The sequence below is a fragment of the Agrobacterium radiobacter genome (assembly GCF_040801995.1).
GTDB classification, from domain to species: Bacteria; Pseudomonadota; Alphaproteobacteria; order Rhizobiales; family Rhizobiaceae; genus Agrobacterium; species Agrobacterium radiobacter.
Genome location: NZ_JBEGHX010000003.1, coordinates 109271 through 166765 on the forward strand (window position 1 = coordinate 109271; position 57495 = coordinate 166765).

The 57495-nt window shown below is 58.5% G+C and carries 49 protein-coding genes and 7 pseudogenes (2 of these 56 only partly in view); 19 read left to right on the forward strand and 37 right to left on the reverse strand.

The features are described from left to right. Both MRBLRC7O_RS24060 and MRBLRC7O_RS24065 read left to right on the forward strand, forming a co-directional pair. Positions 1-663 carry the 3' portion of an aldo/keto reductase gene (locus tag MRBLRC7O_RS24060; protein ID WP_111797014.1) on the forward strand. The gene continues 354 nt to the left of window position 1, outside the view, so only the last 663 of its 1017 coding nucleotides appear in the window; the start codon falls outside the window, past its left edge; it ends in the stop codon at positions 661-663. 30 nt (positions 664-693) lie between these two features. After that, entirely contained in the window at positions 694-1671 is a 978-nt protein-coding gene (locus MRBLRC7O_RS24065; RefSeq protein WP_080865239.1) for a LysR family transcriptional regulator, read from the forward strand. A gap of 53 nt (positions 1672-1724) precedes the next feature. On the opposite strand, the gene MRBLRC7O_RS24070 is transcribed toward MRBLRC7O_RS24065, so the two are convergent. The 8 genes from MRBLRC7O_RS24070 to MRBLRC7O_RS24105 form a co-directional block, all read right to left on the reverse strand. Beyond that, the gene (locus MRBLRC7O_RS24070) at positions 1725-2447 is read right to left on the reverse strand and encodes a L,D-transpeptidase (protein ID WP_111797015.1); all 723 of its coding nucleotides are present in this window, start codon (positions 2445-2447) and stop codon (positions 1725-1727) included. Positions 2448-2570: 123 nt separating this feature from the next. Beyond that, entirely contained in the window at positions 2571-3488 is a 918-nt protein-coding gene (locus MRBLRC7O_RS24075) for a LysR family transcriptional regulator (RefSeq protein ID WP_060726657.1), read from the reverse strand. Positions 3489-3655: 167 nt separating this feature from the next. Beyond that, positions 3656-4405 carry a MerR family DNA-binding transcriptional regulator gene (locus MRBLRC7O_RS24080; protein ID WP_111797016.1) on the reverse strand — a complete coding sequence of 250 codons (750 nt, stop codon included), beginning with the start codon at positions 4403-4405 and terminating at the stop codon, positions 3656-3658. A 12-nt stretch (positions 4406-4417) separates the two neighbouring features. Continuing rightward, complete coding sequence (locus MRBLRC7O_RS24085) at positions 4418-6319, reverse strand: S9 family peptidase (RefSeq protein ID WP_112540255.1); 1902 nt, start codon at positions 6317-6319, stop codon at positions 4418-4420. An 893-nt stretch (positions 6320-7212) separates the two neighbouring features. Next, positions 7213-8349 carry a Gfo/Idh/MocA family protein gene (locus tag MRBLRC7O_RS24090; RefSeq protein WP_112495476.1) on the reverse strand — a complete coding sequence of 379 codons (1137 nt, stop codon included), beginning with the start codon at positions 8347-8349 and terminating at the stop codon, positions 7213-7215. A 158-nt stretch (positions 8350-8507) separates the two neighbouring features. After that, positions 8508-9230, reverse strand: a complete 723-nt coding sequence (locus MRBLRC7O_RS24095; RefSeq protein ID WP_111797018.1) for an alpha/beta fold hydrolase — start codon at positions 9228-9230, stop codon at positions 8508-8510. Between the two features lie 110 nt (positions 9231-9340). Continuing rightward, the gene (locus MRBLRC7O_RS24100; RefSeq protein ID WP_111797019.1) at positions 9341-9673 is read right to left on the reverse strand and encodes an antibiotic biosynthesis monooxygenase family protein; all 333 of its coding nucleotides are present in this window, start codon (positions 9671-9673) and stop codon (positions 9341-9343) included. Next, positions 9670-10656, reverse strand: a complete 987-nt coding sequence (locus tag MRBLRC7O_RS24105) for a zinc-dependent alcohol dehydrogenase family protein (protein ID WP_111797020.1) — start codon at positions 10654-10656, stop codon at positions 9670-9672. Before MRBLRC7O_RS24105 ends, MRBLRC7O_RS24100 begins: the two co-directional genes overlap by 4 nt. A gap of 200 nt (positions 10657-10856) precedes the next feature. On the opposite strand from MRBLRC7O_RS24105, the gene MRBLRC7O_RS24110 reads away from it, so the two are divergent. After that, the gene (locus tag MRBLRC7O_RS24110) at positions 10857-11783 is read left to right on the forward strand and encodes a LysR family transcriptional regulator (protein ID WP_111797021.1); all 927 of its coding nucleotides are present in this window, start codon (positions 10857-10859) and stop codon (positions 11781-11783) included. A gap of 273 nt (positions 11784-12056) precedes the next feature. Here MRBLRC7O_RS24110 and MRBLRC7O_RS24115 read toward each other — a convergent pair whose 3' ends face one another. Both MRBLRC7O_RS24115 and MRBLRC7O_RS24120 read right to left on the reverse strand, forming a co-directional pair. Beyond that, positions 12057-12821 carry a 3-oxoacyl-ACP reductase family protein gene (locus tag MRBLRC7O_RS24115; protein WP_111797022.1) on the reverse strand — a complete coding sequence of 255 codons (765 nt, stop codon included), beginning with the start codon at positions 12819-12821 and terminating at the stop codon, positions 12057-12059. A 166-nt stretch (positions 12822-12987) separates the two neighbouring features. Further along, a complete protein-coding gene (locus tag MRBLRC7O_RS24120; RefSeq protein ID WP_060726520.1) occupies positions 12988-13917 on the reverse strand; it encodes a LysR family transcriptional regulator in 930 nt (309 codons plus the stop codon). A 179-nt stretch (positions 13918-14096) separates the two neighbouring features. Between MRBLRC7O_RS24120 and MRBLRC7O_RS24125 the strand changes: the two are divergent. The 4 genes and pseudogenes from MRBLRC7O_RS24125 to MRBLRC7O_RS24140 all read left to right on the forward strand — a co-directional run. Beyond that, a pseudogene (locus MRBLRC7O_RS24125) lies at positions 14097-14705 on the forward strand (NADPH-dependent F420 reductase); the annotation flags it as partial. A gap of 66 nt (positions 14706-14771) precedes the next feature. Next, complete coding sequence (locus MRBLRC7O_RS24130; protein ID WP_223569082.1) at positions 14772-15725, forward strand: zinc-binding dehydrogenase; 954 nt, start codon at positions 14772-14774, stop codon at positions 15723-15725. A 93-nt stretch (positions 15726-15818) separates the two neighbouring features. Continuing rightward, entirely contained in the window at positions 15819-16556 is a 738-nt protein-coding gene (locus MRBLRC7O_RS24135; protein WP_367727721.1) for an SDR family NAD(P)-dependent oxidoreductase, read from the forward strand. A gap of 159 nt (positions 16557-16715) precedes the next feature. Further along, a pseudogene (locus MRBLRC7O_RS24140) lies at positions 16716-16969 on the forward strand (helix-turn-helix domain-containing protein); the annotation flags it as partial. A gap of 769 nt (positions 16970-17738) precedes the next feature. Here the strand turns inward: MRBLRC7O_RS24140 and MRBLRC7O_RS24145 are convergent. The 5 genes from MRBLRC7O_RS24145 to MRBLRC7O_RS24165 form a co-directional block, all read right to left on the reverse strand. Continuing rightward, entirely contained in the window at positions 17739-19688 is a 1950-nt protein-coding gene (locus tag MRBLRC7O_RS24145; protein WP_111797025.1) for a MacB family efflux pump subunit, read from the reverse strand. An 8-nt stretch (positions 19689-19696) separates the two neighbouring features. Beyond that, complete coding sequence (locus MRBLRC7O_RS24150; protein WP_111797026.1) at positions 19697-20890, reverse strand: efflux RND transporter periplasmic adaptor subunit; 1194 nt, start codon at positions 20888-20890, stop codon at positions 19697-19699. 246 nt (positions 20891-21136) lie between these two features. Beyond that, complete coding sequence (locus MRBLRC7O_RS24155) at positions 21137-22486, reverse strand: sensor histidine kinase (RefSeq protein ID WP_111797027.1); 1350 nt, start codon at positions 22484-22486, stop codon at positions 21137-21139. Between the two features lies 1 nt (position 22487). Next, entirely contained in the window at positions 22488-23162 is a 675-nt protein-coding gene (locus tag MRBLRC7O_RS24160) for a response regulator (protein WP_060726513.1), read from the reverse strand. 185 nt (positions 23163-23347) lie between these two features. Further along, positions 23348-23632, reverse strand: coding sequence for a YMGG-like glycine zipper-containing protein (locus MRBLRC7O_RS24165; RefSeq protein WP_077998830.1), 285 nt, complete (start codon positions 23630-23632; stop codon positions 23348-23350). 559 nt (positions 23633-24191) lie between these two features. Between MRBLRC7O_RS24165 and MRBLRC7O_RS24170 the strand changes: the two are divergent. Then, positions 24192-25132, forward strand: a pseudogene (locus MRBLRC7O_RS24170) (transposase); the annotation flags it as partial. On the opposite strand, the pseudogene MRBLRC7O_RS24175 reads toward MRBLRC7O_RS24170, so the two are convergent. Further along, positions 25130-25406: pseudogene (locus MRBLRC7O_RS24175) on the reverse strand (transposase); the annotation flags it as partial. The pseudogenes MRBLRC7O_RS24170 and MRBLRC7O_RS24175 overlap by 3 nt on opposite strands. Before the next feature lie 197 nt (positions 25407-25603). Between MRBLRC7O_RS24175 and MRBLRC7O_RS24180 the strand changes: the two are divergent. Beyond that, positions 25604-25882, forward strand: coding sequence for a hypothetical protein (locus tag MRBLRC7O_RS24180; RefSeq protein WP_111797028.1), 279 nt, complete (start codon positions 25604-25606; stop codon positions 25880-25882). A gap of 230 nt (positions 25883-26112) precedes the next feature. Here the strand turns inward: MRBLRC7O_RS24180 and MRBLRC7O_RS24185 are convergent, their stop codons facing one another. The 3 genes and pseudogenes from MRBLRC7O_RS24185 to MRBLRC7O_RS24195 all read right to left on the reverse strand — a co-directional run. Continuing rightward, positions 26113-26583, reverse strand: coding sequence for a hypothetical protein (locus MRBLRC7O_RS24185; RefSeq protein WP_210303538.1), 471 nt, complete (start codon positions 26581-26583; stop codon positions 26113-26115). 76 nt (positions 26584-26659) lie between these two features. Then, positions 26660-27253 carry a hypothetical protein gene (locus MRBLRC7O_RS24190; RefSeq protein ID WP_111797056.1) on the reverse strand — a complete coding sequence of 198 codons (594 nt, stop codon included), beginning with the start codon at positions 27251-27253 and terminating at the stop codon, positions 26660-26662. 312 nt (positions 27254-27565) lie between these two features. Continuing rightward, positions 27566-28408: pseudogene (locus MRBLRC7O_RS24195) on the reverse strand (OB-fold nucleic acid binding domain-containing protein); the annotation flags it as partial. Between the two features lie 521 nt (positions 28409-28929). Between MRBLRC7O_RS24195 and MRBLRC7O_RS24200 the strand changes: the two are divergent. Further along, on the forward strand, positions 28930-29214 hold the full coding sequence (locus MRBLRC7O_RS24200; protein WP_020811813.1) for a helix-turn-helix transcriptional regulator: 285 nt from the start codon (positions 28930-28932) through the stop codon (positions 29212-29214). Positions 29215-30410: 1196 nt separating this feature from the next. Here MRBLRC7O_RS24200 and MRBLRC7O_RS24205 read toward each other — a convergent pair. The 3 genes from MRBLRC7O_RS24205 to MRBLRC7O_RS24215 all read right to left on the reverse strand — a co-directional run bounded on the left by MRBLRC7O_RS24205 (position 30411) and on the right by MRBLRC7O_RS24215 (position 32906). Beyond that, the gene (locus MRBLRC7O_RS24205; protein ID WP_111785094.1) at positions 30411-30815 is read right to left on the reverse strand and encodes a VOC family protein; all 405 of its coding nucleotides are present in this window, start codon (positions 30813-30815) and stop codon (positions 30411-30413) included. A 147-nt stretch (positions 30816-30962) separates the two neighbouring features. Continuing rightward, complete coding sequence (locus tag MRBLRC7O_RS24210) at positions 30963-31826, reverse strand: alpha/beta fold hydrolase (RefSeq protein WP_087746475.1); 864 nt, start codon at positions 31824-31826, stop codon at positions 30963-30965. Between the two features lie 177 nt (positions 31827-32003). Beyond that, complete coding sequence (locus tag MRBLRC7O_RS24215) at positions 32004-32906, reverse strand: LysR family transcriptional regulator (RefSeq protein WP_162686279.1); 903 nt, start codon at positions 32904-32906, stop codon at positions 32004-32006. A gap of 101 nt (positions 32907-33007) precedes the next feature. Between MRBLRC7O_RS24215 and MRBLRC7O_RS24220 the strand changes: the two genes are divergently transcribed. Next, positions 33008-33634, forward strand: a complete 627-nt coding sequence (locus MRBLRC7O_RS24220) for an NADPH-dependent F420 reductase (protein WP_087746471.1) — start codon at positions 33008-33010, stop codon at positions 33632-33634. A gap of 199 nt (positions 33635-33833) precedes the next feature. On the opposite strand, the gene MRBLRC7O_RS24225 is transcribed toward MRBLRC7O_RS24220, so the two are convergent. Further along, positions 33834-34790 carry an NmrA/HSCARG family protein gene (locus tag MRBLRC7O_RS24225; protein ID WP_087746479.1) on the reverse strand — a complete coding sequence of 319 codons (957 nt, stop codon included), beginning with the start codon at positions 34788-34790 and terminating at the stop codon, positions 33834-33836. A 29-nt stretch (positions 34791-34819) separates the two neighbouring features. Here MRBLRC7O_RS24225 and MRBLRC7O_RS24230 point away from each other — a divergent pair, with 29 nt between their 5' ends. From MRBLRC7O_RS24230 to MRBLRC7O_RS24245, 4 genes are all read left to right on the forward strand, one after another. Continuing rightward, on the forward strand, positions 34820-35800 hold the full coding sequence (locus tag MRBLRC7O_RS24230) for a LysR family transcriptional regulator (RefSeq protein WP_236772092.1): 981 nt from the start codon (positions 34820-34822) through the stop codon (positions 35798-35800). A gap of 449 nt (positions 35801-36249) precedes the next feature. Then, complete coding sequence (locus MRBLRC7O_RS24235; protein WP_111797029.1) at positions 36250-36888, forward strand: GntR family transcriptional regulator; 639 nt, start codon at positions 36250-36252, stop codon at positions 36886-36888. A 2-nt stretch (positions 36889-36890) separates the two neighbouring features. Beyond that, a complete protein-coding gene (locus MRBLRC7O_RS24240; protein ID WP_111797030.1) occupies positions 36891-38060 on the forward strand; it encodes an amidohydrolase in 1170 nt (389 codons plus the stop codon). A gap of 113 nt (positions 38061-38173) precedes the next feature. Then, positions 38174-38986: an alpha/beta hydrolase gene (locus MRBLRC7O_RS24245; RefSeq protein ID WP_367727722.1), complete on the forward strand. Its 813-nt coding sequence runs from the start codon at positions 38174-38176 to the stop codon at positions 38984-38986. A 152-nt stretch (positions 38987-39138) separates the two neighbouring features. On the opposite strand, the gene MRBLRC7O_RS24250 is transcribed toward MRBLRC7O_RS24245, so the two are convergent. Beyond that, positions 39139-39948 (reverse strand): SDR family NAD(P)-dependent oxidoreductase, encoded by an 810-nt coding sequence (locus tag MRBLRC7O_RS24250; protein ID WP_111797032.1) that lies wholly within the window; start codon positions 39946-39948, stop codon positions 39139-39141. A gap of 43 nt (positions 39949-39991) precedes the next feature. Between MRBLRC7O_RS24250 and MRBLRC7O_RS24255 the strand changes: the two genes are divergently transcribed. Then, on the forward strand, positions 39992-40366 hold the full coding sequence (locus tag MRBLRC7O_RS24255) for a winged helix-turn-helix transcriptional regulator (RefSeq protein ID WP_162686281.1): 375 nt from the start codon (positions 39992-39994) through the stop codon (positions 40364-40366). 369 nt (positions 40367-40735) lie between these two features. Further along, positions 40736-43404: pseudogene (gene ligD, locus MRBLRC7O_RS24260) on the forward strand (DNA ligase D). Between the two features lie 12 nt (positions 43405-43416). Here the strand turns inward: ligD and MRBLRC7O_RS24265 are convergent. From MRBLRC7O_RS24265 to MRBLRC7O_RS24275, 3 genes are all read right to left on the reverse strand, one after another. Next, the gene (locus MRBLRC7O_RS24265; protein ID WP_111797033.1) at positions 43417-43689 is read right to left on the reverse strand and encodes a hypothetical protein; all 273 of its coding nucleotides are present in this window, start codon (positions 43687-43689) and stop codon (positions 43417-43419) included. Between the two features lie 12 nt (positions 43690-43701). Further along, positions 43702-44001 carry a DUF982 domain-containing protein gene (locus tag MRBLRC7O_RS24270; protein ID WP_111797034.1) on the reverse strand — a complete coding sequence of 100 codons (300 nt, stop codon included), beginning with the start codon at positions 43999-44001 and terminating at the stop codon, positions 43702-43704. 74 nt (positions 44002-44075) lie between these two features. Continuing rightward, a complete protein-coding gene (locus MRBLRC7O_RS24275; protein WP_111797035.1) occupies positions 44076-44549 on the reverse strand; it encodes an Hsp20 family protein in 474 nt (157 codons plus the stop codon). A gap of 313 nt (positions 44550-44862) precedes the next feature. Between MRBLRC7O_RS24275 and MRBLRC7O_RS24280 the strand changes: the two genes are divergently transcribed. After that, a complete protein-coding gene (locus tag MRBLRC7O_RS24280) occupies positions 44863-46143 on the forward strand; it encodes a Fic family protein (protein ID WP_367727723.1) in 1281 nt (426 codons plus the stop codon). Positions 46144-46257: 114 nt separating this feature from the next. Here the strand turns inward: MRBLRC7O_RS24280 and MRBLRC7O_RS24285 are convergent. The 10 genes and pseudogenes from MRBLRC7O_RS24285 to MRBLRC7O_RS24330 all read right to left on the reverse strand — a co-directional run. Continuing rightward, positions 46258-46811, reverse strand: a pseudogene (locus MRBLRC7O_RS24285) (efflux RND transporter permease subunit); the annotation flags it as partial. Between the two features lie 56 nt (positions 46812-46867). Continuing rightward, complete coding sequence (locus MRBLRC7O_RS24290; protein WP_111785334.1) at positions 46868-47629, reverse strand: SDR family NAD(P)-dependent oxidoreductase; 762 nt, start codon at positions 47627-47629, stop codon at positions 46868-46870. A 3-nt stretch (positions 47630-47632) separates the two neighbouring features. After that, positions 47633-49315 (reverse strand): SMP-30/gluconolactonase/LRE family protein, encoded by a 1683-nt coding sequence (locus tag MRBLRC7O_RS24295; RefSeq protein ID WP_112540249.1) that lies wholly within the window; start codon positions 49313-49315, stop codon positions 47633-47635. Continuing rightward, on the reverse strand, positions 49312-50295 hold the full coding sequence (locus MRBLRC7O_RS24300; protein ID WP_111797037.1) for an NAD-dependent epimerase/dehydratase family protein: 984 nt from the start codon (positions 50293-50295) through the stop codon (positions 49312-49314). Before MRBLRC7O_RS24300 ends, MRBLRC7O_RS24295 begins: the two co-directional genes overlap by 4 nt. Next, positions 50292-51374, reverse strand: a complete 1083-nt coding sequence (locus MRBLRC7O_RS24305; protein ID WP_020811820.1) for an ABC transporter ATP-binding protein — start codon at positions 51372-51374, stop codon at positions 50292-50294. The genes MRBLRC7O_RS24300 and MRBLRC7O_RS24305 overlap by 4 nt, the downstream gene beginning before the upstream one ends. Before the next feature lie 2 nt (positions 51375-51376). Continuing rightward, a complete protein-coding gene (locus MRBLRC7O_RS24310; RefSeq protein WP_020811821.1) occupies positions 51377-52207 on the reverse strand; it encodes a carbohydrate ABC transporter permease in 831 nt (276 codons plus the stop codon). A gap of 10 nt (positions 52208-52217) precedes the next feature. After that, positions 52218-53144, reverse strand: coding sequence for a carbohydrate ABC transporter permease (locus tag MRBLRC7O_RS24315; protein WP_046800464.1), 927 nt, complete (start codon positions 53142-53144; stop codon positions 52218-52220). A gap of 68 nt (positions 53145-53212) precedes the next feature. Next, positions 53213-54484 (reverse strand): ABC transporter substrate-binding protein, encoded by a 1272-nt coding sequence (locus MRBLRC7O_RS24320; RefSeq protein ID WP_080865254.1) that lies wholly within the window; start codon positions 54482-54484, stop codon positions 53213-53215. A 24-nt stretch (positions 54485-54508) separates the two neighbouring features. After that, positions 54509-55675: a mandelate racemase/muconate lactonizing enzyme family protein gene (locus tag MRBLRC7O_RS24325; RefSeq protein WP_111797038.1), complete on the reverse strand. Its 1167-nt coding sequence runs from the start codon at positions 55673-55675 to the stop codon at positions 54509-54511. Beyond that, positions 55672-56580, reverse strand: a complete 909-nt coding sequence (locus MRBLRC7O_RS24330; RefSeq protein WP_080865256.1) for a dihydrodipicolinate synthase family protein — start codon at positions 56578-56580, stop codon at positions 55672-55674. The genes MRBLRC7O_RS24325 and MRBLRC7O_RS24330 overlap by 4 nt, the downstream gene beginning before the upstream one ends. Before the next feature lie 115 nt (positions 56581-56695). Between MRBLRC7O_RS24330 and MRBLRC7O_RS24335 the strand changes: the two genes are divergently transcribed. Next, a protein-coding gene (locus tag MRBLRC7O_RS24335) for a 2-dehydro-3-deoxygalactonokinase (protein WP_087747448.1) crosses the window boundary here: on the forward strand, positions 56696-57495 show its 5' portion. It continues 112 nt past the right edge of the window; the window shows 800 of its 912 coding nt (coding positions 1-800); its start codon is at positions 56696-56698; its stop codon lies off the right edge, out of view.

Sequence of the window (57495 nt, forward strand, 5' to 3'; positions counted from 1 at the left end):
CGGCTGGGTCTGGACCACATCGATCTATACCAAATCCACGCATTCGATTCCGCGACACCGATCGAGGAAACGCTGGAGGCGCTCGACACACTCGTCCGGGCGGGGGACGTCCGCTACATCGGCCTTTCGAACTGGGCCGCGTGGCAGATCATGAAGGCGATCGGGATAACACGCGCCAGAGCCCTCGCGCCCGTCACGTCACTGCAGGCATATTACACGCTTGTCGGGCGCGATCTGGAGCGCGAGATCGGCCCGCTGCTCTCATCGGAACGTGTTGGCCTCATGGTCTGGAGTCCGCTTGCCGGCGGCTATCTCACCGGAAAGTATTCCGCAGGTGACAATCCTGCAGGCGGCAGACAAACGGAATTGGATTTTCCACCCATCGATCGCATCCGGGGTGAGCCCCTGATCGCGGTCCTTAAAGCTGTCGCGGAGAAACACGGCTCCAGCCCGGCGCAGATCGCGATTGCCTGGTTGCTGAAGCAAAGCGTCGTCTCCACCGTAATCGTCGGTGCAAAGCGCGTCGAGCAATTGCAGGAAAACATTCGGTCCGCATCGATTGAGCTGGACGATAACGACATGGCGAAGCTCGATGAGGTCAGTCGTCTACCCGCCGAGTATCCGGGTTGGTTGCTGAATGACGGAAACGGACACTCGCGCTGAGACGGAAAAGATGCTTGAGATCGATGAAGGATGAGTTTAATTATCCATTCCATGAATTTACACGGTATCGATCTCAATCTTCTCGTTGCCTTTGATGCCCTCAATTCCGAGCGTAATGTGACACGTGCCGGAAGCCGTATTGGCCGGACCCAGCCGGCCATGAGCGCGGCTTTGTCGAGATTGCGGTTTCTGCTGCGTGACGAATTATTTGTTCGCGGGCCGAACGGACTTCAACCTACACCGCGAGCGGTAGAACTTGCCGAACCGATCTCACTTGCTCTGCGGGAAATTCAGCGGACATTGCAATTCACGCAGGGTTTTGATCCCGGCAAATCGACCGTATCTTTTTCCATTGCCGTTTCGGCACACGCAGGTTCAGTCATATTGCCGCGCCTCCTGTCACTGCTTGAGGAAAAAGCTCCCGGGATTGATATCAAGGTCAGGGATTATAGCAGCCGTGATGACGCGGTTTCCCTGCTTGACAGCGGCGGCGTCGATCTGACAGTCGGCATTCCCCCCACGCCCACGAGCCGCATCCTGAGTGCCCGGCTTTTCCAGGAGCGGTTCGTTTGTATCCTTAAGAAGGATCATCCAATCCTCGGCCGCCCTTTCGATCGCGAGACGTTTCTGTCTCTGACGCATATCCTGGTCGCGCCCGATAATGAGGGTCTGGATGTTGCCGATGCCGCACTGGCTTCGAAGAATTTCAAGAGGCGGGCGGCCGTGACCATTCCCCATATGCACGCCGCACCGGCATTGGTTGCATCGTCGGATATGGTCGCGACCGTCATCGAAAGCGTGGTTGCTCATTCAGGCTTTGCAGAGCGTCTTGCAGTCTTCGATTTCCCGCTCCCTCTAAACCCGGTACCATTCGTGCTGTCCTGGCATCGTCGCAATGACGGGCACCCGGCCCAGCAATGGCTGAGAAACGGCCTGCTCGCCGCGTTTCCCCACGTGTGGCTCTCTTCAGAAAATATCTGCAGCGATCTTGCCCCACAGTATTACTAGGCGGCCATTGTATCGCGGCAAGCAGCTTAGAACGCGTAACGCTCAATTTGCCATCACACGGCCATCGGCGTCTGATGCACGACGATTGGCGCATGGAACGGAACGCGGTCGTAAAGGTCAACGATGTCCTGGTTCATTAGGCGGACGCAGCCGGATGAAACAGCCTTGCCTATGGATTGCCATTCGGGATTGCCGTGGAGACGATACAGCGTATCTTCTCCGTTCTGGAAAATATAAAGGGCCCGAGCGCCGAGCGGATTATGGAGACCAGGATCCATCCCTCCGTTTGCGACAGAGTATTTTTCCAGTTCGGGTTGCCTTGCAATCATCTCGCTTGGCGGCTTCCATCTTGGCCAATGCTGACGCCAGTGGATATATCCGTTCCCTTCCCATGAAAATCCGTCGCGCCCGATGCCAACGCCATATCGTAACGCAGTTCCGCCGTTTTCCACCAGATAGAGAAATCGCCTTGGCGTATCGACGACAACAGTTCCCGGTGCCTCCCCGGTCGGGTCACCAACGCGCTGCCTGAGATATTCCGGGTTCATTCGCTCAAAAGGAACTGCAGGGACGAAATGTCCACCGTCTTCAAATGCAGCGTAACGGGAAGCAAGATCTGGGTCGACCGGTGAAGACTGCGGAGTAACAATGGGCTGGGATGAGCCTGGTGCCGATCTTTCTGGGACTGTTGTGCATCCGCCGAGTATGGCCGGCGCGGCTAAAGAGCCGACTATGAACGTACGACGGGATATGAAACTATTTCGGTTCTGCATCATGGAAGGCGACCTTCGGGTTGTGGCTGGCACACGTGCTTGAATCGCACGGTATCCTCCAACAGATGGAATATTCCATATCTGTATGAGTGATAGCCGTCATAACCGTTGGCTATGCCATTGGGGCTACCGCTGCTCCGGGGAGATCCCGTCAATGTCCCTGAGCCGCGGCATAACGAAGTCCGTAAATGCCCGGACGACCGGTCGCATGAACTTTGTGGACGGATAAGCAAGAAAAGCTTCGGTAGATCGCAGCCAATATTCGGGAAGCACCCTTACAAGCTCGCCGCTGGCCAACAAGTCCAATACGAGGTTCTTCTGCACCAGTCCCACACCCCGTCCCCGTAAAAGTGCTGCAATCATGACATGCGCATTGTTCGTTATGAGTATTGGCCTGACGGTGACGTCTTCGGCGCGCGCGCCAGGTCCCAACAGGGAAATAGTATTGCGCTGAGCGAGCATCTTTGGAGTACCAATGACTTCAAGCTCCGAAAACCGTTGTGTGTCTTCAATCTCCCCCACCTGTTTCAGGTAACGAGGGGACGCGACGAGAAATCGCTCCACCCACCCGATGCGGCGTGCGATGACATCCTGATCCTCGATTTTCCCGTAGTGAAGTGACAAATCGAAATTATCATAGACCAAGTCGACTGTGCGCTCATCGAGAGCCAGTTCGACGGAAATCCCGCAATAGTCATCTTGAAATTCCCCGACTATACGTTCGAGATGACCGACACCAATGCAAGATGGGGCGTGAATTCTTAGATTGCCTTCGATTTCACCTGTGTTGATGCGGACGCCCTCCAGCGCCGCGTCGATCGATGCGATCGCAATGCGGCTGGCTTCGTATAATTCGAGTCCATGCGCCGTCGGGCGAACGATTTTCGACGAGCGCTCCAGAAGCCTGGCTTGAACGTGCCGTTCGAGGTTCGAAATATGCTTCGTAACCGCCGGCTGCGTTACCCCAAGGTCCCGTGCCGCAGCAGTAATCGACCCCTTCTCGACGGTGCGGATGAAGGCTTTTAAAGCAACGTTGATATCCATCATATTACTCTTGATTATAATTGAATCAAGTCATAACCAATGGTTTAGAATATGGCTTGATTATGTCTGGGTAAAGGATAGCGCAAATTTTAACCTCGCCGACCCGACTGGGCTCAACCCCCGCAATCGATCAATCATTTTTCGAGCGGCCCGACGCAAACCAACGATCACCGCTCGGACGCCAGCCCGCTGTTGATCTCCATCAGCAGGCGCTTCTGCTGGTTGTTCGTATTCTCCAGGGCATGAAGCCAGAGCAGCGTTGCTGCCTGGTGCTTCCTACCGCCGCTCAACGCGTTGTCGAAGTCTCTCATCCATGATCCAAGATGAGCGATGTAATCTTCGGCAAGCGCTGAAATCTCGACGTGGTCACTATCTGGCCCCAACGCATCGAAACGATCCCCCAGCTCTCGCACGGTAGCACCATATTCGAGATCCGCGAGTTGGTCATAGAGCCGGGCCAGTTCTGCGCGCTGCTCTTCATCCAAAAGGTGTGATAGGAGTACAGATTGCTCCCGACCGGCTCGCACCGCTTTAGGCTCTCGCCCCGACTCCAGCGCCATCAGAGACGCAGCAAATTCCGGCGCCATGTCGGGCGGTCCTTTGCCGTCACGCAGGGCTGTAACAGTCCGGCGTTGACGCTCCAGAAGTTCGATCTGCCGCGTGAGCCCCTCAAGAAGAGCGTCCAAACTGTCCTCGCTCATCTCGGCACGACCGTCGAGAAACGCTGGGATTTGCGAGAGCGAGAAACCGAGCGCTGTCAATTGACCGATACGCAGCAGTCGGATCAAATGCGGCACGCTGTAAACGCGATACCCATTGTTCTGTCTCGGCGGCTCCGGCAAAAGTCCGATCTGGTGGTAGTGCCGCAGCGTGCGGATGCTCATGCCCGCCAGTCCTGCAATCTCCTTACTGCGCATGCGCCGCCCTCATTACTCGCCCCTCAAATGCCGTGCAAGAAAGCGCTCGATCTTCCGATACAGCTCAATATTGCTATCCTCGTTGATGAACCAGTGTCCTTCGCGGTCGTTGAGAAGATAGTCGACCTCCACACCATTCGCACGCACCCTTTCCACCACCAGATCCGCCTGTGCCTTTGCAACACGCACATCGTTCGCGCCGTGAACCACCAAAAGCGGTTTGGAAATGCAATCAAGCCGGCTTACCGGCGAGCGCGCAAGCATGTCCCGGCTCTGCGTCTCGATGTCTGGATCACCCATGTAAGAAAGGTAGGTGTTGACTAGTGCAGGCCGTATGAACGAGACGACTCCATCCACCAGCAGCCGGAGATCGGACATGCCGGAGTAGGAGATGGTGGCGGCAAAGCGCTCCGGCGTGAAGCTGGCGCCCACCAGCGCGGCGTAACCGCCATAGGAGCAACCGTAGATCGCTACCCGCGCCGGGTCGGCAATACCCTGACCGATTAGCCAGTCGAGCCCATCGATCAGGTCGTCATGCATACGCCCGGAGAACTCCCCTATCGCGGCTTGCATGAACGCCTTGCCATAGCCGGTCGAGCCGCGAAAATTCACCTGCAGCACGGCATAGCCGCGGTTGGCGAGGAACTGCACTTCCGGATCATAAAAGCAGGCGTCGCGATACCACGGCCCGCCATGTACCAGAAGCACGGTCGGCAGCGCACGCGGCTCATCCTTGGCATCGAACCCGACGGGCAGCGTCACATGGCACGGCAAGGTCAATCCGTCGCGCGACATCACATCGATGGGTCGCACGCTCGCCAGCCGCTCGGCTGAGAGCTCAGAAAATCGCTCGCCAAGCACGTACGCCTCGCCGCTCTCATGTTCGTAAAACCATGTCGTGCCGGGATGCCGGTCATCCCAAAATTCTGCCACCCATTGTCGCCCATCGTGATCGCAGGAAATGTACCCTATTTCCCCGTCTGACAGCCGCTGTAAGCTGTCTCGCACGGCGGCAAAATGCGGGTTCAGAGGCCGTATCTGCTGTCTTTTGCCAAGATAACGTAGTCCCAGCAGCTCGCCTGTCACAGGATTGCTGATCAGGCTGGAGGGAAAGCGCGGATCGGCCTCTGGCCGCGGCGTATCGAGGCTGTAATCGGGCTGGCTGTCGACTACCCTGTGCTTGCCCGTCGCAAGGTCAATGGCAGCAAGATAGGTGTGGTCGCTGCCCGCGTTGCAGCCAACCAAGACGCTCTTTCCATCCGCCGCAACCATCAGCGGCATCGGCCCGATTGGCTGGTCGCGTCCGCTCAGGTTCGCCAACGTGGTGAAAACACCATTCTCGTAACGAGCCAGTTCGTGGTCGCCCGCGTCGTTGATGATGAAGGCATGCATCGGTCCGTTCGGCGTAACGATCCAGTGTACGAACCGACCAGGATTCAAGGCAGCGACCCTGGTTTCAGCGCTTTCGATATCGACCTCGTACAGGTCAATCAGACCCGGACTTCTAAGGTTCATCTGCACGAAAGCCTTACCTGGAAACGCGGCGGACAAGTCCAGTCCCATTACCCGCACGCCGGAATAAGGCGTCAAGTCGACTGTCCTAGCCTTCCCGCCCACCGTCTCTGCCCCGTCCACCTCCACACGATGAAGGTGCCAGTTCTCGTCGCCCTGGGTGTCTTGTACGAAGAGAATGTAGCGAGCATCACGCGTCCAACTAAAGCCGTCGATATTGCGCGTGTCATCGGCCGTCAGTCGCCGCGCCGTGCCTTGTCCGACTGGCCGCACCCAGATATTCAACCGCCCACGCCAAGGCGCCAGATAGGCCACCAGCCGGCCATCGGGAGAAATATGCGCCCGCGAAAATTCTGGCATTCCAAAAAGCGTTTCAATCGGGATGAGATCAGTTGCAGTCATGTCGAACCTCGCATCGTCGACGGCGCCATCGCGGGCCACCACACTCAAACAATATCGACACACTGCCTGAACTATGACGTCGCGTCGGGGTCAACCGTGAAAGCCAGCTTGGTCCGGAATCACGTAATTTCTGCGTAACTGTGAGATTCCATATCACTTTGGCGGGATCGCGCTTCGCTCTCGCAATTGAATGACTTGTCTAAAAAGAAGGTACATCAAATGAGCAAAGCCTCCCAAGTTCACATCGTCATCCGACGCCTGTTTGCCGGAACAATGTTCGCAGGCCTCCTTATCCTGACCGGTTGCCAGACACCGGAACAGGAACGCTACGCCGATCTCGACACCTGCTCGGGAATGGGCGCACGATACGGATCATCGTCTCATACCGCATGCATGCTCCAGCAGCAGCAGCGTCGTGACGACGCGCAACTACGGACCCTTGAGTCAGCAAGGCTAAGCCAGATCATGGCAGAAGATGCACGCCGGCAGCATGAGCGTATGAGAAGAGAGAGACGCCGAGACTAGTTCCAAATTCGGTGTGAGGCTCGAGCGGAGACGTTTGCGCCCAGCCTCTCACCAATGATGCGCCCCATTATGTAAACCGGATCTGGTCGAAGCCACAATATCGGAAAACGGTGGCTCAATTGGATCTGATCTTCGTATTCCATAAAGGCCCGCGACGTGTTGAAGCCGCTTTCTAACGCCGGACACACGCTGGAACCCGACCACACAACTGTACCGAAGTCAGACTTCGATTGCATTGCCGGGGCGTCCAACACGTCGACCTGGAGCGTACTGCGAAAGCAGGCCGGATGCTTACGCGGTTGCTCGGCCTTTCGGTTGCACGCGCAGAGATGAGCGACAGCGCGCGAGCTAGAGCCCTTCTTGGGTTTTTAGGGATTGGGGTTGCCTATATCGCTGAGGGACAGATGCTGGCGATGACCCGTTAAATTGGCCTGTGTGATCGCCTCGAGCACCCGGTGACGATCGAGCGCGACCGCGAAGTCTGGCGCATCTGCGGTTCCGTCGCGGAGGTCGGCGGCGAGTTGGGCGTAGAGCCGGGCGACACCCGCGGCGGGCGCTTCGAGTTGCAGGTCGGGATCCGCGTATGCTGTTGGGACCTGTAGCTGCTGGACAGGTTCGCTGCCGCGGCGCAACGTGATGGTCATATCACCGAAGTGGATGTAGCCCGACGCCGTCTCCACGCGCAGACTGCCTTCCGTACCCTGGATCTCCCACACCAAGCCGGCGGACTGTCCGGCACTGTAATGCAGCGAAGTGACGATCCCGCCTTCGAGAACGCCGGCGACGATGATCTCGTCCGGCGCATCCTTCGGGAGGGACGAGCCATCCGAGAGGCGGACGCCGTCGCCGCGCTGATTGGCGACGATGGCGGACAGGCTCTCGAATGCGCCGAGTACGTGCGCCAGTGGTTGGAGCGCGTGGCCGAGCATGATGCTTTGAAGCGTCGCGCCATTCTCTGCGCGAGCCATGTATTCAAATGGCGGGCCGTATCGGCCGACCCACATGTCGTCGTTCAGACGCGCGCGGATGCTCGTGCTGAGCGGCATGCCAATCACGCCCTGCCGGACGAGGTAGCGGAGGTAGCGGATCGGCGGGTGCAGGCCGCCCTGCAAACCGATAACCGTGCGCAGCCGCCGTTCGCGGGCAAGCCCCTCCAGCGCTTCGACTTCCGATAGAATTCGCGCGAGCGGCCATTCGCAATAGACCATCTTGCCCGCGGCGAGCGCGTCGGAAACGATCTGCTTGTGATCCGGCACCTTGACCGCTACCACGACCAAGTCGACCTCCGGCCGCACGACCAGTGCCTGATGTGTGTCAAAGGCGAGATCAGCGCCCAGTCGGCTAGCGGTCGCGTTCGCACTTTCCATACGCGTCGTGCTGACGGCGCGGATCTGGAACGCATCGAGCGCCCGCAGTGCCGGGACGTGCGCAATTCCGCCCCAGCCTCGATCGGGACTGGCGCCGACGATGCCGACGCCGATCCGGGAGTTTGGTGAATTGGTCATGTAGGCGTGCTCCTGTCTGATGCAGCCTGCAATGCTAGCCTTGCTGCGTCACATGGTTTCGTTTCCGGACAAATGCTTGGGCGCATAGCGAGTGTCCAAGCATTGCCGTTCACGTTGCGGCTGCGTGGGTTGAGCCCAAGTGACGCAAGCGTAGGGAGTTAAGCGTGTGTCCAATGGGCCTCGAGTTCGCGCGCGACATCGGCCGGACGCTCTATCATCGGCCAATGCGAGGCGCGGAGCTTCACGACGGCGCGTGCGTGTGTGGCATTGCCGAGCTCGTCGGCGAAGCGGTGCGGCAGAAACGGATCGTCCAGGCCCCAGATCACCAGCGCTGGCGCGGTTATGCTGCTCAGACCCGGTTTCCACTGCGCCCCGACCTCGATTGCGGAACGGTAAAGTGCGAGAATGCTTGCCCGCATAGTGGCATCGAGATGCCGAACCGATTCATCCGCCGCATCTTTCGGCATCTGCGCCTCAACGAGTTTCGCCGCAAATTCCTCGAGGTCGAGATCCTTCATCCATTGCTCGCCCTCACCTGGCGTCTGCCAGATCTTGGCGAGATAGTGCCACGGATATTCCGGATCAATCGGCCCACTGATGCCGGTCCAGGTCCGCACCAGATCCGGCCGGATCGACGTCAGACGGCCTGTCAGCAGGCAGCCCCAGTCATGACCGACCAGATCTACGGGTTCGCCGATCTCATCGAGCCGGTTGATCAGCCAGTCGAGATACTCTTCCTTTGTTGACCTGAAATCCGTCGGCAACGGATTACCAAAGCCGGGAAGATCGATCGTGATGATGTCACTGCGCTCAAGATGAGAGCGAACGGTGTCCCAGAGCCGGTGGGTGTCGGGTACGCCGTGGACTAGGACTGCAGGCATGTCACGATCTCCTGGTGGTTGTTGTCAGAATAGGGACATGGCGGCATCGCGGAAGTCGGCGTCAGAGAAACCCGGCGTTGCTATTAGCGGAACCCTTGCCGTTGTGCGCTCTAACCCGCGCCGCTTTTTCCACGACGATAGTCACGCCAGCCGGTGTTGTCGCCCTCGAGATGATAGACCCTCGGTTCCCCGGACAAGTATTCCTGTATGCCTCCCATGAACGGCTCGTGATCTTCGCTTGCTTCGAAACCCGCAGTATGATCGTCAAGCGACCGCCATCGCACGATCAGATTGAATACCTCCGGCGTTTCGATCCCCTGGGCGAGGACATGACCGCGATAACCCCGCGCACGCGTGAGCAGAGGAACAACGTCTCCGAACGCTTGCCTGAACTCGCTGATCTTGTCCTTTTGGACAGGCAGCATAGCGATCTCATAAATCATGATTGCACCTTTGTGTCGGCCTGCGGGTCAATGGCAATCGCGATCTTACCGCGCAAACCGTTGTTTGGTTTCTCGAGCAGTGCATGGGCAAGCGGAAGGTCGGCGAGCGAATAGACGGCTCCCACGTGCGGCCTCAGTTGACCGCGTTCCACCAAAATGCTCAGTTCGTTGAGCTTGCCTTGGTTCTGCCTCGTGAAGACGAAGTGGTAGCTCGCATTCTTGCCCCATGCCTCAATGAGATTCTGCGGCTGTGCGATGTCCACGATCGAGACGACGCGACCGAGTTGTGCGAGCGCCTTCGGGCTTTGGGACAATGTTTCACCTCCGAGGGTGTCAAACACGACGTCTACTCCGAGGCCTTCCGTCTCCCGCATGATGGCGGCGACATAATCCTCTTTCCTGTAATCAATGACGACGTCAGCTCCGACACTTCGCGCAAACTCGAAGTTTTCTTCGCGGACGGTCGTGTAGACCTTTGCTCCGATGGCTTTCGCAACTTGGATAGCCACATGCCCTACCCCTCCCGCGCCGCCATGGATCAATATGCTTTCTCCCACCCTCAGGGCAGCACGCGAAACAAGCGCTTCCCAGGCGGTTCCGCCAACCAGGCTGAGGCTCGCAGCCTCAAGATGGGTCAGCGAGCAGGGTTTGCGCCCGATGATGTTTTCGTTGGCAACGTGGTATTCGGCATAACTGCCTGGCCCGTCGAAGATCTGTGGCGTGTACCAGACCTCGTCCCCTGGAGCGAACATTGTTACCCCCGGACCGGTAGCTTCGACAACGCCCGATACGTCATGACCGGTAATTGCCGGCAACGGCACCAGGTCGCGATAGTCGCCTCGCCGAACTTGGTAGTCGAGGGGATTGATCGATGTGGCATGGACCCGTACCAAAACCTGCCCCGCCTTCGGAAGAGGCTTTGGAACTTCGACGAGATCAAAGGCTTCTGGACCGCCAAAGGATTTGAGTGACATCGCTTTCATTTCAGGCTCCTCTTCTATCGAAGGTAATGATTCTGGTCGCCGGCGTCGGCGTGGGACGAGCAACATGCTCCGCCGTCGGAGCATTCCCGGCCTCGAAGCGTCCGCCGCCGTTTCGATAGCTCCTATGTGATTTATCGCGATTGCTTTCGGTAGCGGCCAAGATTAAGGATCACCTTCAAAAAAAATTTGAAAGTTGGCTAATGGACGTGGACGAATTAAATCTCTTCGTACGGATTGCTCAACTGCGCAGCATCAGTGCCGCAGCTCGCGACTTAGGTCTGACGCCTGCTGGCGCTAGCGCCAAACTGCTGGTTCTCGAGCGAAAACTCAGTGCAAGGCTCGTCCATCGCACCACACGGCAAGCAACTTTGACTGAAGACGGTCTAGCGTTCCTGCCGCATGCGGAACATATTGTCGTCGCTGCGGAGGCCGCCCGAGCGGCACTTGGGCGACAGCAGGCGGCGCCTCGCGGCACATTACGAATAGCGGCCCCCGCCTCGTTCGCGCGAATGCATATTGTGCCGGGTCTGGCCGACTTCTGCAGGCAATATCCCGACTTGGCACTTGATTTGCGCATTTCGGACAGCATCGTTGATCTGGTCGAGGGTGCCTTCGATGTAGCGGTTCGTTATACCGAGCTCAGCAATTCATCCTTTGTCGCTCGGCGGCTTGCTCCCGACAATCGGGTGCTGGTCGCGTCGCCCGAATATCTCGAAAAACACGGCCGGCCCAGCACGCCCGACGACCTGGCGGAACATACCTGCCTCGTCGTCGGCACGCTGGATCTTTGGACATTTCGAGGGGAAGGTTCGGTGGTGATCGAACGACGTGTTATTCCGAGTCTCCGCATCAATGACGGCACTGCAGTGCGCGATGCCGCTTCCGCCGGGCTGGGCATTGCGCTGATGGCCACGTGGTGCGCATCGGAAGAGCTACAGTCCGGCGCGCTGGTGCCGGTCCTTCCGAAGTATCCGCTGATCTCAACCCAGACGCTTTGGGCGCTGTATCCAAGTTCTCGCGAACTGGCACCGAAAGTGAGAGTGTTCATCGACTGGCTTGTCAATCGGTTCGGCAATCAACCCTACTGGGATAAAGGGCTGGAAAACATCCTCGATCACCGTCGATGATACGTGATTATTGTCCGGTTCCGATGCGCGCGCGAATACGAGTTCATGTGAAACGGTGCGGTTTTGGGCTTGAACGGCGGCGCTGCGCACGCATTCCAGATCGAGATCGCAACGGTGAAACTACCGAAGGCGACCCCTTGTTTTTGATCGTGCCGAGCCGCGACGGCGTCTTGCAACCGTGTCGGTCAAGCCCGCCTTGAGCCGTTGATTGTTGGTGAGGCGTCGAAATCGCTGCGGCTGGCGAAGCGAATTTTGCATTTCGCCCCGGCATTTTCAGGATGTGAAACCACCATCGGCCCGGATGTCGGCACCTGTTACAAACGAGGCTTCCGGACTTGCAAGGAATGCGACCACGCTCGCAATTTCCTGGGGCTTTCCATAGCGGCCCGCCGCGATACGCGAGATTTGCATAGCGGCAAACTCGCCATCAACAGGGTTCATGTCAGTGTCGGTTGGGCCTGGATGCACCGTGTTGACTGTGATGCCGCGTGGCCCGAGGTCATGAGCCAAACTCCGGTTGAAACCGGCGACGGCCCCTTTGGTGAGGCCGTATGCTGACAGCCCAGGCACCCCGGCATATTTCGTGATTGAACTGCCAATATGTATGATCCGGCCGCCATCCTTCATATGGCGTACGGCCTCCTGCGTGGCAACGAAAACGCCAGTTACGTTGATTGCGAGCATTGCCTGATAGTCATTGAAGGCGATTTCGTCGATCGGACCGGCAAAGGCAATACCGGCATTGTTCACCAAAATGTCGAGGCCGCCGAACTTATCGACCGTCGCGGCAACGGCAGCGCGTATCGCGTCCGGATCAGCGGCATCCGCGGCAATAGCCAGCGCGCGCGCGCCCGTTTTTTCTATGGCAACAGCAACTTCCTCAGCCTTCGCAGGTGATCCACGATAGGTGAAGGCAACCTGAGCGCCATCCGCTGCGAGACGCTGGGCGATTGATGCGCCGATAGATCGCGATCCACCGGTGACAAGTGCGATCTTTCCGCTCAGTGGAAGATATCGAGACGAGGTTAATTCAGTCATTTTTTCACTCCATTTACGTGTCTGTGGAGTGATATATTTGCCCATCCCTGTCTTAGAATATTAGCATCATATCGGTTGGATCATCTTCAAGCATGTGTTGAATATGGGATATTCGATGCAGTCAAACGACCACGGTTTTCAAAGAAGCTAACGGAACGTGTGGACATTAGCCGAGACTGCCTGCAAACCGGGCACTGAGGCGCTCGCGACGGAAATATTCAGTATAGAAGTCGATGAAAGCGCGTGTTTTTAGCGGTTGGAGCACTCGGCCAGAGTAGTAGAGCGAGATAGATCCGGCATCGGCATACCACTTCGGAAGGATACGTTCGAGCGCGCCACTTTCCATATGCGGCAGCACATCGGGTACGGCCAACAATGCAATGCCCAACCCCGCGATTGCCGCCTGCACCATGGGCGCGGCGTCGCTCATCACAATCGTCTCGTTGAGGAGCGCGCGCTCTTCACGTCCTTGAGCGTCCCGCATCATCCACTGCCTGATCCGGCCCGAATTCGAGGACCGCATCAAGATTCCGGCATGATCGGCCAGATCGGCAGGGCTAGCCGGCCGGCGACGTGCAGCAAAATAGCTGGGCGATGCGACCGCGATAACGTGCACGGGTGCGAGCGTCGTGGAAACGATGCCAGGATTGAGTTCGAAACCACCGCCGATCGCGGCGTCGAAACCCTCGGCGATAAGATCGACCTTGCGGCTGTCGAAATGCCAGTCAGGTCTGACGCCCGGATAACGGGCCAGAAAGTCGGGCAGTGCAGGGAGAACGTATCCCATGGCGAACGACAAACTCATGCTGAGCTTCAAAACGCCGACGGGCTCGCCCTTCGTTTGTGATGCCCCGTCGATTGCCCCCTGAAGGTGGTTCAGGCTGTCCCCTATGCTTGCCAGAAACGACTCCCCCGCCTCGGTCAGGGTCAACTTCCGCGTTGAGCGGTGAAACAGCCGTATACCGAGGTTGCGTTCCAGCATTGCAACATTCCGGCTGACTGCGGCCGGGGTGATCGAGAGACGCCGTGCAGCCCCAGAAAAGCTGCTCGCTTCTGCGCTTCGAACGAACGCTTCGAGGTTTGCCAGTGTCTCCATAAAACGTAACCTTCAAGCATTGATTGAAACTAAAACAATTCATCTATCACTTATGCTGCGTGTATTTGCCAGCCATATTCCAGTCAACAGCAAAAGCGGATTTCTGCAACGCCAACGGCATCAGGCCCAGGATGTAGCGGGAAAACCGATCGTCGCAGACAGAGTTCTCACGAACCGTAAAGGAGTGGGTGATGACAGTTGGAATTATCGGAGCCGGCAATATCGGGGGCGCATTTGCCACTGCGCTCGGCAAGGCAGGAATCGAAGCCGTGATCGCAAACAGCCGAGGACCGGAAAGCCTCACAGCGCTTGTTTCAAAACTTGGAAGCACAATCCGGGCTGGAAGCGTCCAAGAGGCCGCGGCGCAAGCCATCGTTCTCGTGGCAGTCCCGTGGTCAAAGATACCTGGCGCGCTCGCCGGTTTGAACTTCGGCGACAGGATCGTAATCGACGCCAACAACTCCATCGAAGCGCCGCTTTACAGGCCGGCGGACCTTGGCGGCCGCACCTCTACGGATATTTTCACCGCCCTTGTGCCAGGCGCGCGCGTCGTCAAGGCGTTCAACCATCTGATGCCAAAGCAACTGTCGGGCGACCCCCAATCGGATGGGGGCAGGCGCGTCCTGTTTTACTCAGGCGACGATATGAGGGCGAAGGCTGAGGTCGCCGCCATCGTTAATCGCCTCGGCTTCTTCGGGATCGATCTCGGGGGGCTTGCGGTCGGCAGCCAGCTGCTTCAGTTCCCAGGCGGTCCCCTGCCCGCTCTCAATCTCGTCAAGTTCGACTGAACATCGCTGCGCTCCATCCGTCTGCAATCGAGCGCCGCGCACCATCTGAAACCCGGAGACAATATTGTGACAAGGTTCATTCAAATGCAGTCGGCGGGCGGACCGTCGGTTTTGCAGGTTATCGAGAAAGACCTGCGCGCGCCACGTGCCGGCGAGGTTAGGCTCATTCAAGACGCGATCGGCCTCAACTTCGTCGATACGATGATACGGAAAGGCCAGTATCCGATGGCGTTGCCTGCGGTTCCCGGTTTTGAAGCGGCCGGGACGATTACCGAAGTCGGATCCGGCGTCGAAGGGCTGTCGGCCGGCGATCGGGTCGCTTACTTCTTTTCGGAAGGCGCCTATGCTACCGAGAGGATCATTCCGACAGCGCCGCTCATCCGCCTGCCCGCCGATATCTCGAACGAGACTGCGGCGACCTTCCTGGCGAAGGGCGGGACGGCCTGGATGGGGATGCGTGGTCTCCACGATCTCAAATCCGCCGAGACGGTGCTGGTACTTGGGGCATCGGGAAGCGTAGGCGCTATCCTGTCTCGCTGGGCAAAGTCGCTGGGCGCAACAGTGATCGGCGTTGCCGGATCGCCGGACAAGTTCGACAAGGTCGCGGCCGGTGCCACGCATGCCTTCCACGCTGGCGAGCCAGACATCGCCGCCAAGATCCGTGCGATCGCACCTGACGGTGTCGACGTCGTCTATGATTTGGTCGGCCGGGCGACCTTTGCCCTGGGCGTGTCGAGTGTCCGGGATGGTGGCGTGATTGCCGCGATTGGAGCCGCAACGGGTCAGCCAGCGCCGGCCCCCGATCTTGTGCGACGGGGGGTAGATGTCCGTAGTGGTGGAACCCCTCAATATGTCAGGGGACCAGCAGTCGAAACCGCAACTTCCCAGCTATGGGATGCGCTGCGCTCAGGGATTTTCGATGATCTCGAAACCACCCGCTATCCGTTTAATGAGATAGCCCGAGCGCATGACGACATGGACAAGCGCCGCTTGAGCGGTCTGCCGGTCCTGATCGCTTGAACCGAAAATAATCGTACAGCGGCAGGCCGCACGATGCCCTCCGCAATTCGGCCGGGCGAACATTTCCCCTATCGATAATGAAAGGAATGATCGATGAGTGAACTAGCAGGTAAACGTGCGCTCGTGACCGGAGCGTCCCGCGGCATTGGCGCCGCGATAGCGATAGCTCTGGCAGAACGAGGCGCCGACGTTGCGATCACGTACGAACGCGCCGCTGATCGGGCAGCGCAAGTTGTCGCAACGATCATAGGCAAAGGCCGCAAGGCGTTGGCTATCCAGGCTGATAGCATGGACCCAGAGGCGGTCAAGCGGTCGGTTGATCAAGCGGCGCAAGCGTTGGGCGGCCTCGACATCTTGGTGAACAATGCGGCTATCGCGATCTACAAGGATGTGGCGGATTTCACCGTTGCCGAGATCGATGCTCTTTTCGCTGTCAACGCTCGCTCCCCGATCCTGGCATCGCAAGCCGCTATGCCTTATCTTGGCAAAGGTGGCCGGATCGTCACAATCGGCTCCGCAGGCGCAGAACGCATTGTCGGACCATCGACTGTTTATTCAATGACCAAATCGGCATTTCAATCGTTTACCCGTGGTCTGGCGCGAGAGCTTGGCCCCCGTGACATCACTGTCAATCTCATTCAGCCAGGATCAACCAACACGGAAATGAACCCGGCCGAGGGTGAGTTCGGAGATTTCCAGCGTGCCCTAATACCGCTCGGCCGGTACGGTGAGCCGGAGGATGTCGCGGCTGCGGTAGCCTTCCTCGCATCTGGCGCGGCCCGACAAATCACCGGAACCATCCTGACCGTTGATGGCGGCACGCTGACCTGAACACACTCCCGCGGGTCCACGATTTAAACATAGGAGAGTGGGAGCTAACTGGATAATACCACCTACCAGCTCTCCTTTCTCATTCCACTATGCACCATCATAGCGTGGTCGAACGGAGTGTAGGTCGCATGTCTTTCAAGAGCGGATCGGCCCGTCTCGCTGGGAATCGAGTCACAGCGGCGGACTCGCCGCCCTTTCGCCGCGCTTTGGGAGGCCACCCGGCGGCATCCTGGAGCAGCTTGGACGTCACAACGCTTCGATCACGGAGCTTGCCGAGAAATTCCACATTACCCTCACGGGCATGAAAAAAGCACGTCGGCGTCCTGAAGCAAGCGGGCCTCGTCACCACGGAGAAAGTCGGCCGGGTGCGGATCTGCACGTTCGGCCTGCTCCGACTGGAGGAAAAAGGGGCATGAACCGAGAGGCAATATGCTGAGATTCGTGAATGAAGGAGTTCAACCATGTCACTGCGCCAGCCCGGCCAAGTTCGATTTCCCTTTCACTCACAATTGGCAAGGGACGACGGCTGTGGGGTTCGCGTCCTGCAAATGCTCACTGGCATGACCTATGATGAGGTCGCTCGGCTGGCCTATCGGCACGCCGATAAGAACCAGCGATTGGAGTGATATTCAAGGTGTGGCCGTCGTCCACGTCGATGAGGACCATTTCCTGCTCTATGACTTGGTCAGTCGTCTGTTTTACGATCCAGGAGAACCGGAGGGGCCGGCTGTGGTTACCAGCCATACTCCAACCAGCTATCTGACGGTTCAGCCTAGCGAACGTGCGCCGGATCGATGAAATGGCCACTTCGGGCTGATCTTGGTCAATAGGTCAGGTCGCGCCGGACGTCTGCTTTGCAGGTTTCTCGATGACAGCCCAAAGCGGACGATTTATGGCAAACCGAAAGGACCCACCGTTGCCTGCGGTTTGGCACCCGCTACAGTCTCAGCGCGCTGCGACCGTGCCGACCCGGATCTTGACCGGGGAAGGAAATGAATCGGAGGCAGCGGTTTGATTCAGAAGTGTCGTTCGATCATACTGTGAACTCCGCCGATCATCAGGCCATGAACTCAGAAGCAGTCAGTTCTCCAGCTGCTTGCGAGGCTGATTTCCAATTGGAATTCCATAACGGCAATGCCCACTGCTATTCTTCACTACGCCATCACACATGCTTTCCAGCCATCATTCGCGTGCCAAGGCTTCTATCGGGTCCAGCTTTGCCGCGTTGCGGGCGGGAAGGAAGCCGAAGACAATTCCGATCAGGGTGGAGCAGGCGAAGGCCACAATGATGGAGCCAGAAGAGAAGATCATTTTGAAGTCGGGGCTCAGCAAATTAAAAAGAGCGCTGATCCCGACGGCGAGCATCACTCCCATGAAGCCGCCGACAAGGCAGACCATGACGGCCTCGATCAGGAACTGGGAAAGGATGTCGCTGCGGCGCGCGCCAACGGCCACACGAACGCCGATCTCCCTGGTGCGCTCGGTCACGGAAACCAGCATGATATTCATCACGCCGATGCCGCCGACAATCAGCGAGATCACGGCGACTGACGAAATCAGCAGCGTCAGGGTTTGCGTGGTGGTCTCGATAGTCTCGCGAATGGTCGCCGAGTTGGTGAGGAAGAAGTCTTTCGCGCCATGCCGACGCTCGATAAGGCGTGAAACTGCGGCCTCGACATTGCCCGGGTCGACATCGTCTCTGATACGGACCGTTATGCCGTCGACGTTCGGACGACCCAGCATGCGGCCCATGACGGTTGTGTAAGGCGCATAAACGGTCAACGTATCAACCGCCGGGCCGAAGGAGTTTTCCCGTTTCGTCACACCTACGACCCTCGCCGGCATTGTGCCCAGAAGGATGACCTGCCCCACCGGGTTTAGCCGGTCTGGAAACAGGTCTCGCGCGGCGTTTGCATCGATCACTACATTCTGGCTGTAGGCGGTAACGTCCTGGGCGTCGAACAGTTGTCCATGCGCCAGCTCAAGACCCCGTACACGAAAGAAGTCGGCGCCAACGCCGGTGACTGACGCATTGACGGCCACGGCGGCGCGCTTGACAGTTACGCTCGTCGTGACGGCTGGTGTCACGCTGTCGACATAGGGCTGGTTCACCAGCGCTTCTGCATCGGCGGGAACCAGGGTCCGTATCTTGCCCGCTTCCAGATCGCCGAAGCCTTTACCGGCCCGCAACTCGATCGTGTTGGTGCCAAGCGAACTGATACTACTCAGGATTTGTTGCTGCGAACCGGCTCCCAGTGCCGAGATAGCCGCCACTGAGGCGATACCGATGATGATGCCGAGCATGGTCAGAAGCGAGCGCATCTTGTGCGCCCATATTGCCGCGCCCGCCATACGAAAAGCTTCGGCCATCCGGTCAATTGCACCACGCCAGCCAGCGCCCTGCGCGTGCTCGCGGATGGGACGGGCCGTCGCGGCGGATTTGGATATATTGCGCTCGTCGGAAATGATAACGCCGTCGCTGATCTCTACAACCCGATCCGCGTGTTCGGCGATCTTCTTGTCGTGAGTGACGAGAATGATGGTGTGCCCCTCGGCGTGAAGCTCGCGCAGGATCTTCATGACTTCGGCGCCACTGTGCGTATCCAGCGCTCCGGTCGGCTCGTCGGCCAGAATTATCTCGCCGCCGTTCATCAGGGCGCGGGCGATCGACACCCGCTGCTGCTGGCCGCCCGAAAGCTTGCCCGGGATATTGCCCGTCCGCTCAGCCAGACCCAGCCGGGTCAACAAGGAGATCGCTCGCTTGTGCCGGTCGGATCGGCTGCGTCCGGCATAAATGGCTGGTACCTCGACGTTGCTGGCCGCGCTGAGATCGCCAAGCAGATGATAACGCTGGAAGATGAAACCAAAACACTCACGGCGTAGCGCGGCCAGTTCGTCCACGGACATCTTCGAGGTCTCGCGTCCTTCGATCCAGTAGCTGCCGTCCGTCGGACGATCGAGGCAGCCAAGGATGTTCATCAGCGTCGACTTGCCGGAGCCAGACGCACCTATGATGGCCATCATCTCGCCGGCCTCGATGTCGAGGTCGACGTCTTTCAGCACCCGCACCATCTCGTCGCCTGCGGGGAAAGCGCGGGATACCCCACGTACGCGGATCAGTGGTTCCGTCATAGCGCGCCCTACCGCTTCGCCGCGGCCAGTTGAGCCTGGCCGTCCGTGCGTTCGTCCGTGGATGCTCCCAGGACGATGGTCTCGCCTGCCTGAAGACCGCTAAGGATCTGGATGTCCGCGCCGTTATCGATACCGACCTGGACCTGCCGGATCTGGACCTCGCCCACCGCGTCCAGTATCCGCATACGCGCCGTATCACCGGCCCGGGGCGCCCCTTCCACTGCGCTGAGCGGAACCAGCACGGCACCGCTGACGCGGCTCAAAACGATGGACACCTGGGCCGTCATGGAAGGCCGCAGGATCCCGTCCGCATTCGCCACATCGATCAGCCCGGTGTAATAGACCGCGCCATTGGTTGAGCTAATCCGGCTAGCAGCGGCGTTGCTCTCGTTGGCGATGGAAGCCGGGGCCGGTTCCACCTGTCGCAACTCCCCATCGAAACGGCGCTTCGGATCGCCAAGAATGCTGAACCAGACCGGCAGGCCCTGCCTGACACGCACGATGTCAGCCTCGGAGATATCCGCGCGCACCGTCATTGTGTCCAATCGCGCGATCATGACGATGGTCGGCGCGGTCTGCAGGGCATTCACGGTTTGTCCTTCGTCAGTGACGATCGCGACCACAGTGCCGGCGATTGGGGCAGTAATGCGCGTATAGTCCAGTTCTATACCCGCAGACTCCAGCGCGACCTGCGCTTGGGCGACCTGAGCGTCCAGCGACAGGACCTCAGCCCGCGCGGTGTCTCGCATCGCAACCGCGGCGTCATACTGGGCGCGCGGCGTGGAACCACCTGCCAGCAGGTCACGCTCACGCTCGAAATCCTTCTCGGCTTTCACCAGACCGGCGCGGCGCGCGGCGTGAACAGCGCGGATGTTCGCCAAAGCGGCCTCGCGGTCCCGCAAGGTGTTGCGCCGGGTCTGGGAATCGATCTCGGCCACCAATTGGCCCGCCTCGACGAGGTCACCGATCTTGACAGCCAGATGCTCAATGCGACCCGACGCCTGGGCGCCGACACGCACCAGCTCGAGCGGTTCGAGAACCCCGGTCGCCAGCACCACCTCTTCGATGTCACCCGTTCGCGCCTGCGCCGTCACCAGTTCAGGCTTCGCCGGCGGACGCAGAAAGAGGAGCCAGACGCCCAGCACACCGACAATGGTTACCGCCGACAGGATGAGACGCTTGCGGGTGATGTTTCGTGTCATTTAGTCGTGGTCCAAGCTATTGAAATTTTCGGGCTTTCTCTGTCACGAGAGTTACCTGAAAATGACGGGGAGCGGTCGTCGGGCGTATCCGTTTGGCACGCGCTGTAAAACCAACCGATCAGCACAGAATGCTTGCAATGGGGATGGCGTGCCAGCGATCGCCCGCCACACATCAAGCGATTGCGGCCGTGCCTAGCCAACATCGACGAATAAGATGCCTTGACCCGTTAGCGCAGGCATCGACCCCTACCGATGCTGGAAAATGCGCTTCTCGCGCCAGCGCACGGCAAAGGTGCTGCCCTTGCCAGGAGCGGACGAAAGCTCAACATAGCCGCCGTGACGCGTCACGATCTCATTGACCATGCTGAGCCCCAGGCCCGCACCTGAGCCGTGAGGGCTGACCCGGTAGAACGGTTCGAATATGCGTGATTGCTTATCGCTGGCAATTCCGCAACCCTGATCGGCGACCATCACGCTACCGTCAGCCTCAATGCTCACTGATATCTGTCCTCTTCCACCTCCATATTGGACTGCGTTTCGAACCAGATTGACGAATGCACGCTCCAGTGCTTCGGCATCACCAGGAACGAACAGGTTCTCCGCGGCGCTATCAAAGGAAATCTCGTAGCCTTCAGAGATCGCCAGGGGAGCAAGATCGGCAACCACCTTCGACACAACGCTATTGAGATTGACAGGTGTATTCTGCTGAGGCTTCTGTCGGTACTTCTCGGTGTCGAGAAGCTGGTTCGCGATCGCCGTAAGTCGCTTGATGGCCGTCTGCAGGTGTGTCTTGTCCTCACCTGGTGAAAGCGTATCTATCCTCACCTGCAGGACAGCGATCGGCGTTCGAAGTTCATGCGCCGCGTTGACGAAGAAGCGCTCCGTTGCCTCGAAGCCACTATCGAGACGACGCAGCGCCCTGTTGATGTCGCGCACAAGTCGAAGCACTTCATTGGGCAGACCCCGCTCTTCCACCAGGGCGCCACGTGTGTCGAGATCGATCCTGTCGAGACGCGTGGTCAGATCGCTGAAGGATCGCAAAGCCCAGCGTGTGACAAACGGAGCGCCAATGAGCGAAATGGCGACGAGGATCAGCGCCGGAATACCGATGGCAAGGTTCCCCAACAGTACGGTCACACCATATTGAGACATCGAAACACCGCCAGCAAAAATCGTCGCCTCACCAGCCTGGGTGTCGAAACGCTCCATGCGGCCCACACTCAACGGATCATCTAGATCGCCATGAAGTTCGACACTTCTGAACGTCCGCAAGAATGACATGTTGTCGGCAATTTTCCCGGGAGGCACGCCATGTGCCAGAACGATATCTTTGCCGAGGTCTGCTACGAACCAAAGGTTAGGCGAGTCTTCCATAATCTCTTTAAGTTCAGCCGTTGGCATCAGACTTGCTCGGCCATTCGGCTCGAGACGGACTGAATCTGCGATTTCCTGAGACAGCCAGATGGACGTGATCGCCACATCGGGCTTGAGGCCGGAAAGGAGATAGAAAACCAGACTGAGCGAGGCGATGACCGCACAGAGCTGCAGGACAATAAAACCGAAAGTGAAACGCCAGCGAAGGGAGGTGCTGGTCATCCTATTTCTGCTCATGAAGGTAGTAGCCTATACCTCGAATGTTTTTGATAACGATGTTGGCCTCCGCTTCGCCAAGCTTTCGGCGCAGACGCGACATGTTGGATTCCAGCGAGTTCGACTGAATCTCATCGTCAAAGGAATAGACCTGACCCTCAAGGGACGAGCGCAACACGGTCCGACCACGGTTTCTCAGAAGCGTTTCGATGATCAGCAGTTCCCTGCGGGTGAGCGCAAGCCGGACGCCATTGACATGTACATCGCATGACACACGATTGTAGGTAACGTTTCCGGCAGCCAGGAGGGACGATCCCGTTGTCGGAGCCCTCCTCAGCACAGCGCTCATTCTCGCGACCAGTTCGGGGATTTCGAAGGGCTTTGGTAAATAATCATCAGCGCCGTCATTCAGCCCGGATATACGCTCGTCGGTGGACCTCAGAGCGGAGATGATGATCGATCGCGTGTTTGAACCTGCGCCACGCAAATCCGCAAGGAAGGTACTGCCATCACCATCAGGCAGTTGCCGGTCGATAAGGACGATATCGTAGTCCGCCATGGCGATTGCTTCCCGCGCCGTTGCCAGATCGCCAACCGCATCAAGAACGATGCCATGCTGCGAGAGGGCCACCCTCAAGGCATCCGTCATTTCTGGATCGTCTTCGATAAGTAGAAGTTTCATAGTGGCCTGATCGTGCAAGTTCAGCTGTTCTCAAGAATTCTAACAGCAAATATGTATGTTTCAGATAAACTTGACTGCCATGACCGACTGGCCGCGAATCGGCAGTCCAGATGTCCGGCACCGGGGAACCGAAACCTGCCCGGTATCCAGCTGGCTTTTAGCCCCCCGTCGCCAGGGCCAACTCCTTATCGGCAGCGGCCGTAGTTATCCCGATATCTGCAACCGTAGTCGCGCCGGTCCCGATGTTCCCAGCGATCGCGGCGGTTCCTGTCGTTTCGTTCACTGATGTTCCCAATGACCGCCCCTCCCGCGCCACCCGCCGCGGCTCCCACTGCAGCACCTTCCCAGGTGCCGCTTGCCAACCCACCGATGATAGCGCCGCTCGCCGCACCAATGCCGGCGCCCTTTTCCGTTTGGCTGCATGCTGTCAGCGTCAAGCAAACGAGTACGCCTGAAATGATCTTTTTCATGTCTGTCCTTTCGAGCCATTACCGCTACGGTCGCCCGTCGACCGTTGAGACGCACCAAGGCTGAGATGTATGGACACCGAAAATTACGTGGAAGTTACGCAGAACTTTCGGCATCAACCGGTTGAAAGCGCAAATTCGTGTAGGATGCGCGTCTTCGCGATAAGTCATTCTCAGGCAACTCCGCCCCGCCTACTCGATAGGGTCGCCCTGTTCATCACTGCGTTTGAGGAGGGTGGGTCGAAATGACTGGAGCAGAACTTTGCCGACGTTCTCATACAGGGATTAACGGCGGTTCAGGACCGCTTCCACGCGCGGCCGGCCCGAAACCCGCCAGTCCGTTTCCCAACCCAACTCACTGACTGTAGTTCATTATGCGGACGGCGCGTTCCGGAATATTCAGTAGAAAACCGAGTGATCAGAATGAGGGCGCAAAGCAGTCGTAAAGCTTGCCTGTAGATGTGTTTGAACGCTGCTTTTGCTCTTGAGATCCCATCAGGGGTGAGTAGCGGCCTGCACCGTGGCAGAGTGAGGTCGCTAGAAAACTCTCTGGAGGCCAACCATGCCGATGACAGCAGATCAATCTCAAGCGCCGACCGCCACTCTCGTCGATCCTGGCGCAATTTTCATCTCCTTGGAATTAAGCAAGTCGGCCTTGCTGGTGACAGCTCTGTCGCCTTGTAACGAGAAGATGTCTCGCCACACCGTGGCGGGAGGTGATTTAATTGGCCTGTCGAATGCTTCGCTGCGCTTCGCCAGAAAGCAAAACGGCGGAAGGACAGACTGTACCCGTTGGTCGTAATTCAGGAAGCCGGACTGGATGGCTTCTGGCTAGGCCGGGTACTCGACAAGGAAACCTCGATAGAAAGCCACATTGCCGGATCGATCGCCGTGCCGCGTCGACATCGTCGAGCGAAGACTGATCGTCTTGATGGAGAAACTCTAATCCGCGCGTTGATTGCATGGAAACGTGGCGAGCCGCGGGCCTGCTCAATGGTGAAGCTTCTCTCGCCCGAGGAAGAAGACAACCGACGGATTGGACGGGAGCGGAAAACGCTGATTGCGAAGCGTGTCTTCCACGTCAATCGGATAAAGGGTCTGCTGTTCACACAAGGAATACGGGAGTATGAGCCCGTCAATCGGGATCGACGGCAACGTCTGGACGAGCTTCGGACAGGCGATGGACGTCCGCTATCAAAACACCTGAAGGCCGAAGTTTGTAGAGAGCTTGACCGGCTCGAACTGATACTCACACAGATCAAAGCTGTCGAAGCCGAGCGAGATGCCTTGATCGTTCAGGAGACGCCGGAAACGCCGAAAGAAGCGGCCGCTCTCTTGGGCATCCGAGGAATTGGGCCTGAATTCGCTACAATACTGTACACGGAAGGCCTGTTCCGCCACTTCGACAACCGGCGCCAAATCGCATCGTATGCAGGCCTTGCCCCCTCCCCCCGGCAAAGCGGTAACGTCAATCGCGAGCAGGGCGTGGCAAAAGCCGGAAATCATGACGGTCTTCGGATCTGCGCTCTCGACGGCAAGACCTTCCATCACCCGGCCAAACACGCCCATAACACCCCCAACGCTTCCAACGATTATAGAGCGTCTTGTGCGGCCCGTACTCCCGGGGTGCATCCCGCCACCGCAAGCCATTGCGATTGACAAAAATAATCCCGCTCAGAACACGGCGGTCATCAACCCGAGGCTTGCCGTGGCTCTTGGGAAAATACGGCGCAAGCCGCGCCATTTGCTCATCTGTCAGCCAATAAAGGTCGCTCATGATCAGTCTCCTTGCGGGGCCTGAATCACATCCGACGCATCAAATCAATGGGTCCTGACCCTAGTCAGATACTGGACGAAAAAATCGACATTGCGTAGTTTTGAACGACAATTGCATCCATTTGGCACTTCGTCTCCCACGATTTGATTCAAACCCGGATACGTCGCCGTTTCAACCGATCGCACAGGAGAAACACTTTGCTGATACTTGAGATCGTTATTTTTTCAGCGGCCCTGATCGCGGTTAGCCTTCTGGCTGTACAACAGATTGTTACGCAGGTTCGGGAGTATCGATTCTACAAGAAGAACGGTGGCGATTTTTCTGTCGACAGCGACATGGATCACGTCAGACTTGACAGATCAATGCACTACAACGACCTCCGCCTCACGAACTGGCAGCGATTTTATCTCTTCCGTCCGGCCTGTATCGCCATGCTCGTCTTTTTTGGGGCGATGATGATAGTCTCTCTGCTTTAACTAAAGCACCGGACTTCTATGTCAGCAGAATGGCGAAAAAGTTTTCTTCTCCGGAGGCGTTGCTTCATGCAGAACAGATCACGCTCGTCGAACATCTCCTAATATGCTGTATAGTTAGGTGTCGTCGTGAAAATGTTGTGCTTACGTTACCCTTGAGCCGGCCAGCGAACACATTCCCGGACTCTTCCAGCACATCCATGATCCGCCGCCCTCAGTGGGCTCGCCCGCTATTACCCTATCGTATAGCTCGATGCTACGCCGCGAAGATGCGTGACTGTCGCTTGCGACAAAACACCACTGCCCAGATATTCAGCAAAGCTGTATGAGAATATGTCACTTCGTTCTATCGCCCGGACCAGATTGGTATCACCAAAGACAACGAGGTATTCGTGATCCTCCGGCGCCCAGATCCAGAGATCATGACCTGAAAAATGGATCAGAAGGCCATAAGGCGAATTTTCAAACAGTGCGTCAAGCACCAACCCTACCGGTTGCGGTGAAAATTGGCGCGGAGGCTGACCGAACTCGTAAGCAGCGAAATCAATCTCGTCACTACCGATACGCGCGGCGACAAGAGCGATTTCCTCCCCGCTTGGAAATTCGGGATAAATCCTCGCCGCGAAATTCCTCTTTCGGATGGCCTGATGATCCAGCGCGCAATCTTTTCCAATGAAGTCTAAAATTACGATAATCCTTTCCAATCGCCGTGGAAGACAATACCACCCAGACCAATATTTTTATTGAGACGAAATGACCCCACCACTACAAGTAACTGGCTCATTTGGAATCCCTCACAAAGGTTTCAATCGCGCTCCGGGACAACGATAAAACACGGCCCGCAGAGAAACGCTCGATAGAAACGGCAGCTTTATCCTCGCTATTGAAAGCCAGATCGAAAGTGGAAGCGAATATCCGCGCCCATCCCTCATTATAGGTGGCACCTTCAACATAAATGACGCTCATCGAGGGCCATTTCACCTGCTTTTTGGTTTCCGGATCGGCTACGTCAGCACTGCCAGTTAAAACCTCCCGAGTTTTAAGGGGCGGGGCGTTGCTGCCAGAAGGAGATTGAAACTTAAAACTGTAGGTTCCGCTCTCAGGGTAAACAAAATCCACGATAGAGGCAGGCGACGACACGCTTATATGGAACGCCTTTTCGCGAGCGTCCCCAGGTCCCGAATCTGCAGCTAGGGCGCGCCATTCATCATCAGAAACCTGACGACCAGATATGATTACCGCCCCACCTTCTTTATTCAGCGGCTCATCAACGGATATAATTAAACGAGTCGAGAATTCCGGCTCCTTCGCCTGGCTTGATGACCATGATACAGTCAAAGCAAAAAAGACGGCTAAGCTGACAGCTTTCTTCACGATTCTCATCCCTACCGATATTCCTCAGTTCAAATCCATTCGCTTAGCAGCGGTTTTAACGAGCTTTCTTCGTCGACAAAGTTTTTTTCATTAGTCCTGATAATCCGATCAGGAAGCATTCGAATGCGACCAGCCACGTCGATGGCTCAAGGATGCACGGATCCAAATGGATGCCAGGCGGGTTTTGCACTTGCTCTGTCGTAGGAAAGCCGTTTCGCGGTTGTCAACTCCGTCAAATGATATTCGAAGTCCGGTTTGGCCCGAACCCGGTCTTCCAACGCGTTCGAATTGTGCCGAGCTTTCAATCCTGGATTACCGGAAATCTCGGGCTTTAGGGAACGGGCTCGGCATAGTATCGGGCTCGGGATAAATCCCTTTATGCCGAGTTCGGCATAACGGAATGAACATGTCCCGCGGGACGACCGGCTTCGGCCTGTCGCGTGAATCCGGCCCGCCGCCTCCATGCGCAAACTCATCGCCTCGCCCGGACGGCAGCTTGAACTCCGTATCCCGATCAGCCAGCCCGACGAGGTCACCGGAGAGATCGAACAGCTGTTGTGCCACGAGATGCACGACCTCCCCTTCCCGCTGAATACGGCCGTTGATCGCCATCACCGAGGAGCCCAGCACCACCCGTCGGCGCTTCTCAAACAGGGTCGGCCATACGACGATGTTGGCCGGTCCTGTCTCGTCCTCGATGGTGATAAACATGACGCCCTTGGCCGATCCGGGCTTCTGCCGCACGAGCACCAAGCCCGCCGTGTAAACCCACTGCCCATCGCGAGCATTCATTGCCTCTGCACAGGTGATAATGTTGCGTGCCGAAAGGGCCTCGCGCAGGAAAGCGATCGGATGTTGTCTCAACGTCAGCCCGGTATGGCTGTAGTCTTCGATGACGTTATGGCCGTCGGTCATTTGCCGAAGCGCTACCTCCGGCTCCCGCTGCTCCGCAATCGCCGTTGCCTCGCGTTCGGCCGCGGCGGCAAACAAGGGCAAGGGCTCGTCGCGCAAAGCCTTGATCGCCCAGAGCGCATCGCGCCGTTCGAGCCTTAGCGCTGGCAAGAAAGCATCGGCCTCCGCCCGCTGAACAAGCGCCTCGGTCGGAACACTGGACCGGCGCCACATGTCATCCACCGAGGCGAACGGGCTGTTCAGATCATCAATCTTACCAGTCCCGACCCGGAGCACGGCACGTCGATCAGATTGAAACTATCATTGGCGGTCACACCGAAAGGATACCCTTCGCCGTCATGGGACGGCGCGAAACTCTCAGGACCTTTTGCGCGATTTCGAGATAGCTATCCATTGTTCTTCTAACTAGCAGGACGCGGTAAAACTACAGCGGCACACCTCGTGCAACAAGTAGTCCGGCGGCATCTTCAACCAAAAATAATGGTTAACGGGGCTGCCATTCTCCCTTGACAGGTCTTCCATTCGCAGGGACTTGATCCTGTTGCAGCTCACCGCCAGCGGTCCCCATGTCATATGTGCAGAAATTTGGACGCAGAACGCATTTGTGACCAATTAAATGAACAAGCCAGACCTATCTCAAGAACTGTGGCAAAATGTACAAATTTCTGGACGCAAAGTCACAGCACGTCCACTTAAACGAACGAAATGGTATAGCTATGCCCCGTCAAAGAAGCTACTCCCGCGTAACGCACCAGGCGCTCGCCATGCTTGGCAAGCTCATCCGCGTCGGCCGCACCGAGCGCAGGCTGACCGCGCAGGAACTGTCCGACCGCGCCGGCATCAGCCGCACGACCCTATCCAGTATCGAAAAAGGCGCACCGGGCCCCGAAATCGGCATCGTCTTTGAAGTCGCATCCATCGTGGGCGTGCGCCTCTTCGATTACGACGAGCGCACTCTCCAGATGCACAATAACCACCTTGACGAAAAACTGGCCCTGCTGCCCAAGAGCGTCCGTCAAAGCGTGAAGGAGGTCGATGATGATTTCTAAGACGGACGCTACGGAAGCTTTTGTCTGACGCACTGTTCGAGGCCGTAAAAGAAATGCATCTCTACAGTCAGGTTGGAGATGAATATTCCATAACGGATAACGGCAGCCTTGTTCGCGAATATCAAGGTCGCTGGCCAGGCGATCGCAAGATGACGTCGTACGTCGTTACATGCCTTTGCGCGGGTTCTGCTGGCGTGGCGGTGACATTGACCAGTGATCTACGAGACTACCGCAAAAATCGCTCGTTCTATCGCGCGATTTTTTGCGAGCTTACAGGTACTGTCAAATCAGCCGAAACTATAAGCACCTGAATCTTAGTGGCCGTTGCCAGGCTTGGCGTGTCGCCGACGCGCCATCGAGACGATATGGCTGCTGCGGCATCTGAACCCGGATCCAGATCGATGACGAGTAATCAATGCCGGGCGCGACGCAGCTCGCTGAACGCCCGCCGAACCGTTCTTGGAAAGGCGGGCGCCGCCATATGCCTTACGGCCATTGACCGCTAATTATGCAACCAATCGCTTCCCAACCGCTGTACTCATACCACGCGTAATTAGGATCTTTGCACCCCTGCGCAAAGCTGGCTGTTTGCACCATGGATGGTTTCATCGAATGCTGGCTCTCGGACGGCGCTGTAAGACGCGGGATCGATGCGGATGCGTTGGATATCGCGAATGCCACGGCCGCGGTGGCAATAAGACTAATTCTGAATTTCCTCACGGTTAATCCTCTCGGTTGCCAAGCCCTACCAACTTCAACTCAATGGTCTTCGAAATGTCAACTGTGGTTGTACTGTCTGCGGAGATGACCCCATTCACGCCGGACAGACGGCCTAGCAGTCCGAGCATCAAGGCGCTGGTATGGTTCCTGGGGGAGGTCTTTGTCCTCCCAGTGATCGAGGATATCATATCGCGTTTATTTCTAAACAGTGGCTCAAGTTAGGAGAAGCTCTTCCAAGTACCAGCTGCTTTGGCTGCCATAGAAGTGCCTCCCCCGTTCTCAATCCAGCGTATCTGTAAGCGGGCGGATTCTGCCGCCATCAGTCTCGACGTCCACCGCATACAATTATTTCAAAAAGATAGTGCGGCACTTAATTTGAGATTCTAGCTTCGATGTTGGCGCTTAATGTGAGTCTAGCCGCCGAGAAAACATGGTTGCCGGCGGCCCAGCTTCATCATCACGGATACTCTCTGTGACTACGGCGCTCCGTTGATCTCGACGACATTGAAGTCGGGGTCACGGAGGTAGAGCTGTGGAAAGCCGGCAAGGCCGTTACGAAAGATCAGCAGACAATGTGGATCGCCCTGAGGCAGGTCTTCGCGGAAACCAAGTCGCATCAGTCGATCGACGGCGTCGTCGAAATTGTCCGTGCGGAAAGCGAAATGCCAGTCGTTACGATCAACAGCAGGGTTCTGTCGGAACGTGCCTTCCGGATATTCGACAAGATGCACTTGTAGGTCGCCACACGCCAGCCAGGCACCGCTAACGGAAAAACTCGGCCGCGCGATCTCGGTGAGGCCGAACGCGTCGCGATAAAACGGCAATGATTTACCAAGGTCGGCGGTGATGATCGATACATGATGCAACGCAAGCAAAGACATGGCTGCCCCCTAACGATACTGCAACGTCCTACACTACCAGAAGCCTGCCGTGCATGCCATCGGAGGGGCTAGGCCTGCACTACAACGCTAATGCTGATGCGGCCAAGCCACCGTCCGGGTTGGTCGGGTCTTCTTCTCTGCGAACGCTCATCGTATTCGTGCGAAGAATGCCTCAATCTGGTTCGCAACCTCATCAGGGGACTCTTCTGCCATGTGATGTCCACTTTCGATACCATGCCGCAGCACGATCCGGTCGCTCCAGTCCGACCAGGGGTCTGCTGGGTCTCCGTACAGCCTTTCCATATCGTCCTGCCGCGACCAGAGAACTCCCAGGGGGCATTGGAGGTGTCTATCAGACTCCTTGTCGCGTTTGTCATCGTCGTAATCAAACTCAAGTCCTGCGCGATAATCAGCAAGCATGCCACGCACCACCTCAGGGTCTCGGGTGGCGGTGAGGTAATCCCGATTATTTCCTGACCCAATGGCTGCTTCCGCAGGATACCAAAGTTCGGGATTGCTGCGGATTGCAGCTTCAGCTTTTTCGCTTTGCGCAAAAAAGAACCAGTGCCACCAGCTCTTTGCAAAGCGCCAATCTGCGCGGCTCAAGACCTCGTAGATCGGAATGCCGTCCATGACGACAAGGCCGGACACACTTTCAGGAAAGTCCATCGCCAGCCGAAATGCGCGATACGATCCACGGTCGTGGCCCGCGATCCCGAATCTGTCGTGACCGAGAATTGCCATACACTCATGTAATGCCGCGGCCTTCGCTTTTCCCGAACTATCCGCGAGTGTTTTCGGCTGATAGCTCCGCCCGAACCCGGGCATGTCTGCACAAACAACCGAGAAATGACGCGCAAGTCGGGGAGCCACCCTGAACCAGGTCGTATGCGTTCTCGGGTGCCCGTGAAGAAGGAGGATTGGGAAGCCGGACCCGCCATGCCGCAAACGAATCTCGCCATGCGATGTGGTTACATACTGTTCAGTGAAACCTTCAAAGAAGCCGGCCATCGTCTGTCCTTCAATCACGTTGCTGTTCACTCGCCGGAAGACGGAGTGTTCGCACACAATTCCAGCCAGACCTTTGGGATCTAGGTTTCGAACCATATCGACCCTCTACCCCGGTAATGAGTAGTTCGTTCGCTCGCTATCTGCGGAACTCACCAGTTGCCAGAACTCCCGCCTTGTCTAGTCGGCGTCAACCTTCCCGAATTCGTCCAATAGCGCTTCGACGAAGCTTTGTACCTTGGCGGTAGGCCGGCGCCCGACGGGGTAAATCACGTGCATTGGACGAGACGGACCCTCGTGGTCGGGCAGCACCTGGACAAGTCGCCCGGCAGTGATTTCTGCGTTCAGCACACTTTCCGGCCCCAACGTGATGCCATAGCCTGCGATCGAGGCATGCAACAAGGCCTTCCAGTCGTTGCTACGGATTCTACCGCTGATACGCACCTCCTCGCTTTTGCCGCTGCGACTGAACCGCCAGCGGCAGGGAGTCGAGGACGGCCCGTCGCCATAGGCAAGGCAATCATGCTGCTCCAGATCCAGAGGAATTCGAGGGGTGCCATGCCGGATAAGATAGTCCGGAGACGCACATGCAATCAGCCGATAGGGAGCGAGAGGAAGCGCGATCAGCGATGGGTCTTCGACCTCGCCGATCCTTACCATCACCTCGAACCCCTCCTCCAACGGATCAACGAAACGGTCGTTGAGAGTAAGGTCTATTCGCATGTCCGGATAGCGGTCGAGATAGCGCGTCACGAACGGCGCCAGACTAAAGGCACCGAAGGTCACCGGAGCATTGACCCGCAGCACGCCTTTTGGCTGGGAACGCATATCAAGTGCAACGGATTCAGCCGCCTCGACGTCTGAAAGCAGCTGCTTGCAGCGGTCATAGAAGGCCCTTCCCACGTCGGTCAGACTTTGTCGCCGCGTCGTGCGGTGAAGTAACGCCGTCCCAAGTCGGTCCTCCAGGAACACAACATGTTTGGCGACCATTTGGGGTGACATTCCCAAGGCCTCTGCTGTGGCGGCAAAAGAGCCCAGGTCGGAGGCTTTGACAAAAACAGCCATGCTCGAAAGTTTGTCCAAGATTACCCCCTTACAGTTGGGAATGTCTGCTTGCATTGGCGATTTATCTCAATGTGGCACTCAATTAAACCCATGTTTGCGAAATCAATCGGAGAAACATCATGAAAATTGGAATCATAGGGGCGGGCATGGTTGGCCGTGCAATCGGCAAGCTCGCTGTCGCTTCGGGCCATTCTGTAATGTTGAGCAATTCGCGCGCTCCTCAGACCCTGTTCAGCCTGAGCCGCAGCATTGGCTGCCAAGTAGGAACGGTGGACGAGGCCGCGGCTTTCGGCGAACTCGTTATCATCGCAATTCCACTGGCAGCCTATCGGTCTATTCCGGTTGAGCCACTCGAAGGCAAACTGGTGATCGACACGAACAACTACTACGTCGAACGCGACGGCAACATTCCAGAACTGGACGCAAGCGAGACAACGACAAGCGAAATGCTGGCGCGTCACCTGCCGCGCTCACGGATCGTCAAGGCGTTCAATGCGATCGTCATGGACGACCTCGAAAAGGGTGGACGACTGGCAGGATCATCTCAACGTCGAGGCCTTCCTTTGGCCGGCGACAATTCCGCCGACAAGGCAGTCGTCGCAATGCTCTATGACCAGTTCGGCTTCGATGCAGTGGATGCCGGCCTTCTTGCCGAGGGATGGCGATTGGAACGCGGCAGGCCGGTTTATTGTGTCCCGATGGATGCCGAGCGCCTCAAAGATGAGCTTGAGAACACGATCCGCTAGTCGGGCGGGCAAACAGCTGAGAAGATTGCCGTCGCCGAGACCCTTCGCTTTCGACATCCTGCGGCTTGATAAGGTTCAGGCGGAAGCGTCGCCCTGAAGGGATCCAAACCTGCGACCAGCTGAGTTTCGAAGGCGTCGGGAGGACAATACAGGCAGGATGACGGCCACCCAGGTTACGGTCGCCGTCAATCCTTAGCGGCTAGATAATGCCAAACGCTTTTCGATCGCCGTTCCAGTTCGTCGTCCTGAGGAACTGCTCCCAACTCAGGCTTGCTGGGTTGATCCGTCGGCTCCATTCGAGATCACGGTCCTTGCGGAAATAACCCTGCTCTACTGCATATTCCGCCATACCGATGATCTCACGGACGAGCTCCTCGTTCCTCGCAAACTCGGGAAAGTGGTCTACCAGTTCCTTGGAGCTATAGGCGGAGGCGTAGACGGCCTTTTTCCCGGTGACGCGGGTAAATGTCTCGATCATCTCGGCCGGAGAGAGGATGTCGCCGATGACCGGTAGGGTATGACCGGTATAGGTGTCCGGGTGATCGAAGATCTCCAGGACCGCTGGCCCGGTCGCCGTCAGCGGATCGACAAACGGAGCTTGAAAATGCTCCGGCAGGTAGACCGGAAAAACCAACGCGTCGCCGTCCTTACGCGGAACATAGTATTCGAGCAGGTTGGTGTAGAAGAATGCGAGCTGAATGAACGAGCTTCGGATCGGAAGACCACGGATGTAGGCCTCCACCCTTGCCTTGTCCGTGAAGTGCGGCGCGAACTTCGTTCCACCTGTAATGCTGTCGACGTTCTCCAGCGAGCTGAAGACGACGTGGCCGACGCCGGCCTGAACGCAGGCGTCTGCAAGCTCCTTCCCGATGTCGAACTCATAGCCCGCTGGCGGGACGACACCTGGCGTCATCAGGAAGGCCATCTGCGCGCCTTGGAATGCTTTGACGAGATCCTTGCCGTGATTAAGCGCGAGAGGTACTTCGACAAGCTCGGCGCCCTGTTCAGCCAGCCGAAGCGCCTCGGGGGAATCGATACGGCTCGTAAGGGCACGCACTCGGTACCGCCCGCTCCCCAACAGGGACTGGGCGACGCTGCGGCCCTGCTTGCTCAGGCTGCCAGCCACCACGACCAGGGGTTTGCTTTCGATCGACATATAGACCTCCATCAGCTGTTGGAGCTTCTTTGACGCTCCTTGCGGAAATGGTCATCGCAGCTCGCAACGTATCTGTGAAATCGATTCCTTTTGGTGCTACCATCCAGCAGATGGATACATCTCGAATAGACCTCAACCTCCTAGTCAGCCTGGAAGTTCTTCTCGCAGAGCGAAACGTCACGAAGGCGGCCTCTCGGCTTGGCCTGAGCCAGCCAGCGCTCAGCGCTCAGTTGAACCGTCTCCGCGACCTGTTCGAGGACCCGCTGCTGGTTCCTGCCCACCGAGGCATGATTCCGACGGCGAAGGCGCTCGAGCTGCTGGAACCACTGCGGGCATCGCTAGACCAGTTCCGCAAGATGCTTCAAAGTCATGACATGTTCGCCCCGGAGACCGCGGAGCTGAAGGTGGCCATCGCCTGCACGGATTATGTCGAGGCCACTGTGGCAATCCCTCTGATCCTGGCTTTGCGCGCGCAAGCTCCCAGAATACGCGTCGCGGTTCATCGCCTGAACCCACCGGCATTGGCCCGGCAACTTGCAGACGGCGAGGTCGATTTCGCCATCGCCACTCCTGATCCAAATCATCAGGACCTTCGCACTCAGTGCCTGTTCGAAGAGAGCTATGTTCTCATTGGCCGGAAAGGGCATCCGCGGATCAGGGAGGCGCGGACGGTGGAGGGTTTCGCCGGCCTCGAACAGGTGATCGTCTCTCCGTCCGGCGGAAGCTTCACTACGCCGGTCGATGCCTTACTGACGGCACAGGGCTGCCAGCGAAGGGTTGCTGCCTCGGCGGCCTCCTTCCTGATCGTTCCTGGAATGGTTGCGTCCAGCGACCTCGTCGCCCTGGTACCGCGACGGCTACTGCGGACCGCCGGGCCTCCACTCGACGTTATGGAAGTTCCGTGGCTGTCGGAAAGTTTCGAGGTGGCGCTGATATGGCATGAGCGCAGCCAAGGACATCAGGGCCACCGCTGGGTACGCGAACTTGTTCAGCATCTGACAGCCGGCTAGGAAGGGTAGGCAAGCTGGACAGCTTCGGTTCACAGATTTGGATTTTGCTGGCCCAAACCGGATCGCCGCAGAGGCTTGAAACATCGGGAGCGGCGGCTACGTCTCCTAAACTTTCAGGTCTCGAACCAATTCGAACTTCTGACGCGTAATCAAGCGGACCACATGCACAGGTCTGCCGACCAGCTTAGTTGGGAAAAAATAAGCTAACTGCGTTCTTGCCGTGAGGCTATCCGCAGCCTCCGACACTCCACGACGCGCTCGCCGAGCTTCATCATAACTCACGAGGGCGCTTGAGAAACAGCTAATCAAACTGGCATGCGGTTGGTTCGCCGGGCCCATAACACGTTCGAGCGACGTAAAATCGGAGTGAGTGGCAACCAGGCCATTACTTCAGTCTTGCGCATGTACCGCTGCTTGACAGCCCAGCATTTTTATTATTGGATACAATTATGATTTCGGATACTGAAAAGACGCAGTCGGAAGCGGCAACCGACAAGATTAGGACGCTTATCCTGAGTGGGACATATCGTCCCGGTCAGCCACTTAGGCAGGAAGCCTTATCGGGACACTTGAGTATCAGTCGCACTCCTCTCCGGCACGCGCTTCAGTCACTCGCCGAGGAAGGGTTAGTCGAGGCGGTCGGCTTCAAGGGAGCACGTGTTGCACAACCTGATCCGGAAATGGTGCGCGATCTGTTTGATATGCGCCTTCTGCTCGAACCGCTTGCACTCAAGTCTGCGCTTGAGCACCATACAAAGCTTGATTTCGCCAAGGCAGAGATGGCGCTCGATGCAGCGGACGCAGAACGCGACCTCTACAAGCTCTCCCAGTTAAATTGGGAATTCCATCATGCCCTCTACCGTCCCTCAGGCCGGCGAACGCTCATGCGGACCATCGAGCATCTCAACAGGGCATCTGCTTTTGCGGAAGCGATTGCGAAGTCCATCGTTGTCAGATCGGAGAAATCGGCTGCCGAGCATCGCGAACTGCTGCAGGCCTGCCGCAACGCGGATGCGGATGGCGCAATTGACCGCCTGACGGAGCATCTCCAGCTAGCCTATCGCGACATTCAGAACACGGAGTACTGACTGTGCCGGTCATCAACAGGATCGCAGAATTCCACGATGAGATGAGCAAGTGGCGGCGTCATCTTCATGCCAATCCAGAACTTTCATACCAAGAGCATCAAACAGCAAAGTTCGTCGCTGACAAACTTCGGTCCTTCGGGATCGAGGTCAGCGAAGGCATTGGCGGAACCGGCGTCGTTGGCATCCTGTACGGGGGTCGAAGCGGCCAACGCTCCATTGGTCTGCGCGCTGACATGGACGCGCTCGCGATTGAGGAGCGCAACGATTTTGGACACCGTTCGGTAAACATGGGCGTCATGCACGCTTGCGGGCACGATGGGCACACAGCCATGCTGCTGGGTGCCGCCCGCTATCTTGCCGAAACCCGCAATTTTTCGGGCCGGGTTGTTTTCATCTTCCAGCCTGCAGAGGAAATGGGCGGCGCGGATGGCGGGGCGGCTCGAATGATCCGCGAAGGATTGTTCGAAACCTTTCGATGCGACGAAATATACGGCTTGCATAATTGGCCGGGAATGGACATCGGAACCTTCGCGGTTAAGGCCGGCCCGATGATGGCGTCGGGCGATAGCTTTGAGATAGAGGTGTCGTCCAAGGGCATGCACGCAGCGCAACCACACAAGGGCGCTGATGTTGTTCTGACGGCCGGCCATATCCTCGTCGCGCTTCAGCAAATTGCCGCGCGAAACACTGATCCACTCGACGCCCTTGTCGTTAGCGCGACGCAGATCCATGGTGGGGACGCTTACAACGTCTTGCCGAACACAGTCACCATTCGAGGCACGGTGAGAGCCTTCTCTCCCCGAGCACGCGCGGCAGCGGAACCGGCGCTTCGCCGTGTCGTCGAAGGTGTAGCGTTGTCGACAGGGGCCCACTGCAAGGTGTCGTACGCTCAGCAATATCCGACGCTGGTTAATTCCGAGCGGGCGGCGCGGTCGGCGGAAGCTGCAGCATTATCGGTATTCACTAAGGTCGAGACAAACCCGCCGCAGACGATGATTGTCGAGGACTTTGCCTTCATGCTTGAAGACCGGCCCGGATGCTACGGGTGGATCGGAAATGGCCCGGATGACAATGGCCGCATCCTTCACAGCGCGTGGTTTGATTTCAATGACGAGGCCCTGCCTTTCGGGGCTTCCTATTTCGCCGCAGTCGTTGAACAGCAACTGCAATGATAACCCGCGTGCCCACCCTCTTCTCAGCGTCCTGAAAGCTACACAAGCCGCCGCCATGGCAGGCGCTCGCAAAGAGAGTGCGTCACGAAGCAGTACCAGATGCGAGGATCTTCATGCGAACAGTCAAAACAGACACTCTCGAAATTGCTTATTTTGAACACGGCTCGCCCGACGGTTGGCCTGTGGTGCTGAGCCATGGATTCCCGTACGACGTCCACGCCTATGATGAGGTGGCCCCTCGCCTAGCGGAAGTGGGAGCGCGAGTGATCGTCCCGTACCTGCGCGGCTTTGGTCCAACGCGCTTCCGGTCCAGCTCCACGATGCGCAGCGGTCAACAGGCCGCTCTCGGCAAGGATGTCATCGACTTGCTCGACGCTCTTGATATCGAGAAGGCCGTTCTCGCCGGCTATGACTGGGGCGGCCTTGCTTCATGCGTTGCATCGGCACTGTGGCCCGATCGAGTGGCCGGCCTGGTCTCCTATGCGGGCTACGACGTGATCGACGTGAACCGGCTCGGCCATGCCTACCAGCCCAGCCTGGAACAGGCTGTCTGGTACCAACATTTGTTTCAGCACGAGCGCGGCCGCGAGTGCTTGGCTCTCCACCGCCGGGATTTGTGCAGGATCCTCTGGAAGCAGTGGTCGCCGACCTGGGCGTTTGACGACGCGACGTTTGACCGGACAGCGGCCTCTTTCGACAATCCGGACTTCGTCGATGTCGTCATCCACTCCTATCGCTTCGACTTCGGGAACGCAGCGGGAGATCCCGCTCTGGCTGATCTGGAAACGCGGTTGGCCGAAAAGCCACCCATAACCGTCCCCGCGATCACTATCGACGGGACCCAAGATCCGTTAAAGCCCGGCGGAACGGCTGATCATGCCCCGATGTTCAAAGCACGACACGAGCATCGAGTGGCGCGGACATAATCTGCCCTGGGAGGCGCCACATGATTTCGCCGACGCTATAACAACAGTTCAAGGTTGGTGCAGTTTCGCGTCCTAGAGGCCGCAATCGGTTCGTCGGACTTGGAGCGGCACCGACTGCCGATCCGTGGGCGTGGCGCTCCTTTCGTATCCGTCTAGAGGCCGGGCCACATTCCTCCATCAGGCCGCAGATTCGCCCCGGTGATATAGCTCGCACGCGGGCTCGCGAGGAAGGCGACAGCATCGGCAATTTCTTCCACTGTGCCAACCCGCCCAATTGGCACTTGCGCGAACATTGGCAGTGCGACCCTTTCGACTTCGGGCCATGGTGCATCTGGCGCAAGCCCTTGCGTAAGGGCCGCCTTGCGGAACGCTTCATCAAGACTGGCGCTGTGAATCGTTCCGGGCGAGACTGTATTCGCCGTAATGCCTTCATGCGCTACCGCCTTTGCCAACGAGGCGGTCATTGCAATCATCGCCGCCTTTGCTGCGGCGTAGTCCGGCTTTTTGGACGGAGGCATCATACCCGCGAGGCTCGAGATGTTTATAATCCTTCCCCACTTCGCAGCCCGCATGTTGGGCAGCAAGTGAGATGTCATCCTCACGGCAGCTAGCACATTCCGGTCATATCCGCTGACCCACGTCTCGGTTCGCGTCGTCGACCAGTCCTCCGATTGACCGGAGCCGCCGGCATTGTTGATGAGGATTTCTACAGGTCCGACGAGAGTCTGCGCTTCATTGACAAGGTGCTCGACCTCGTCGTCTTTCGTCAGATCACCGACAACAGCAACTGCGCGCCCGCCTCGGCTACGGACGTTGTGAGCAACCTCTTCGGCTTTATCCCTGTTTCGACCATGAACGATCACGATTGCCCCTTCGCGAGCGAGCGCTTCAGCGATTCCTTCGCCAATGCCCTTGCTGCTGCCGGTCACCAAGGCCACCTTACCGCCGAGTCTTAGATCCATCACGACCTCCCTTCTCACGAGGACGCAACTAAAGGACAGCACCGTGAATGAGGCAATTACGCACTTAAAAGTGCCTATGGAATTGGAAGACGATCGAAACGTCTGCCTAGGCCCGGACGGTTCGGTCGCTCACGTAACGAGAACGCTCAATATGGTCGAGGGCCGATGGAAACTTCCAATCTTGTTCCGCCTTTTTGAAAAGGCTCCAATGCGGACGTCGCAGCTATTGCGGGATATTCCGGGTGTTTCGCAGAAAATGCTAACGCAACATCTTCGAGATCTCGAAGACGATGGCCTCGTGAGGAGACACGATTACAACGAGCAGCCTCCACGTGTTGAATATGATCTTGCAGCTTCCGGCCGTGATCTGATGCCGGTTCTCACCGCAATGAGGGACTTTTCGCGCCGACATCCCTGACTGCGTGGAAGAAGCCGAGCCCGCGGAAGCCGAATACCGCCATGCCTGAGTTCATTCAGGAGGCACACCGCCCCCGCTGCAGCGCAGTTATGCTAACGCGCGTACACCAATTCGGACGGGACCAGGTCGATCATTCAGAGCCGATGGCGCTCCTATTCAAATCCATGGAACGAAACAACAATCTGTTGCTTTTTGCTTGTTGAGATCGCGTGCTGTGTCAACCGGACGTGACAGGGATGACGAACGCGATGATTTTTCCGGTTTCTCATCGCGGCCAACGAAACGGCAGCCGAGCGTCTTACCTGTCCGGCCCGCGCCTCGTCCCCGTCTTCATCCGAGACGGGAGGCGGATTTTAACCGGGGACAGCCATGGCCAGCGACAAGCTCTCGACCTACAAGCAGAAGCGCGATTTTCAGAAGACGCAAGAACCGAGCGGCGCAGCGAAGCTGAAGGCATTGAACCGCAGGCGCTTCGTCATCCAGAAACACGACGCCACGCGGCTGCATTACGATCTGCGGCTCGAACTCGATGGCGTCTTCAAGTCCTGGGCCGTCACCAAGGGACCATCGCTCGATCCGCACGACAAGCGGTTGGCGGTCGAGGTCGAGGACCACCCGCTCGACTACGGTGACTTCGAAGGCACGATCCCCAAGGGACAGTATGGTGGTGGCACGGTGATGTTATGGGATCGCGGCTATTGGGAGCCTGAAGGCAGCAAGACGCCCGAGCAGGCGCTGGCCAAGGGCGACTTCAAGTTCACCCTGGAAGGCGAGCGGCTGCATGGCAGCTTCGTTCTGGTGCGGATGCGCAACGACCGCGACGGGGGCAAGCGGACCAACTGGCTGCTGATCAAACATCATGACGACTTCTCGGTCGAGGAGAACGGTGCTGCGGTCCTCGAGGACAACACAACGTCGGTCGCCTCCGGTCGAACCATGGAAGCGATTGCCGCCGGCAAAGGCAGGAAGCCGAAGCCGTTCATGGTCCAGAGTGGCGAGATCCAGGCGGATGCGGTCTGGGACAGCAATCACGGCCTTGCAGCGGAAGAGCGCAAAGCCGAAACCAAAACCAAGAAGAAAGCGCCGGCCAAAGCTGCCAAAACAGCGAAGGCCGCAATGCCGGACTTCATCGCGCCGCAGCTCTGCGAGACGCGCGAGCGTCCGCCTGCCGCCGATGGCTGGATCCACGAGATCAAGTTCGACGGATACCGGATCCAGATGCGCATCGAAAACGGAAAAGCGACGCTCAAAACCCGCAAAGGTCTCGACTGGACGGCAAAGTACCCGGCAATCGCCGAATCCGGCGCCGCGCTTCCTGACGCCATCATCGACGGCGAGATCTGCGCTCTCGATCAGAACGGCGCGCCAGACTTCGCAGCACTTCAGGCGGCGCTCTCGGAAGGCAAGACCGACGAACTGGTATATTTCACGTTCGACCTTTTGTTCCAGGCTGACGAGGATCTTCGGGAACTGCCGCTGATCGAGCGAAAGGATCGGCTGCAGAAACTGCTCGATGACGCAGGCGAGGATCCCCGCCTGCGCTTCGTCGAGCATTTCGAGACCGGCGGCGACGCCGTCCTGAAGTCAGCTTGCAAGCTGTCGCTCGAAGGCATCGTCTCCAAACAGGCGGATGCTCCCTATCAATCCGGCCGCACCGAGACCTGGGCCAAATCCAAATGTCGGGCCGGCCATGAGGTGGTGATCGGCGCATATGCCACGACCAACGGTAAGTTCCGCTCGCTGCTGGTCGGCGTCAACCGCGGCAGCCACTTCGTCTATGTCGGCCGTGTTGGCACGGGCTATGGCGCCGGCAAGGTCGATGCCCTGCTGCCCAAGCTCCGCACGCTGGAGACGGCCAAGTCACCATTTACCGGTATCGGGGCGCCGAAGAAGGATCCCAACGTCGTCTGGGTCAAGCCGGAACTGGTGGCGGAGATTGAGTTCGCCGGCTGGACCGCCGACGGGCTTGTCCGCCAGGCGGCCTTCAAGGGACTGCGGGAAGACAAGCCAGCAGGGGAAGTCGTCGCCGAAAAGCCGGTCGAACCAGCTGAGATGAAAACGCCCGATCCGGAGACACAGGCCAAACCCAAACGGCCGCAAAGCCGCCGCGCAAAGGCGGCAAGGAAGATGTCATGGGCATGTTGATCTCCAACCCGGACAAACCGCTTTGGCCGGACGCCAACGATGGCGAACCGGTCACGAAGGTGGAACTGGCTCGTTACTACGAGGCCGTCGGCCCTTGGCTGATCGATCATATCAAGGGCCGCCCGTGCTCGATCATCCGGACGCCTGACGGTATCGGCGGCGAGCAGTTCTTTCAGCGCCATGCGATGCCGGGGACGTCCAATCTTCTGGAACTGGTGCAGGTCTTCGGCGACAAGAAGCCGTATTTACAGATCGATCGCGTCGAGGGCTTGGCCGCGATCGCGCAGATCGGCGGCGTCGAGCTCCATCCATGGAATTGCGAGCCGAAACTCCCTGAAGTGCCGGGTCGCCTGGTCTTCGATCTCGATCCGGGTCCGGACGTCCCCTTCTCCACCGTCGTCGAAGCCGCCCGCGAGATGCGTGACCGGCTGGAGGAATTCGGCCTCGTCAGTTTTTGCAAGACCACCGGCGGCAAGGGCCTTCACGTCGTCACGCCCCTTGCTGTCGCGAAGGGCAAGAAGCTGGCGCGGCCCGCGGCAAAGGGTTTCGCGCACGACGTCTGCCTGCAGATGGCGCGCGAGAACCCGGAACTTTATCTGATCAAGATGGCGAAGAACCAGCGCAATGGCCGCATCTTCCTCGACTACCTGCGCAATGACCGCATGGCGACCGCTGTTGCGCCTTTATCTCCGCGTGCCCGTGCCGGTGCCACTGTATCGATGCCGCTGACATGGGCCCAAGTGAAGACAGATCTCGATCCGAAGCGGTTCACGATCCGCACCGCGCCGGCTCTTCTTGATAATACGGGCGCCTGGCAGGATTATTGCGACGGACAGCGCTCACTAGAGCAGGCAATCAAGCGGCTCGCCAAGTCGATGAAGCGGGCCGCCTGAACGCGCCGGCCATCAAAAACCGTAGCGCTGATCGAGTTCTTTCAGGGCAGCCTGCACCTCATCGATCGAGACAGGAGTTGTTCCCGGTAGCTGACGGAGTGCTGGCTTGGAACCGACAGCGTAAAAGTCCGACGCCCATGCTGCAAGAATGGCGCGCTTGTCATCGACGGAAAGGGCCGGCGCTCTCACCACGTCGATCGGTCGCCGAAGCTGCATACCCTGAAGCAGGACCGTCGGTCCCATCGCCATCGCATTGTTGGTGGCCTGCTGGAGCAAATCGTGCATCGTCCCACCACCTCACAACACGTGCGGATCTTTGTCTCTCCGCAAGCGCGTTGCGGCGATCACATTGGTTTCCGGCGCCAGCAGATCATGTTTCTCGGCAAAGGCAGCAAACAGGCCGCGCGCTGTCTCGGCTTCGATTTCACCACGCAGCGCGGCCCTGCATGCCTTGAGCGCGATCGAATGCGCGGTGTCCCGGTTTGAGGCCGGCCACTCGGAAAGATGCCGGTAGGCGTCCATTACGCTGCGAACCTCTGCCGGAAAGCCGAGGCCGACAAGAATGGAAACAGGCTGTCTGAACATATCGGGTTTCATCGCTCTCTCCTTCCCAACCCGGAATGTTGATGGGCGCCGTCGCGACGGCGCCCTTGTTCTGCAGTCAATGCGAGTTACGCTGCCTTCTGCGCTTCGATCTGTGCCGGAGCTGCAGATGCCAAAGCTGGGGCGCTTTCGATGGTAATTTTTCGCGGCTTCAGTGCCTCGGGGATCTCACGCACCAGATCAATCGACAATAAACCGTTGCTCAGGTCCGCTCCGTTTACCCGGACATGGTCGGCAAGTTCGAACCGGTGTTCGAACGGGCGGCCGGCAATACCGCGATGCAGATAGCCGTCAATAGCCGCCTCCTGCTTCTTGCCCGTGACGGTCAGAAGGTTGGACTGGAAGGTGATATCGAGATCGTCCTGGGCAAAGCCGGCCACCGCAATCGTGATCCGGTAGGTGTCATCGCCGGTCTTGACAATGTCATAGGGTGGCCAGTCGCTGATCGAGCGGGCGCGCTGTGCGTTTTCGAGAAGATTAAAAACCCGGTCGAAGCCAACGGTCGAGCGGAACAGCGGTGCGTAGTCATAAGATGTTGCCATAGCCATATCCTCCTTGAAGCAACATGGGTACGGAAGCGCCGAAAGGCGGCGCTCCCAGCCAGCCCTCGTTTCAGCGGCTGGCGGCAAACGATTTGGTTTTTGGGAATTTCCGATTCAAGAGCACCGGTCGAAAAAATTTAAGGTTACGCCAACCGGTCAGTCGAGTTCATAAACCGCAGCATTGTCCTGGATTGTTGATTATTGCACGAATTTGACCCACTTTTTCATTTCGGAGCGATCCGCTCACACCACCAAAAGACGTTTCCAGTCAACACCCTAGGTGAGATTAGGTGACACAACGCGAAATGGAAACGTGGCGCAAATTCTGCCGAAACTCAGCACTCTGGATCAAAATGCTTATGACGCGGAGATTAAACGGAATAATATCCGCATAATTGCGGACATTGCACTTGCTATTCTCCGCATCTGGATCTTATCCTCCACTATGACTTATATCTGGCAATCTCCCCAATGGCCGAAGTTCGAATGGAAACTCGAGCACTTGGCACCAAGGCTTGCGGCCGTACGCCTCGATCAGGGGCGTCTTATCGGCCGTGTCGAGAGCCTCGGATTTCGTACGCGCGAGGCAACGTTCCTGCAGGCGCTGACAGACGACGTCGTCAAGTCGTCGGCGATCGAAGGAGAGCGACTAGATGAACAACAGGTCCGATCATCATTAGCCAGGCGGCTCGGTATCGACATCGATGGGTTCGTGGCGCCGAACCGCTCTGTTGAGGGTATTGTCCATATCACGCTCGACGCCACGATCAATTGCTCGCACCCACTAACGGCAGAGCGGCTATTTCAATGGCATGCAGCACTGTTTCCGACCGGACGAAACGAATGGGGTCACAAGCTGCGTGTCGGCAATTGGCGTGACGACTCAGGCGGTCGTATGGAAATCGTGTCAGGCGCGTTCGGATACGAGAAAGTTCACCATGTCGCGCCGTCGGCAGATCGCTTAGAGCGTGAGATGTCGACCTTCCTCGAATGGTTCAACGAAACGCATGATCTCGATCCTCTCGTAAAAGCGGCTGTCGCCCACCTTTGGTTCGTAGCCATCCATCCTTTCGGTGATGGCAACGGCCGCATAACCCGTGCAATCGCCGACATGACACTTGCACGTAGTGGCGGCGGCGCACAGAGGCTTTACTCCATGTCTGCCGCTATCGAGAGGTCGCGCATTGGTTATTACGAAGCCCTGCAATCGATCACAAGCAATGATGCTCTCGATATCACGAGTTGGATCGAGTGGTTCCTGAATCGTCTGGGCAACGCTGTTGGAGGCGCGCTGGCAACCCTCGACAACGTCATGCTGAAGAATGATTTCTGGCAAAAGCATGCTGCGCATGATCTTAACCCACGACAAGCCAAGGTTCTCAACAGGTTGCTAGAAGGTAACTTCGAGGGCAAGCTTACATCAACGAAGTGGGCGAAACTAACGAACGCATCCCAGGATACAGCGTCCCGCGACATTGCGGACCTGCTAGTGAAAGGTATCCTCCGAAAAGGAGATGCTGGGGGGCGCAGCACAGCCTATGAACTGATTATGGATTTTCCGGAGAACCCTACGCTCCGATCCGAGGGAGGTTGAGCCGCAGGCCGCAGACAAGGCGATGACCTTGCGCTTGGGAAGCAAAAGACAATGTCGTCGGCGTATTCGCATCAACGCGCCAAGCGTGTTAACGCCCGCGCCGATCAGCGTCTAGGCCATAGATCCCCAGAAGACCGAGTGCGTTATCGGAATGAAGGCGAGGACAGCAGCGAGTGCTGTCAGAATAATGGGTCGTGTCCTCTGCACGATCGCTTCGATGACGGCATAGTAGTCATCCAGACCGGCCGCTCGTTTTCCTTGATCTGTTCCGTCAGGATCAGGGTATTGTGTATGAAGATGCCCGCCAATCCAATCAAGCCTAGGATGGCGTCGAAGCCAAAGGGCTGGTTGAAAACGAGCAACATCGGAACCACGCCGGCAAGCCCCAGCGGCCCTGTCGGCATCACTATCGTCATCGTCGACAGGCTGAAGACCTGAAGAATGATGACGATGAGCATGGCAGCGACGATGGCCGGGAAAATCTTTATCAGCGCGACATTCGCCTTGAGAGGTTCCTCGATACTGCCGCCCATTTCGATGCGGTAACCGACGGGAAGCGAAGCGATCAATGGTTGAAGGGCCTTGAATACCTGCTGCGACACTTCCGGCGGCTGGGTTGCCTCGCTTATGCCCGAGCGGATGGTGATGACGGGCGTGCGGTCGTAGCGTCAGCACCCCAATACCAGGATATTTGTTATCCCGCTCAGCTATGCCAGCAAATCCGTCAATACCCGCCCGTCAGAAAAATACTCTCCCCGGTCATGAAACTGCAAGCCTCGGACGACAGGAAGATGGCGGCACCCACCATTTCTTCCGGGTGCCCGGCACGGCCCATCCAGTTCAGCGTCCGGACATAGTCTGTCCAGCCTTCGGGATCCCCATCACGACGGTGGGCATTGCGGTCGGTGTCTATGAGGCCGGGAGCGAGCGTGTTGAGCAACACATTGTCGCGCGCATAATCCCGCGCCTGACTCTGGACCAGATTATGCTGCGCAGCCTTGGTGGCGGCATAGGCGGTAACGACGCCCTTCGGCCGCAGCTGATTGACCGAGCCGATGGAAACCACCCTGCCCCATTTGCGGGCCGCCATGCGCGGCAGGGCCGCCTGCAGCAAGTCCACGGTCGAGCCAAGATTGACCGCCAGCTGAAACGCCAGATCGTCCCGCGTCAGTTCCGACAGCACGGCATTGATCTGGGCGCTGGCATTGATGACAAGAATATCGACCGGTGCAATCGCCTCGGCGCGTTCGATGAGGTCATGACCTGCACCGGGTTCGGACAGATCGCCCGCCAGTTCCTGTGCCGTGCCGCCGCTTGCGACGATCCGGTGTTGCACGGCTGCGGCGGCATCCGGCTTTACGCCATGCAGGATGACATGGGCGCCCGCACCCGCCAGCCCCTCGGCAATGGCAGCGCCTATTCCACGGCTGGAACCGGTGACAAGCGCCGTGCGGCCCTTCAATCCAAAGACGCTTTCGAGACGCATGCTTTATCCTTCAAACAGCGAGATGCGCGCGCCGGCAATTCCCGGGCGGCAGGAAAACAGGCCGCCGGAGAGCGGCGCGTCGGCGAGTGTGGATGCAGGCAGGCGCGTGCGGGCGCTGGTGATGAACAGCGTCGACAGGTCCGGCTCGCCAAAGGCGATGCTGGAAGGGCGCGGCACCGGCATGTCGATCACCTGATCCAGCTTGCCGTTCGGAAGATAACGGCGCACGCACCAGCCATCCCAGATGGCGCACCAGACCCCACCTTCCGCATCCACGGCCAGACCATCCGGCCGGCCATCGGCCACCGGAATGCGGGCGAATTCCCGGCGCTGCGACAGGGCGCCCGTCGCCGGATCGCATTCATAGGCATGGATGAGGCCGGGCACGGTATCGACGAAATAGAAGGTCCTGCCATCGGGGCTCCAGCCGAGACCGTTGGAAACCATGATGCCGCCTTCCTTGCGCTCGGATGCGCCATTGGCATTGATGCGATAAAGCGCACCCGTGGGTTTGGAGGCATCGATCCGCATCGAGCCGACCCAGATCGCGCCATCCGGCCCGCATTTGGCATCGTTCAGGCGGTTGTCGGCGATGCCAGCCTCCGGGCTGACAAAGGGTGTCAGCCGGCCGGAGGCGAAATCCAGCCATTCGACGCCATCCTGCGACGCCACCAGCAATCGCCCTCCGGCGACCGGAATGACGGCGCTGACCAGCTTGCCGGTCTCGCAGGTTTCGTTGCGGCCAGTGGCGGGATCGAAGCGGTGCACCGCCGGATGCAGGATATCCACCCAGTAGAGCACGTTTTCCCCTTCGTGCCAGACCGGGCTTTCCCCGAGTTGCGCACCCCATGGCAGAATGCAGCTGAGTTCAGCGCTGGGGCGGCCCGTTACCGAACGCGGTCGTGGCCGCGAGCTGATCGCCACGGCCCCGGCGGCACCGGTAATCCGGCGGGCGGCAGCAATCAATTCGCGCCCGGCGGGATGGATATTGGAGGAATCGAGCCGCGATGACGGCCCAAGCGCAACGAGCACACCCATCGGCGTATTGTCACGGCCCATGACAGGGGCGGCGACCGAATTCACCCCCGGCAGATGCTCCTCGTAAGAAATCGAATAGCCCCGCGCCCGCGTCAGCGTCAGATCGGCCTGCAGCGCATCGAGGGTGGTGATGGTTTTGGGTGTCTGCAGATCGAGCGTCAGGCGATCCAGCAGGGCGCGGCCGACGGCGGGATCCTGAAAGGCGAGCAGCGCCTTGCCCGGGGCCGTGCAATGCAGGGGAACGCGGCGTCCCACCTCGACGCGCACCGAAAGACCGTTCGGCGAACGCTCGGCCAGATATTGCGTCATGGTGCCGTCAAGCCGGCACAGCGCAACCGTCTCCCCTAGTTCAGCGGCCAGCCGCTCCAGTTCCGGCGTCGCCGCCGAGACGAGATCGAAGCTCTCCCAAACCTTATGGGACATTTCCAGAAAACGCTGGCCCAGAACATAAGTGCCACGGGCCTCATCCTGACGGACGAGGCCATAGGCGATGAGGGTGCGCAGGATGCGCGCGAATGTAGGCTTCGGCAGACCGGAGGCGCGCAGCAGCTCGGCAAAACGTAGCGGTTCCGGCGCATCGGCAACCATATCGAGCAAGGTCAGCCCCTTGGCCAGCGCCGCCGTGCCGCCCGGCGTCTCCGGTTTCATCGCCTCTGCTCCTTCGCGAGTCGCTGCCGCCTTGCGGCCGCCGCGTCGTCCAGCATCCGGTCCATCGTCCATTCCGCTTCAAACCCCAAAGTGTTTCTGATCCGCTCGTTGGACGTATGGTAATAAACGCCGTCGCCGGGAAAATCGACTGTCACGATGGGCAGGCCGGTCAGTGCCGCAATCGTCGGCAGAAGCGCGGCGAAATCGGCCGGTTCATCGGCACCCAGATTGAAGGTGCCACCCGCCGCCTCGGGGTGATCGAGAGCGAGCAGAATACCCGCCACCATGTCGCGCGTATCAGTTATATGCATACGGAACGGCCGGCCGTTTTCATTGCACGCCAGAATGTGCGACGGCTCACCGATATCGCGGGACTGGAGCAACTTGGCGATCGCAGTGTTTCCGAAATTCTGCTGCTGGCGAATGCGCGGCCGCAGGAAAAACCGGGGACCTGAAAAGAAACTCTCCTCATCCAGCAGTTCCGCCGCATCCTGCGTATGCGAAAACCGCAGGATCACCGTTTCCATGGTGCCGCCTCGCTGGTGAAAGCGCACCAGCTCTTCGCCCAGAAGCTTGGTCAGACCATAGGGCGAATTGGGGCAAAGCGGATGGTCCTCGGTGACCGGCAGGAATTCCGGACGGTTTTCCGGATAAACCTCACCCGAGGAGGCGAAGACGAACCGCCGTACGCCAGCCGCTGAAGCCGCATCCAGAATCCGGCGCGTGCCCTCGACATTGACGGCAAACATGCGGTCGCGATCCGCCGGAGCCCATGACATGAAGGCGCCCAGATGCAGGACGATGCTCACACCCTTGATGGCGTCGGACAGTGCCTGCGCATCCTCCAGAGACCCGACGACCTCCTCGCCGCCGGTTCCTGATGGCCTGAGATCAAAACCGCGAACGGCGCGGCCCTGCATGCGCAAGTCGGCGACAACGGCACGGCCGACACGGCCTGCCGATCCGGTGACGAGGATCATAGCCGTGCTCCGGTCTTTGCATCGAAGAGATAAAGCTGGGCCGGATCGAAACCGAGCCGGAGCGCCTCATCACCGGGAAGGTTGCCGGTATGCGAAACGCGCGCGATCAGCCCCTTGGACTTGCCCTCCTCGCCATCCGCGACCCTTGCGCCTTCCGCATCGAAATAGACGTATTTTTCCGATCCCAGGCTTTCCACCAGCGTCGGGCGGACATCGAAGGTGACCGGCGCATCGCCCAGAACGAGATGTTCCGGCCGCAGACCGACGATCACGCTGCCCTGGCGGCCGACGGCGCCCGGCAGGGAAACCTGTTGCCCAAACAGGGTAACAATGCCGTCACGCAGTTCCGCATTGAGGAAATTCATGCCCGGCGAGCCGATGAAACCGGCAACGAAAAGATTGGCCGGGTTGTTGAAAAGCTCGTCCGGCGCTGCGATCTGCTGGATGATGCCGCCCTGCATGATGACGACCCGGTCCGCCATGGTCATGGCTTCCACCTGGTCATGGGTCACATAAACGGTGGTGACCCCTATGCGTTTGTGCAAAGCGCCGATTTCGGCACGCATGTGGACGCGCAGCTTGGCATCGAGGTTGGACAGGGGTTCGTCCATCAGGAAGGCCTGAGGCTGGCGCACGATGGCGCGGCCAAGCGCGACGCGCTGCCGCTGGCCGCCCGACAGATCCTTGGGCTTGCGTTCGAGATAGGGCGTCACCTCCAGAATGCGCGCGGCATCGTCGACCCTGCGATCGATTTCCGCCTTGTCCGTACCACGCATCTTAAGACCGAAGCCGATATTCTGGCGTACAGTCAGGTGCGGATAAAGCGCATAATTCTGGAACACCATGGCGATGTCGCGGTCGCCCGGCGCCAGATCCGTGACTTCGTTATCGCCGATGAATATCTGCCCTTCGCTTGCGGGTTCGAGACCGGCGAGGATTTTCAGCATCGTCGACTTGCCGCAGCCGGAAGGCCCGACCAGCACCACGAACTCGCCGTTCTCGATCTCAAGCGAAAAGGGCCTGAGCACGTTGAGCGCGCCATAGGATTTGCTGACGTTGCGAATGGAAATATTGGCCATGCTTATTTCTCCGCGCCAGCGGTGAGGCCGCCGACCAAATAACGTTCCAGGAACAGGTAGATTGCGATGATCGGCAGCGCGATGAACACGGATGCGGCGGAAATGTCGTTCCAGTAGGTGACATATTCGCCCTGCATCGTGGTGATGCCGAGATTGGCCGTCCAGTTGTCCGGCGAGTTGACGAGGAAGGTGCGCGCATAGGCATAGTCTGCCCAGCTGAGCACGAAGGCATAAAGTGCGGTGGCGGCAAGCCCCGGTGTGGCGATGGGAAGCACGACGCGCACCATCGCGCCGATCGGCGAGCAGCCGTCGACCATGGCAGCCTGTTCCAGCTCCTTTGGAATGGTGTCGAAATAGCCTTTCAGCATCCATGTGGCGAAAGGAATGATCATTGTCGAATGCGCCAGAACCAGCGTCCACAGGCTGCCGATCAGGCCGAAGCTGGAAAAGATCGAAAACAGCGGAATGACGAGCAACGTCGCGGGCAGCATCTTCGCCGTCAGGACGAAGAGACCCATGGTCGCGCCGCCCCTCATGGAATAACGCGACAGCGCATAACCGGCGCTGACCGAGACCAGCATCGACAGCGCCACCGAACCGATCGCCGCCAGCATCGAATTCCAAAGCCACAGCAGGATCGGTTTTGCCGCCCAGACCCGGGCGAAAATGTCCCATTGCGCATCGTCGGGCCAGAAGGTCGGTGGCAGGCGATACAACTCATCGGTGGTGGAAAGCGCAGTGACTAGCAGCCAGTAGACCGGGAACAGGATCATCACCAGCGTGAAGATCACAGTCGCATAAAGCGCAAGGCTCTGTAAAAGTGTCCGTTTCATCAAAGCCTCCTCAATAGATCGATTTCGAACGCCGGCCGAGCATCAGCAGGCTCGCGACGATGCAGATCACCAGCGTCAGCACGCCGACGGCGGCGGCGCGGCCGAAATTGTGATACTGGAAGGCCTGGTCGTAGGTCATGATCGACAGCGTCTGGGTTGAACGCAGCGGCCCACCGCCGGTCAGAACCTTGATGATGGAAAAGTCGCGGAATACCCACAGCAGTGTCAACACCAGTGTCACGCCCAGCACGGGCATCAAAAGCGGCATGGTGATCCAGCGGAAACGCTGCCACACACTCGCGCCATCCACCTTCGCCGCCGCATAATAATCGGCGGGAATGGACTGCAGGCCGGCGAGACACATGATCGAGACGAAAGGAAAACCCTTCCACACCATGGTGATCGCCACTGCCCAGAAGGCGGCCGTGGAACTGCTGACCCACGGGATCATCTGATCGGTGAAACCGAGCTTGATCGCTAGCCAACCGAACAGGCCGAAGGATGTGTCGAACATCCATGCGAAGATGACGACCGCGATGATTTCCGGCACCGCCCAGGGCAGCGCCATGCCCAGCCGCGCGACGGTGCGGCCCTTGAAACGGTTATTGGCGAGAAGCGCCGTGCTGAGGCCAACCGCGACGCTGCCGGCGGTAACGACGATGACCAGCTTCAGTGTTACCCAGCAGGCCAGCCAGAATTCCGGCGACGAGAACAGCCAAGTGTAGTTGCTCAGCGAAAACGGCCGGCTGGCACCGCCGAGCCGGGGTATCTTGACCTGCTGGAACGACAGGTCGATGGCCAGAACTAGCGGCCAGACGATGATGGCGGCAACCATCAGGACCGCGGGCGCGATCAGAATATAGCCGAGGAGATGTTGCCGGCTGGGACGCGCAAGATCGAAAAACTTGCGACGCCCAGCCCGAACGGGTTCGGTCATGGATGGTCCTCCTGCCGGATGCGGATGATGGGCCACAGCCCTTTGCGGGCCATGGCAAGACAACGGGATCAACCCTTGATGGCTTCGGCCTTTGCCTGCATGGTTTTCGCCACCTCCGCCGGATCGAGATCCTGAATGATCATCCGCTGGCTTTCTTCCATCACCATCTTGCTGAACTCGTTGTAGAAAAGCTCAAGCCCGGTCGGAATGCGGTCGATACCGGCTTCAGACGCGGCCTTCATCGTTTCGATCAGCACCGGAAAATGCGGGATGGTCTTTTCAACACCCGAAACATCCGCCTTTGGGCTTGGCGGGGTGTTGCCGCCAAGGGTGGCATAGCTGCGCTGGAATTCCGGCGTCATTGTCAGCTTGATGAAATCCCAGACCAATGCCTTCTGGTCGTCGGGAATATCGGCCGGCATGGCCAGCACGTTGGACGACCCGCCGAGCGGCGGATGAAGCGGCGGCGCGACATAAACGATGTCGCTCTTGGCCGAACCCTTTTCGGTCGTGCCGTAAAGCCAGGGCCCATCGAGCCGCATGGCCATCTTGCCGTCGGCAAAGAGCTTACGCACGTCGCTGGCGCTCATGTCCACCGGGCTGATGCCGCTCTTCATCACGGTTTTCCATCGGGTCAAACCTTCAACCATCTGCGGCGTATCGATGGTGATGTTGCCATCCTTGTCAGTCCAGTAGGCGCCGGCGTCGAGAATGTAGTTCAGCATCTCCGTCAGATATTGCCCCGGGCCGCCCTTGGTTTCATGGCCGGTGCCGAACTGGTCGATAATGCCGTCGCCGTTCAGATCCTTGGTCGTGGCTTTTGCGGCCGCCAGAAACTCGTCATAGGTCTTCGGAACCGCGACGCCCGCCTCTTCCAAAATCTTCTTGTTGTAGGCCATCACGAAACCGAAATAGTTGGTCATGATACAGACGGTCTCGCCGTTCCATTCGCATTTCTGCTGGCCGGCCCAGCCGGTCATGTCGATGCCGTCCTTCTTCAGCCACGGGTCAAGCGGTTCGAGCCAGCCGCTATCGGCAAACATCTGGAATTCGAAGGAGGCGAGATGCACGATCTGCGGCGGCTGATTGGCGGCAAAAAGCGTCGTCATCGTGTCGGCGTAGGAACTACGCTCGGCCTTGGTGAACTCGATCCTGACGCCCGGATGCTGTTTCTCGAAGGCCGCGATGGCGGAACGCCACCATTCACCAGTGCCGGCATCGTCCGTTTGCCAGGATATGAATTTCAAAACGGTATCGGCCATCGCTGGTGCAAGTCCGGTCAAGGTCATTAGCATCGCGGTCGCTGTGCCAAGCGCCAGCTTTTTTATTCTTTTGGTCATGGGTTCCTCCTCCAGAAAACCAAATCAGATACGTTCAATAAGAGCGAGCGCCGCCTCCGACGGCTTGACGCCAAGTCCGGGGCCCGAGGGCAGGTGATATCTGCCTTCGCGGCAATCCATGTCGCCGGCAAGCAGCCGGCGGTTGGGCTCGAAAATCGAGTGCTGGAACTCGTGGCCCTTCAAAGTCGGCAATGTCGATGACGCCTGCAGGCTGGCGGCAAGGAAGATGCCCGCGCCGACTGTCGCGTGCGGAATTACGTCAATGCCCTGCTCGGCGGCAAGGGCGCCGATGCGGATGAAATTGGTGATGCCCTTATGGCCCATTTCCGGCTGCACGATTGCGATGCGGCAGCGTTCAATGCGGGCGCGCATGTCCCAATGGGTGCGCCATTCCTCGCCAACGGCGATCGGAACGTCTGTTCCCTTCGATACTTTTTCCAGCCCGGCGATATCTTCCGTCCAGACCGGCGCTTCGGCGAACCACGGGTCGAACGGCATCATCTGCGCAATGAGTTCCAGCGCCCTTTCCGGCGTCTGGTTCCAGTGCATGTCGGCGGCAATCTTTGCCTGCGGGCCAAGAATCTGCCGGAGATTGGCGATCTCCGCCGCCGGGCCATCGTCGGCCACCGGCGTTGCGAATTTGAAGGCATCAAAACCGCGATCCTGCCAGTATTTCGCCAGTTCCCCGCGCGCCTTCAGTGTCTTTTCGGGCAGCCCCGAAACATAGGCCGGAAAGCTGTCCACGCCGCCGCCGAGAAGGTCGCGCACCGATTTTCCCGCTTCCTGCCCGGCAATGTCCCAGAGCGCGATATCGAGCGCGGCGAGCGCATCCACGTAAAAGCCGCCGGTATAACCGCGCACCCGCATCATGTCGTAAAGGTCGTCATAGACTGCGGACGGATCGGACGCATCGCGACCGATCACGAAACCGGCAAGAAGATCGTTGATCAGCGCGGCGACCGCGCCGGGGGCGACGATACCATAGGTCTCACCCCAGCCGACAATGCCGGCCTCGGTCGTCATGCGCACCAGCACGCTGCGGTCGAATGTGGGGTAGACCGTGCGATTGCCCCTGCGCACGATGTAACCATTGGGATTGACTACCTCGCCTTCCCTGAGCGCGCCAAGATAGGGAACCTTGCGCGGCTGGGTCAGCGTGAAGACTTCGACGGTTGCGATGGGGCTGTTCATGCGGCCTCCGCGGCAAGAAGGCCGAGTTCGACCAGATTGGCGTCGATATCGGCAAGGGCCGCCGCATCAAGCTCGGGTGTCGGCGCACGCACACCGACGCCTTCGATCACGCCGCGGCGGGCGAGCACATATTTGGTCAGCCGCATGCGATAGACCGCCTGCAGCACCAGAAGCGGCAGGGTGCGGACATAGATCCTGCGAGCCTCCTCCTGCCGCCCGGCAACAAGCGCCCGGTCGATGGCCACATGTTCCTCGGCAATCTCCAGCGCCGGCATGGCCGCCGTAGCACCTCGGGCATATTCGTCAAGAATGTAACGCGCGCCACCGCCGCCGATGACGCCCTTCAGTGTCGAAGGCGCATGGGCGATGATATGGCTGATGGCCGGGCCGGCGGGAAGCGTTTCTTCCTTGACATAGGTAACCTGCGGCAAGGCTCGCACGATATCCACGATCGCCTGCGGCGAAAGGTCGGAGCCGCGCGGCGCAGGCGCGTTCTGCAGGATGATTTCAACCTCGGGCAGCGCCTCGACGATCCTGCCGAGGAATTCGATCAGCGCCGGCGCATCCGTGCCGACCGACTTGGGCGGCTGCACCATCAGGTGGCGAATGCCAAGCGCCGATGCTGCCCGCCCATGCTCGACCACGTCACGCCAGTCTGCCGCACTTGCACCCGCCACGACCGGCACCCGCCCGGCCACCGCATCCACGACGATCTTCAGCAGCGTCGCGCGCTCGGCGGCATTCAAAGTCTCCACCTCGCTGGCGAAACCGGGAAACACGACACCATCCACGCCCCTGTCGAGCGCGAAGACCACCAGCCGCTTCATGCCCGCTTCGTCAATGCCACCATCAGCAAGAAACGGCGTGGGCAGAACAGGCAAAATCCCCTTGAGGCCAGCCACCATCTTTCTCCTCCCAATTAAGTATCATATTTTGATACCTTGAATTCACTAATTGACACTATATAGACTCGCACCCTATGACAAGCCCCAAGATGAAATGAACGAGGAGGTTCAAGACATGGCAGCAGCGGCGACATCGATCATCGTCGATTGGGGAACGACATCACTGAGGGCGGCGCTCGTCGGTGAAGGCGGCGAAGAACTCGATCATCTTGAAACCGCCAATGGTATTTCGAGCCTTGGCAAGGGTGAACATGAGGCGGCTCTGATGGCTGCACTCGCACCCTGGTTCTCGCGCCATGGGGCCTTGCCCGTCGCCGCACTCGGCATGATCACCAGCCGCAACGGCTGGGTCGAAGTCGCTTATGTGCCGTGCCCGGCAGGCCCGGCGGAGCTTGCCGCCGGCACGGTGCGCAGGTCGCTGCCGAACGGGTCCGATCTTGTCTTCCTGCCGGGTCTCAACGACCCCGCCCGCCAGCCCTTTCCGGATGTGATGCGCGGAGAAGAAACCCAGATCGTCGGCCACGGCCTTGGCGAAGACGCCACCCTCATCATCCCTGGAACCCACAGCAAATGGGTGCGCGTGAAGGCGGAGCGGATCGACGGTTTCCAGACGTTCGTAACCGGTGAAATCTTCAACCTGCTCATCAATCATTCCTTCATCGCGCGCGGCGCCACGCAGCCGCCGGTGGATGATCCAGAGGCCTATCGCTGGGGTCTGAAAGAGGCAAAACGATCCGCCGCCATGCTGTCGCTGCTGTTTTCGGCGCGAACCGGCGGGCTTGCCGGCCAGCTTTCGCCGGACCAACTGCGCTCCTATGTGCGGGGACTGGTCATCGGACAGGAATTTAGGCAGGCCCGTGAGGCGGGATGGTATGCGGAAGGAGACGAGGCAGCTGTCGTCGGCAATGACGGGCT

Bases quoted from the DNA above. Each gene is read 5' to 3' on its own strand.
- MRBLRC7O_RS24065 (WP_080865239.1), top strand. From the start codon at position 694: ATGAGTTTAATTATCCATTCCATGAATTTACACGGTATCGATCTCAAT.
- MRBLRC7O_RS24070 (WP_111797015.1), bottom strand. From the start codon at position 2,447: ATGATGCAGAACCGAAATAGTTTCATATCCCGTCGTACGTTCATAGTC.
- MRBLRC7O_RS24075 (WP_060726657.1), bottom strand. From the start codon at position 3,488: ATGGATATCAACGTTGCTTTAAAAGCCTTCATCCGCACCGTCGAGAAG.
- MRBLRC7O_RS24080 (WP_111797016.1), bottom strand. From the start codon at position 4,405: ATGCGCAGTAAGGAGATTGCAGGACTGGCGGGCATGAGCATCCGCACG.
- MRBLRC7O_RS24085 (WP_112540255.1), bottom strand. From the start codon at position 6,319: ATGACTGCAACTGATCTCATCCCGATTGAAACGCTTTTTGGAATGCCA.
- MRBLRC7O_RS24090 (WP_112495476.1), bottom strand. From the start codon at position 8,349: ATGACCAATTCACCAAACTCCCGGATCGGCGTCGGCATCGTCGGCGCC.
- MRBLRC7O_RS24095 (WP_111797018.1), bottom strand. From the start codon at position 9,230: ATGCCTGCAGTCCTAGTCCACGGCGTACCCGACACCCACCGGCTCTGG.
- MRBLRC7O_RS24100 (WP_111797019.1), bottom strand. From the start codon at position 9,673: ATGATTTATGAGATCGCTATGCTGCCTGTCCAAAAGGACAAGATCAGC.
- MRBLRC7O_RS24105 (WP_111797020.1), bottom strand. From the start codon at position 10,656: ATGAAAGCGATGTCACTCAAATCCTTTGGCGGTCCAGAAGCCTTTGAT.
- MRBLRC7O_RS24110 (WP_111797021.1), top strand. From the start codon at position 10,857: ATGGACGTGGACGAATTAAATCTCTTCGTACGGATTGCTCAACTGCGC.
- MRBLRC7O_RS24115 (WP_111797022.1), bottom strand. From the start codon at position 12,821: ATGACTGAATTAACCTCGTCTCGATATCTTCCACTGAGCGGAAAGATC.
- MRBLRC7O_RS24120 (WP_060726520.1), bottom strand. From the start codon at position 13,917: ATGGAGACACTGGCAAACCTCGAAGCGTTCGTTCGAAGCGCAGAAGCG.
- MRBLRC7O_RS24135 (WP_367727721.1), top strand. From the start codon at position 15,819: ATGAGTGAACTAGCAGGTAAACGTGCGCTCGTGACCGGAGCGTCCCGC.
- MRBLRC7O_RS24145 (WP_111797025.1), bottom strand. From the start codon at position 19,688: ATGACGGAACCACTGATCCGCGTACGTGGGGTATCCCGCGCTTTCCCC.
- MRBLRC7O_RS24150 (WP_111797026.1), bottom strand. From the start codon at position 20,890: ATGACACGAAACATCACCCGCAAGCGTCTCATCCTGTCGGCGGTAACC.
- MRBLRC7O_RS24155 (WP_111797027.1), bottom strand. From the start codon at position 22,486: ATGACCAGCACCTCCCTTCGCTGGCGTTTCACTTTCGGTTTTATTGTC.
- MRBLRC7O_RS24160 (WP_060726513.1), bottom strand. From the start codon at position 23,162: ATGAAACTTCTACTTATCGAAGACGATCCAGAAATGACGGATGCCTTG.
- MRBLRC7O_RS24165 (WP_077998830.1), bottom strand. From the start codon at position 23,632: ATGAAAAAGATCATTTCAGGCGTACTCGTTTGCTTGACGCTGACAGCA.
- MRBLRC7O_RS24200 (WP_020811813.1), top strand. From the start codon at position 28,930: ATGCTTGGCAAGCTCATCCGCGTCGGCCGCACCGAGCGCAGGCTGACC.
- MRBLRC7O_RS24205 (WP_111785094.1), bottom strand. From the start codon at position 30,815: ATGTCTTTGCTTGCGTTGCATCATGTATCGATCATCACCGCCGACCTT.
- MRBLRC7O_RS24210 (WP_087746475.1), bottom strand. From the start codon at position 31,826: ATGGCCGGCTTCTTTGAAGGTTTCACTGAACAGTATGTAACCACATCG.
- MRBLRC7O_RS24220 (WP_087746471.1), top strand. From the start codon at position 33,008: ATGAAAATTGGAATCATAGGGGCGGGCATGGTTGGCCGTGCAATCGGC.
- MRBLRC7O_RS24225 (WP_087746479.1), bottom strand. From the start codon at position 34,790: ATGTCGATCGAAAGCAAACCCCTGGTCGTGGTGGCTGGCAGCCTGAGC.
- MRBLRC7O_RS24235 (WP_111797029.1), top strand. From the start codon at position 36,250: ATGATTTCGGATACTGAAAAGACGCAGTCGGAAGCGGCAACCGACAAG.
- MRBLRC7O_RS24245 (WP_367727722.1), top strand. From the start codon at position 38,174: ATGCGAACAGTCAAAACAGACACTCTCGAAATTGCTTATTTTGAACAC.
- MRBLRC7O_RS24250 (WP_111797032.1), bottom strand. From the start codon at position 39,948: ATGGATCTAAGACTCGGCGGTAAGGTGGCCTTGGTGACCGGCAGCAGC.
- MRBLRC7O_RS24265 (WP_111797033.1), bottom strand. From the start codon at position 43,689: ATGCACGATTTGCTCCAGCAGGCCACCAACAATGCGATGGCGATGGGA.
- MRBLRC7O_RS24270 (WP_111797034.1), bottom strand. From the start codon at position 44,001: ATGAAACCCGATATGTTCAGACAGCCTGTTTCCATTCTTGTCGGCCTC.
- MRBLRC7O_RS24275 (WP_111797035.1), bottom strand. From the start codon at position 44,549: ATGGCAACATCTTATGACTACGCACCGCTGTTCCGCTCGACCGTTGGC.
- MRBLRC7O_RS24290 (WP_111785334.1), bottom strand. From the start codon at position 47,629: ATGCGTCTCGAAAGCGTCTTTGGATTGAAGGGCCGCACGGCGCTTGTC.
- MRBLRC7O_RS24295 (WP_112540249.1), bottom strand. From the start codon at position 49,315: ATGAAACCGGAGACGCCGGGCGGCACGGCGGCGCTGGCCAAGGGGCTG.
- MRBLRC7O_RS24300 (WP_111797037.1), bottom strand. From the start codon at position 50,295: ATGATCCTCGTCACCGGATCGGCAGGCCGTGTCGGCCGTGCCGTTGTC.
- MRBLRC7O_RS24305 (WP_020811820.1), bottom strand. From the start codon at position 51,374: ATGGCCAATATTTCCATTCGCAACGTCAGCAAATCCTATGGCGCGCTC.
- MRBLRC7O_RS24310 (WP_020811821.1), bottom strand. From the start codon at position 52,207: ATGAAACGGACACTTTTACAGAGCCTTGCGCTTTATGCGACTGTGATC.
- MRBLRC7O_RS24315 (WP_046800464.1), bottom strand. From the start codon at position 53,144: ATGACCGAACCCGTTCGGGCTGGGCGTCGCAAGTTTTTCGATCTTGCG.
- MRBLRC7O_RS24320 (WP_080865254.1), bottom strand. From the start codon at position 54,484: ATGACCAAAAGAATAAAAAAGCTGGCGCTTGGCACAGCGACCGCGATG.
- MRBLRC7O_RS24325 (WP_111797038.1), bottom strand. From the start codon at position 55,675: ATGAACAGCCCCATCGCAACCGTCGAAGTCTTCACGCTGACCCAGCCG.
- MRBLRC7O_RS24330 (WP_080865256.1), bottom strand. From the start codon at position 56,580: ATGGTGGCTGGCCTCAAGGGGATTTTGCCTGTTCTGCCCACGCCGTTT.